Source organism: Hymenobacter lucidus (assembly GCF_020447265.1).
Taxonomy (GTDB): domain Bacteria; phylum Bacteroidota; class Bacteroidia; order Cytophagales; family Hymenobacteraceae; genus Hymenobacter; species Hymenobacter lucidus.
Window position 1 is genome coordinate 459,883 of the sequence record NZ_JAJADR010000002.1, and the last position, 57,446, is coordinate 517,328.

Here is a 57,446-nt window from a genome sequence, read left to right on the forward strand (position 1 = left end):
GTCAACGGGCAGGTAGTAAGCCGAAATGCGGGCTCCCAGCGCATCGGTAGCGTAGAGGGCCATCGTGAAGCGCGCCTTGCTGCCGGGGTCCTTTTTGCTGGGAGGCGCTACCAGAAAACGAACTTGAATGTGGCGTACACCTACCGTCGAAATAAGCCACGAGAGGTGCAGGGTCGAAAAGCTGACGTAGTTCAGGCGCTTTTCGATGCCAGCGGGGCCGGGTATCAGAAAGCATTGCTGCAAATCTTTGCTGTTAGCTTTGCTGATGTAGGAAGCCCAGCGCGCTGCGCGCCGCTCAAAGTTTTTGGTAATGAGAATGTTGGCTTTGGTAGCGACTTTATTCATGAGCGGTGAGCAGTGGAAGTGAGGATAGATAAAAGCCGCAAGTGAGGCGTAGGAATAGCACAAAGTACCACAATAAGCACAGGGCAATAGCGGGTAGAAAAACGGGGGCTGCAAAAACAGGTATTTTTACTTGGTAGCCGCCTGCTCTTACCAATTGCCACCCACGGCCTGGCCCACGTATGGTCGGGGCTTTTCATTCTGCGGCAGGCTATCCGGTCTATTCGGAAAGGATGATATATTGTGCTATTCCACCACCTCTTATGCTTTTATGAAGCACTTATACACCAGCCTACTGGTTCTGCTGAGCTTTTCGCCGGCCGCGGCCCAGTCTACACTGACTTTTACGCCGCTGGCGGCGCTGCCGGCGGGCGGGCGCTACGGCATGGGCTACGCCCAGGATAACGACGGGTTTTACATGGCCGGCGGTGGCGGCACCGCTTCGGCTTTCACCAGCGAGGTTTTCCGGTACTCCATCAGCGCCAATTCCTGGACCCAGGTGTTCGGCGCGGCGCCGCTCCCGCCGCAGCGCTGGGCCAGCGCCGTTATCATCGACCCCAACCCGGCTACGGGCAAGCTCGTGGTACTGGGCGGCGTAACGCCCACGGCCCTGACGCCCGTAACGACCCTGCAAAGCATTCCGCTGAACGGCGGCCCGGCTACCACCACTCCCAATTCTACGCCGGCCGCTACTACGGGCACCGCCGCCTGGAACGGCCTGATTTACGCCTTCGGGGGCCAGCTGCTCGGCGGCGTTTTCACTAATCAGCTCCGGGCTTTCAACCCCGCTACCAATGCCTGGACCGATCTGGCCCCGATGCCGGACGCCCGGCAAACGTATGGCGCGGCCGTAAACGGCAAACTCTACGCCGTGGGCGGCTACAACGGCCTCGTGAATTCGGCCCAGATTCACGCCTACGATATTGCCACCAATACCTGGCAGCTGGCCGCCACTTTGCCTACCACGGTTTCCAACCAGGCTATGGCCGTGCAGGGCGAGTGGATCTGGATGGTGGGCGACTTTACCAACCAAAGCTACCTGGCCGCCTACAACACCCGCACCGGGCAGCTACGCACATTCACCTCCAACCTGCCGCCGCGCCGTAATGCCGCTGCTATCATTCGCAACAACCAGCTCTACGTGTGGGGCGGCAACACGGCTTCGTCGAATGCCTCTACCCTGGCCGATATGTGGCAGGCCAACCTGGCCGGGGTGCTGGCCAGCACCCCGGCCGCGCCAGCCGCAATTCTCAGTGCCTATCCTAATCCCAGCGCCGCCGGTGAGTTTACGCTGAGCCTGCCCACCGGCACCCACGCGGTGGAAGTGCGCGACGCGCTGGGCCGCCTGGTGCTCACGCAGCCCCTGCCCGCCGGCACCGACCAATACCAGCTGCAGCTCGGCAGCCAGCCCGCCGGCCTCTACCTAGCGCAGCTGCGCACAGACCGGGGCCTGGGCGCGCCCTATAAGCTACTCCGGCTCTAATCAAAGTCTGAAACGCGGCCCGTAAGCGGCTCTTGGTTCGGCTTGTTGGCCGGGCGGAGGGCCGCTTTTTGCTACCTTTTCCCCTATCTTGCCCGCCTGTACGCTGCCAAGAACCAGATGCCTGACCTGTTGGAAATGCCGTTGTCCGCGGAGCCCGGCCCGCACCACTACCTGTTTCCGGCGGCCACCATTTCCACCCTGACCAGCACCGACGTGGAGCGCCACGGCCCCGCGCTGCCCCCGCCCGACCACCGCGCCCTCACGGCCATTCAGCCCCAGACGCTGACGCTGAACTTCGGCACCTTCACCAGTAGCGCCACCCTGAGCAGCGGCCTGCACTTTCCCACGGTGGCTGTGGAGCAGCAAACCCAGGGCGTGCTACTGACCTGCGGCTGCGCGGCTCCCGCGGCGACGCTCTGTGAGCACCAGGCCCTGGTGCTGCTCAGCATTCTGCAGCGCAACGAACTGCGCGTGTTTTTCGACCCGCGCCAGCGCCATTCCCTGCTGCGCGCCTCGGCCCACGACTATGGTCTGGAGCATGTAGCCGACCTCGACGCGCATTTTGAGCTGACCTACAACCGCCCCGCCGTACTGGTAACGCCCCGCGCGGCCGGACTCTATGCCGTGACGCAGGCCACCACGCAGGAGCTGATGCGCCAGCTGCTGCCCGACCGGCGCCCGGTAGTGCCGCCGGCCGGCACGCAGCGGCTGGTGGTATTCAGTAAGCACAAATACTACGGCCACCTCACCGTGCAGCTGGCCGAGGCGGCCCTTACGGCGGCGGGCAAGGTAAAAAACCCGGTGACGGTGCTCAACGCGCTGGACTGCCTGGGCGAAAGTGACGAAGCCGAGCAGCTGAAGTTTTACACCGGCTTGGCCCGCTTTCAGCAGAATTACGACGACACCCGCTCGGTAGCGGCCATCCGGGCGCTGCGGGCCGTGGTACGCAACCCCGACGGGCTGCCGTTTTTCGCCCACAACCCCAGCGTGTCGGAGAAGCTGACCGGGCCGAGCCTCACGCCGCTGCGGCTGCGCGCTGCTCCTACCGATTTGCGGCTACACGTAAGTCAGAAGGGCGAGTTCTACGAGGTGGCCGGCCGCTTGCTGCTCGATGACCAGCCCGTGGAGCTGCCCACCGTGACGATTCGGTTCGAGTATTTCGTGGCGGTGCGCGAGCTGCTGTATCTGGTGGAAGACTTGGCGGTGTGGCGCGTCATCGAGTTTTTCCGCAAGCGGAATAATACGCTCCTGATTCACCAGCGTAAGTTTGTCGAGTTTCAGCGCGACGTGCTGGCCAATCTGGAAGACAAGCTCCACATCAGCTACTCCCACGTGCGGCCCGCCACGCCCCGGCAGCTGGCTGGCAGCAGCTTCGACCAAGTGCCCGAAAAGCGACTTTACCTTACCGATGCCGGCCCGAATGTGGAGCTGCTGCCCGTGATGCGCTACGGCACCCGGGAAGTGTCGGTACTGTCGCGGCGGCAGCTGCTGGCTACCGACGAGCTGGGCCGCGACTTCCGGCTGGAGCGCGACACGGAGGCCGAGGGCCGTTTCCTGACGGCGCTGCTGCGACACTACCCCGCCTTTGCGGAGCAGCTGCAGTACGAGGCGCTGTCGGTGCCCAAAACGCTGTTTCTCAATGAGGACTGGTTTCTGGCCGCCTTCGAAGACTGGCAGCACGAACAGATCAGTATTCTGGGTTTCAACCAGCTGAAAGACAACAAGCTAAACCCGCACCGGGCCAATGTTACGGTGCGCGTTACGGGCGAAATGAACTGGTTCGACACCATTCTCGGGGTGCGGTTTGGCCGGCAGAAAGCTTCTTTGCAGCAGGTGCAGCAGGCCGTGCGCCGCCAGAGCCGCTACGTGCGCCTCGACGACGGCACCCGCGGCATTCTACCCCAGGAGTGGCTGGAGAAGTTTACCGAATACTTTGCTGCCGGCGACGTAGGGGAAGACCGGATTCGTACGCCCAGCATCAACTTCCGACTGATTCGGGAGCTATACGACCCCGAAATGCTCGACGCCCAGGCCCAGGCCCGCCTAGCTACCTACCAGGCCGCCGTGGCCGATTTTGCCGGCATCGAGCCCGTGGCGGTGCCGGCGGCGCTACAGGCCACGCTGCGCGAGTACCAGCAGAAGGGTCTGAGCTGGCTGAATTTCCTGGATACGTATCATTTCGGCGGCTGCCTGGCCGATGATATGGGCCTGGGCAAAACCATTCAGGTGCTGGCCTTTATTCTGCTGCAAAAAGAGCGGGGGCAGTCGGCGGCCAACCTGGTGGTGGTGCCTACTTCGCTGGTGTTCAACTGGCAGGCCGAGGCGGCGAAATTTGCGCCCACGCTGCGCATTCACGTGCTACATGGGGCGCTGCGCCGCGCCGAGGCCGCGCAGTTTGCGGCCTGCGACATCGTGCTGACGACCTATAACACGATGGTGTCGGATATCCGGCAGCTGCGCGAGTATGCATTCAACTACGTGTTTCTGGACGAGGCCCAAGCCATCAAAAACCCCGATTCGCAGCGCTACAAGGCGGCTCGGCTGCTACAGGCCCGCAACCGTGTGGTGCTGACGGGCACGCCAGTAGAAAACAACACCTTCGACATTTACGGGCAGTTGTCGTTTGCCTGCCCTGGCCTGCTGGGCAGCCAGCAGCACTTCCGGGAGTACTTTGCCACGCCCATCGACAAGTTTAAGAACGAGCAACGGGCGCGGGAGCTGCAACGCAAAATCAGCCCGTTTGTGCTGCGGCGCACCAAAAACCAGGTGGCCCGCGAACTGCCCGACAAAACTGAAATGGTACTGTACTGCGAAATGGGTCCCGAACAGCGGCGGGTGTACGAGGCTTGCAAAAAGGAATTTCGCGACCGGCTGATGGGGGAGCACGAAGAAACGCCGCGCCGAGACAGCGCCCATATTCTGAAGGGCCTCACGATGCTGCGTCAGATCTGCGACTCGCCCGCGCTGCTGGCCGGCGAGGCCGATTACGGCCGGGAGTCGGCCAAGCTGGAGGCACTGGTGGAGGAAATCAGCAGCAAGGCGCCCTACCACAAAATCCTGGTTTTCTCGCAGTTTGTGGGCATGCTGAACCTGGTGCGGCAGGAGCTGCAGGCCCGCGCTATTCCCTTCGCCTACCTCACCGGCCAGACTAAGGACCGCGCCGCCGCCGTGGCCGACTTTCAGCAAAACGACGCAGTACGCGTGTTTCTCATCAGTCTGAAAGCCGGCGGCACGGGCCTCAACCTCACCGAAGCTGACTACGTGTACCTCGTAGACCCGTGGTGGAACCCAGCCGTGGAAAGCCAGGCCATTGACCGCAGCCACCGCCTCGGCCAGACCCGCAAAGTGGTGGCCGTGCGCCTTATCTGTCCGGGTACCGTGGAAGAGAAAATCATGCAGCTGCAGGAAGCCAAGCAGGCCCTGGCCCACGAGCTGATCCGGACCGATGCGGCGCTGGTGAAGTCGCTGAGCCGGGAGCAGCTACTGGATTTGTTCAGCTAAGATTTGGGTTATTTCCCAGTAAGCTACGCGCCGGCTCCGGGCAGGGTATCCGTGACCTCAACCGACGAAATCGGCTGTAACGGTGCAGTAACCGGAGCCACTGGCGCGGCGGGCTGGGGCTGGCCGGCCGTTTCGATTTCGGTGCGCAGGCCGTTGGTAGCAGCCTTGAACTCCCGGATGCCCGTGCCCAGGCCACGGGCCAGCTCCGGAATGCGCTTGGCCCCGAAGAAGATCAGGATGACGACCAGGATGAGCATGATTTCGCTGCCGCCCAGGTCGCCAAGAAAGAGGAAGAATGGAGTTGTCATCAGAAGGGAAGGAAAAGGTAGCTGGTGAAAGAATCAGCCGGAAGTACGGCCCGGCTTGGTGAATGCCGCATGAAGCAGCGCCAGTAGCCGGGGCGCGGCAAAGGTGGGCTGGCGGCTTCGGAGGTGCCACTTAGAATCGACCAGCTGCCGGGTTTCCTCGACTACGGCGAGAATCACCCGGCTTTTTGCCGGCCGAAACCGCTTCGAGGGCCTTTCGCAGCCAGTGCCAGCCCACGGAATATTACCAGACGAACAACAGCTGACTACCCGGCTCACCCGCCTGCCCATGCAGCAACCAGAACGGCCAACCGGCGGATGCAACTTCTCCCTTCACTACAGAATAACCATCTGAGCCTGCAGACACGGGTAGTGCATCGTAGCTGCCGGCATTTGGCTTGCGGACGTTATGCGGAATTCGTCGGTATAAACGCCCGAACAGTCGATTGGCAGGTGAGACGCTAAAAGGATAAATACAAATTCGCTTATCCAATTCAGCAACTCACCACGAACCGACCCCGTCATGGAAAGAAAGAACTTCCTCAAGAGCCTGTTGGTAGGCGCCGCTTCTGTGCCGGCCCTGCTTTCGGCCTGTAGCAAAGACGACGCGATGCCCACTACCTCCTCGGGCACCACCGGCGGCACCGGCACGCCCGGCAACTGCACCGTAGCGCCCACCGAAACCGAAGGTCCCTTCCCCACCAAAGCCCCGGCCAGCTATGTGCGCAGCGACATCACCGACGGCAAAGCGGGCCACAAGCTGACGGCCCAAATCACGATTGCCAACAGCAACAACAACTGCGCCGCGCTGGCCGGGGCTTTGGTTGATATCTGGCACTGCGACGCTGAGGGCAACTATTCGGAGTACGGTGGCAGCGGCATGCAAAGCACCAACTACACGGGTGTGCACTTCCTGCGCGGCCGCCAGACCACCGATGCCAACGGCCTAGTGACGTTTACCAGCATTTTTCCCGGCTGGTATTCGGGCCGTGCCACCCACATTCACGTGCACATCTACTCGGCCAGCGGCACCTCGCTCAAAGTCACCCAGATTGCTTTTCCCGAAGGCAGCAACTCGGCCGTAGCCACCGTGAACGGTTACACCAAAGGCCTGAGCGGCTACACCTACAACGCCACCGACAACGTGTTCAGCGACGGGGTAACCCAAGAGTTGGCCACCGTCACGGGCAGCACCTCCGCCGGCTTCGAGCTAGTCATTTCCTTCGCCGTAGCGGCGTAGAGGTGATTTAGTGATTTAGCGACTTAGTGAGTTGTCATTCAAGTTGCGCCAGCCGAACAACAATTCACTAACTCACTAAATCACTGTTTCACCAATGCCCCGCACTATCACATTGTGCTACCGCAAGATTATCGATGCCAGCTCGGGCAAGGCCTGGGACAAGCTCGTGTTTGAGGATACGTACACCGAGTTTCGGCTGCAGGCCCAGACCTTCAACCCACAGCAGCAGTACCGCTCGTTTGGGCAGCTGCTGCAGTACGCGCCGGGGGCAGAGCAGCTGCATTTTCTGGTGAGTGCAGCGGTGCGCGGGTATCTGCAGCAGCTCGCGGGGCTGGTGCCCGATGTGGTGGATAATCTGGGCCGGCAGTTTCTGAAGTTCAGCCAGTTCCAGTTCGAAATCGTCAACTCCGACCTGCTCTATAAAAGCCGGCACCAAGTGGCCGTAAACTTCTTTTCCGAGCCCCTACTCTGGCACGACACCGTGGGCCCGCTGCTGCTGGTGTCGGCACCCGGGCCGGCGGCAGTTGAGGGCGAGGTACTGACAACCATGTTTCAGCTCCAGCCATTCCTGACTATTTATTCCCTGCAAAACCCGGCCTAAACCCGCGCCTAATGATACGGCAGACTCCCGGCAAGATGTACCTGGCCGACCAGCGCGGCCTCACCGAAAGTGGCCGGTTTCGGCGCTACAGCACCTTCAACTTCGACTCCTACCAACAGGAGTTCAAGGAGCCCTTTGGCCGCCTACGGGCCCTGAACGAAGAAACTCTGGCCGGCGGCCACCGCCTGGAATTAACGGCCGCCGGGGCCTCGCAGGTGCTCATCGTGCCCATCACCGGGGCCGTGGGCGTGGCCGGTGGCGGCGTGGTGGCTACCGTGCAGGTCGAGGAAGTGCAGCTGCTGCAGCTGCCGGCGCAAAGCACGGTGTGTTTTACCAACCTCTACGAAACCGAGCTGATCAGCTTCCTGCATGTCTGGCTCACGGCCCACCCCACCCCGGCCGGGCAGCAGCTGTTCTCGTTCGATTTCAGTTTTCTGAAAAATAAGCTGGTGGAAATCGTAGCTCCGGAAGCCGCCGGCTTTTCGCTGAGTCTGGGCCAGTTTGGCGGCCGGCAAGAGGCCTTTTATACGCTTAAAAGCACCGGTTCGCACTTTTTCGCCTTCGTGCTGGCCGGAGCATTCGAAGTTGAAGGCCGGCTGTTGCACGAAAAAGACGGCCTGGCCCTGTGGGATGTGGAGCAAGTGGAGCTGGAAGCCCTGAGCAACGACGCGCTGGTGCTGGTGCTGGAGTTTTAGAGCCGTTTTTTTGCCTGTTATCCTGGGCCTGCGAAGGATATTCCTCACCGACCTCACTATAGCTTGTAGCAACGCGGCTAAGCGCCTAACCGCGCTGACGGTAAGGGCTTGGTTACGTTGCACGGCGTTCTTCACTCAGGTGAGAAAGGTCCTTCCTCGCCGCTTCATGCGCGGAATGCTCAGGATGACAGCCACTAGGAGTTACCGTTGCCTGCGAGACTCCTCGCGGGGCTCGGAATGACGGGCTGAGAACTCCCTCCTACTCCACCAGCTGCGCGTAAAGCCGTTCCAGGGTAGCGGCGGCGTCTTCGCAGAGGCCGGGGTGAGTGGGCGAGGTCTGCACGACGGTGCTGCGGGTGGCCGTGAGCCAACGGAACCGCTCGGCCAGCGCCAAACGGCCAATGGTGCCACCTTCGGGCTTGCCCCGGCAGATTTGCTCGAAGGCCTGCAGGCGCTGGCGCAGTTCGTCCATATCCAGGCCGGTGCCGGCAAAGGCGTGCAGGCGGGCTTCGGGCAGCGTGCAGCGGGTTTGCAGAAAGCTTTGGGCCCGGCAGTAGAGAATAACCCCGACGTTCAGGAATTCTTCGCGCTCCACGCGGGGCACCACGCGCAGCACGGCATACTCAAACAAGAACTTTTCGGGCATCTTCGGCTTCCTGAACAAAGTTTTCTGAGGCGGCCAGGCGGTGCAGCAGAAACTGCACGTAGCTCTGGCGCTGCTCCTGGGCCGTGGCGTCGCCGGCGGCGGCTTCTTCCAACCAGGCGTCGGGCACCAGGGCCAGGATGGCGGCCAGCACTTCCGGCGTCAGCTGCGCCCGATATTCGGCATCAACTTCCCGCAACTCGCTGGCCTGGGGCAGCAGCACGTGGTCTTTCACCTGCGGAAACGGGCGGGGGCGCGGCGCGGCCCAGCCCGGGCCGGCGTGGTGCACATACAGGGCCGCGCCGTGGTCGATGAGCCATAATTCCTTGTGCCACATGAGCAGGTTGGTATTACGGGCCGTGCGGTCTACGTTGAGTGTGAGGGCGTCGAGCCACACAATCTGGGAGGCCAGCCGGGGCTCGATGGTGGTAACCAGCGCGTCGAAGGTAATGGCGCCACCTAGGTAGTGCAGCCCCAGATTCTGGCCGGTGCTGGCCCGCAGCAAATCCTGGATTTCCTCGTCGGGCTCCGAGCGGCCAAAGGCTTCGTCGAGCTGGCAAAACACGAGCTCGGGTACGCGCAAGCCCAGCACCCGGGCCAGCTCGCCTACCACCAGCTCGGCAATGAGGGCCTTGATTCCCTGCCCTGCGCCCCGAAACTTGACTACGTACATAAACCCATCGTCGGCTTCGACGAGGGCGGGCAACGAGCCGCCTTCGCGCAGCGGCGTGACGTAGCGTGTCACCTCAACGGTGCGGAGCAAAGCAATACTTTCGGGCATAAGCAGGGAACAGGCACGGCAAAGAAAATCTAATTCCGGCAGTTTACGGGCATTTTGGCTTTGGGGCTAAACCGTGAGAAGCGGCTTGGTCGCCAATAACTGTTGTCAGCCGCTGATGCTCCAAACCAACTGGTGACGAGCTGATGATAGTCAGGCGGCATTTTCGGCCGGTGAATCCCGGCAAAATACCCACAAGTAGGTATTGTACCCGGCGGTCAGCCGGGGGACCTTTATCCCGGCTTTTCCGGCTTCTGGCAAAGCAACCCAATAACCACACTTGCTGCACTCAATGACACACTCCTACTCCCCGGGCTCCGGAGCCCAACCCTCACCAACCTCGTACCGCAAAGCCGCCGCCGGCCTGCTAACGGCCCTGTTGGCGCTGGGCGCTCTGCCCGCCGCCGCCCAAACGCTGAACTACGATGCCGGCAACGCCCAAAACCTGGCGGGCACCTACCAGGACTTGGGCACCACGGGCACGGCCATCACCACGGCCAACTCCGACGACGCTAACTCGGACGTGCAGAACATCGGTTTCAACTTCCCCTACAACGGCGCCACCTGGTCTACCTTTATCCTGAGCACCAACGGCTTTATTAAGCTGGGCAGCACGCCGCTGTCGGACCCGTTTCTGTACTATGCGTACGCCCAGACGGAAGCTGCGGGCACCTTTCCTGGGGGCCCCGTTGCCAGCACCGATACGCGCAGCAACAACATTCTGGCGCCTTTCTCCACCGACCTGACCGCCGCAACCGGCGGCGGCACCGAATACCGCGTGGCTACCACGGGCACGGCGCCCAACCGCATCTGCACCATTCAGTGGAAAAACGTGCGCGACAAGCCCAAGCAGGCCAACTCCACCAATACCGCGGTTATCGGCACCCAGCTCGACAACTTCTCCTTCCAGGTGAAGCTCTACGAAACAACCGGGCAGATTGACTTCGTGTATGGCCCCAGCACGGCGGGCGCGGGCCCCGATGCCTTCCGCACGGTAGCCATTGGCATCAAGGGCACCGACCCGGCGGCAGGCAAAGTAGTAATGGCCGATAAAGGCTCGACGGCAGCCTGGTCGGCGGCCAACTTCATTGCCAACAACTATCAGCTGATCAACTACTACTTCTCGGCCGATCCGCACAACGTGCGCAGCTCGGTGCGCCCCGACGCCGGCCGCACCTACCGGTTCCGGGCCAATATCGACACCGACCTCGCCGTGCAGGCCGTGTACACCATCGGGCAGCTGCCTATCGGCACGCCCCACACGGTGCGGGCCAGCATCCGCAACGCGGGCACCCAGACGCTGGTAAACCAGCCGGTGCGCCTAGATGTAACAGGTATTAACACGTTTACCAACACGCAAACCATCGGACGCCTTGACCCTGGTGCTTCTACCACGGTTACGTTTGCCGCCTACACTAGTGGCAGCCGCCTGGGTGCCAACAGCGTGACCGTAAGCGTACCAACCGATGCGTATGCCAACTCGGATGTGCGCACCGAAACCCAGACGCTGACGGCCAACACCTTCAACTACGCTCCGCTGCAGCTCACACAGACGCCTACCTATTATGGCTTTGGCACGCGTGAGGGCATTTCCGCCGTGCTCTACACGGCGCCCCGGGCCACTACCATTCTCTCCGTCACCGACTTCATTCCGACGGGCAGCAACTCTACCGGCCAGCCCATTCAGGGCGTGATAATGAACTCCGCGGGGACTGTTCTGGACGTTACGCCGGTATACACCGTGCGTGCCGCCGACCTGGGCACCACCGTTACCCTCACGCTTTCTACTCCGGTAGCCATACCCGCCGGCGACTTTCTGGTCGGTATCAGCCAGCAGGCCGGCACGACTGAGCATTATCCGGTTGGGTTGCTGGGCGAAGGTCCTACCCGCACCGGCTCGTTCTTCTCGCGCGGCAACCGCCTGACCGGCTCCTTTATAGATGCGGCGGCCGATGGCTATGGCCCGCTGATGATTGGCGCCACGATGTCGAACACCGTAACGGGCACTGCCAAAGGCGCCGCCGCCATCGACTTTGCCCTGGTACCCAACCCCACCCGCGCCAGTGCCCAGCTCACGGTAGCCGAAGCCACCGCTACGGCCCGGCAAATCGTGGTACTCGATGCTCTGGGCCGCCAGGTACGCAGCCAGGAATTGCCGGCCCGTGCCACCCAGGCCGCGCTGAACGTAGCTGATCTGCCACGCGGCCTCTATACCGTACGCGTTGGCGCTACGGCCCAGCGTTTGGTGGTCGAATAACCTCACGCATCTTCGCGTTTAGTAAATAAAATGCCTCCTCAACCCGGTAAAGTCGGGTTGAGGAGGCATTTTATTTTTGGCTACTAAAGTCAGGTAGCCCGCTTGACGGCTATTGCTCAGGTACCGGTGTGGCCCAGCATCGGGAAGCGGCGCTGGTGCCAGTAGGGATAAATAGGCTCGGTGGCGCTGGCCGCGTTAAGGCGGGCAACCTGCTCGGTAGTCAGGTTCCAGCCCACAGCAGCCAGATTCTGGCGCAGCTGCTCCTCGTTGCGGGCTCCCACCACGATGTTGACCACCGTAGGGCGCTGCAACAGCCAGTTAAGGGCCACCTGGGCCACGGTTTTGCCGGTTTCGGCTGCCACTTCGTCCAGCGCGTCTACGATGCGGAAGAGCAGCTCGTCGGGGACCTGCGGGCCCTGGCCGCCGCCCTGAGCCAGGCGGCTGCTTTCGGGTACGGGCTGGCCGCGCCGGAATTTGCCCGAGAGCAAACCGGCCGACAACGGACTCCAGACAATGGTGCCCACGCCCTGGTCGAGGCCCAGGGGCAGCAGCTCCCACTCAAATTCCCGGGCGGCCAGCGAATAATAGGCTTGGTGCCCCACGTAGCGCGCCCAGCCGTGGCGCTCCGACACCGATAAGGACTTCATCAGGTGCCAGCCCGAAAAGTTGGAGCAGGCAATGTAGCGCACCTTGCCGCTCTGGATCAGCTGGTCGAGGGTGCGCAGGGTTTCGTCCACGGGCGTGTGCGTGTCGAAGCCGTGCATGTGGTAGATGTCGATATAGTCGGTGCCGAGGCGGCGCAGGCTGTCGTCGCAGGCTTTAACAAGGTGCTGGCGCGAGGAGCCGTAGTCGTTTGGGCCGGTGCCGGTGGGAAAGGTGGCTTTGGTGGAAATGAGCACTTCGGCGCGGCAGCCTTCCAGGGTTTTACCCAGAATTTCCTCGGCCATGCCGTCGGAATAGCCATTGGCCGTGTCGAAGAGGTTGACGCCGGCTTCCAGACAGATATCGATGAGGTGACGGGCCTCGTTGACCTGCGTACTGCCCCAGGCTTTGAAAAACTCATTGCTCCCCCCAAAGGTAGCGGTGCCAAAGCTCAGCACCGGAATGCGTAGGCCGGAGGCCCCCAATTGACGGTATTCCATAGATTACAAAACGCAAAGTAGAAGCTGAACACGCGGGCAATAAAAGTTTTGCCCGCGTGGCGGTCCAGAACGAGCACCACAGCCAAATGAATGTCCTGTAAGACAAAGCAAACCCACCGAAGTTTCAAAACCGGGGCAGACTGGCTGCCAACACATCAGGGGGGCGGAATTGCGGCTGAGGTTGCCTTGGGCTTTCCGTCAAGGCTTTTCATTTCCTGGCAGCAAGCCTGCTCCTCAATAACCAAGAAAACCTGAGTACGCTACTTTTACCTACCTGCGCAGCTCGGAATTATCATAAGTCCAGGGGTCTACGCCTTGCACAAGACTTACATCCAAGTTTTCTACTTCCAATGAACTAGCTCTTATAGACTTACGGATTGATGCACCGTTGAAAGTCAGTCGTGTACCCACTTTGTCTATGTCGCCATCATGTACCTGCGCTGGAGCGTGCCCGGCACCTACACCGTGGACTTTGTGGCGGTTGTGGAGTACGAAAAAATTCGACTGAAAGCAGAAGGTAACACGACAGCAATTGTGGACAGACTCGACATTCAACCACTCTAAAGCAGGGGTATCAAGTAGCTGCCCTTACAAACGCCTCGGCCCACCCGGTCGGGGCGTTTTCGTGTCCAGCCCGCAAAGTGTGTGACGCTTTGGTATGGTTGCGTGGCGTTTCGGGCTGGTGGGGTTTTGTCTGTGAGGAGGGAGACGAAAAACACCCGAAAGGGAGCTTCTCTTATGAGTATTCTACTATTTACTGCCTATAACTATATATGTTTACAGCTCACTTTATCCCATGTGCATGAAAAGCAATCTGTTTACTAGTATGAAGATGCCCCTTTCCGGACTTTTACTGGGAAGCATTACCCTATTCTCATCTTGCTCCAAGGAGCAGGATGCCTTTCCGGTCGAGGCTCCGATAGCAGTTACCACCCAGGCCAATGCCCTCCGAGTTGAGGGAGTCGCAACGCAGGGAGAAACAGCATACTTTAGATATGACTCAGGGGGCTTCTTTTATGGAGCTTCGCTGTCACACACAGAAGTCGCTGATGAGGTTCGGCTGGAGTTCTGGACACCAAGGACGCCCGTTTCCCCATCGCGACTCGTTTTCGTTGCGCGTGATGTCGCCACCTTTATTGCGGATAATACAGCAGGGAACTACGCCCGATATTATGGAGTGGACTTTGCCATTCCATTACTGGTGCCTGCGGGACAGTATACGCTCGTAATTCGTACGCAGTCAGCTGATAAGTCACTTACAATAGCAACGACAGGCAATCCAGCCACCTATGTTCACTCCTTATCAACTGGCATCACGGTACAATCTAGTACAGTAGCGCCAGGGTTTGAGGTAATACCTGATGGCCCACCCTCATCATCAGTTCCCTTTTACTTCTCGTATCCTTTGACTTGGAATTCAGCTCTATTTTCCAACTATTCGCTGCGCTCATTTGCCCGAAATGAGACGACGGGTACTACATACCAATTGACCACATCTGCCCAATCATATATTTACAATGATGGGACAGAGAACATCATACTAAATCAACCAAACAAACCTGAGTATTTACCAACAGGCACATATATGCTCTACTTGGATGATTTTGCCGCAAAAACTGTCACTTTGGAAAGAATCATAGTTGGACAATAGGCGGTTCGCTGCTGACTCACCATCGAAAAAGCCCCGGTCAAACTACTGGCCGGGGCTTTTTTGTGCTTGCTGCCAAATTGCGTGACGTTTTACCCTTGTTGCGTGACGGAATGAAGCCACGGCGGTTGCCGTGGTTTTTTTGTGCGGTAGGTTGCTGAATGAATTATCTGACGCAACCCTATACTTTGCAGATTCGCCATACTTACCTGCCTATAAATGGAGTATATCTAAAATGGATATCGAATTTGGGCAACTGGGAAGGCTGGCTCTTCGACGGCGACCAGGACCCCAGCACCAGCCCCGAGGCCGGCACCGTGTTCCGTCCCGAGCAGGGCCCGGCCCAGCTGCTGCGCCGCCCCGGCATCGATAAGCTGCTACTACGCGCAGGCGACTTGAGGCCCGCCCAGCATGCCACGCTGACCACGCTGCTGGATTCGCCGCAGGTATACATCCAGACGGCCGCCGGCACGCTGACGCCAGTGCTGGCCACGGCCGCGCCCGTGGGCCGCACCTCGTCCGATACCCGCCTGACCTTCGACATGGAAATCACGCTGAGTCAGCGCAACCCCCTGACCCGTATCTGATGGCTACTTCCTTCGTATTGGCAGACGGGCAGCGCCTGCCCCTGGCTGATGGGCAGCGGGTGGGCCTCACCGTGCAGGCCAATGACTTACTCAAGCCCGCCAGCGTGCAGGCCGACTATTCCAGCACGCTGACCCTGGCCGATACGCCCGAGGTACGCGCCGCCCTGGAGCAGGCCCAGGCCGGTATCAGCCTCTCGGATGTGCCCTATGCAGTCCTGCCGGGCACGCTGGAAACCAATGGGCAGGAGGTGCTGCCTAATGCCGTGGTCGTCATCGAGCAGCACGAGGCCGGTGACGGCTTCGAGGCGCAGGTGCTGGGCGGCAACAAGAATTTCTACGAGGCCATCGAGGGCAAAAAGCTGGGGGAGCTGACGTTTCCCGAAAGCTACGCCCACACCTGGACCCTGGCCGATGCTGCCAAAGGTGCGGCGCACACCCAATGGCAGCAGGGCTACGTGTACGACCTCTACGACCGGGGCAAGGGTGGCCCGCTGGAGGGCAACACGCTGCACGTTTTCGACGATGAGTTACTGCCCAGCGTGTACGTGCGCCGGGTGTGGGAGCAGATTTTCGGCGAGGCCGGCTACCGGTGGGCCGGGCCGATGCCGGCGGCCTTTGATGCGCTGCTGATGCCCACGGCGGCGCTGCCTGGCTACGGGCAGGACATCCGCACGGCTACCAAGCTCGTCGCCGGCATCGACAACACCGGTGAGAAGAACCGCAAATTTGGCAACGCCTACGAGGGCCGGGAAGAAAGCGTGTTCACCCGTGCCCTATGACTACACGGCCGCGCGCTACGGCTACCTGGCGCCCACGCAGCAGGACGTATTCAGCCCGGTGACTTACCGCTGGAAAGCGCCGTTCGTCTGCTACGTCAACGTGGCGGCCTCGACCAACGTGGTGATTGAGTCGCCCTACGGCACGGGCCGGGCGCAGCTCTTTGTCTACCGGGGCAACACGGAGCTGGCCGGTGGGCAGCTAATGGAGAGCCGCAAGAGCAGCCAGGCGCTGGAATACCTGACGGCCAGCGTGACGCTCAACCGCCTGCTGCTGCAACCAGGTGAAGAAATTGAAATCCGCCTTAAGCTCAGCCGCGGGCCCAACTTCGTGGGCCTCGAATCCAAGTGGGGCTTTACCGCCTTTACTGGTGCCGTGTACGTGTCGGCCGGCAACACGCTGCCACTGGATAGCTTCTCGGTGGAAATCCTGCCCGAGCTGCCGCCCGGCGGTGCCCTGCGCCTGCAGGAGCTGCTGCCCGACTGGAGCCAGAAGGACTTTGTGAAGGCCTTGGTGGGCCTGTGAGGCCTGACCCAGCAGACCGACCCCTATACCCGTGTAGTGCGCTTCACGCCCACCAGGCCGGCGCTGGCCGCCGCGCTGCCCTCGGCCCCCGACTGGCAGCCCCGCGTCGACGTCGGCCGGCCGGCCCCGCGCTTCTTTCACCTCAGCGGGGTGGCGCAGCGCAACTACTTCCGCTGGAAAGAGGATAGCACCAATCCGGAGGCGGCGAAGGAGTTGGGGGACGGCTTTCTGCCCTGCCCCGATAAGACCCTGGAGCCTGAGCGCGACGCGCTGGTACTACCCTGGGCGGCCACGGCCGTTTCCGGGAGCGGGCTGCCACTGTTGCCCGTCTACTAGCTGCGCCTCGGTACCGCCTCGGTGGAGCCGCAGTACGACAAGCGCAGCCCGGTGCCCCGGCTGGTGGTGCAGGGTGCGGCCACGCGCAGCGTCAAGCTCACTGACGGCACGAGCACGGTCAGCATCAGCCCGCGCACCAGCACGTTTGCGGGCCTGAGCTTCGCCACCGACATCCTGCCGGCCTACTACCAGCACCTGCGCGCCGTGTATGCCCGGCCCCTGGTGCTCAAGCCCTCGGTGCGGCTCAGTGCCCTCGCCGTGCTGGGCTTTGATCAGCTCGTGCCTGTCTGGCTGGAAAAGGAAGGCGCGCACTTCTACTGCAATAAAATCGACAACTGGGAAGAGGCGGACGCCTCCACGCCGGTGGAGTTGTTGAGGTTGACGTTCTAAGCAATGGCTGATCAAAAAACAAGTTGTGTTACTTGGCCTGTCTATCTTTAGCGCAAATCATAATCCACGTCGTTTCATTAAGTATGAAAATCAATTTCGCTTTTTCTAGAGCCATTATGGCAACAGCACTGCTAAGTAGCGCTGTATCGTTTACTTCATGTTCTAAAGAAGATACAGTTAATCCCAGTATGGCTCCTGTTGCGGAGACCACACAAGCCGACGCGTTGGTTCTGGGTACCGCAGTTGCGGGGCAACTAATGAGCATCAATGTTGAATCGGGTCAGCGCTATTACCCCGGCATTATCTCCCATACGGAATTAGCGTCATTCTGCACCTTTGAATTTTGGCAAGGGTCACAACTTGTATTGGTAGCCCGACATGGAAGACTTGTATGGGGGGATAGCGGCAATAATGACGGCCGTTATGGCATGACTGGGTATTGGATTCCAATTCATTTGGCACCAGGCGCCTACACATTGACAGTGCGGACAGAATCGGATGACGAATCGTTGATGATTGGCACGACGGGGAATCCTGCTACCTATACTCATGCTGTATCGGCACCAGTTACTATTGCGGCAAACCCTAACCCTGTGAACCTTTCCGGTGGAATTTACCCTACAGTACAGTCCCTAACCAGCAATTATATCACGAGTTACACACTGAATTGGGATACGTCGAAATTCCGAAGCGCCAGCACGAAAGTACGTGCGTTTGCAAAGAGCGTGTCATCTAACACGCTCTATGAGCTGACTCCAATACTGCCTCCTTATATACCTGTACCACCTACAGCACAAGCACAAGCATTTGCGAATAGCGGCCAGCAGCAGGTTAACCTGAATAAAAGCGGCGAGCCCGACTATTTGCCTAGCGGATATTATGAGTTCTTCATTGACAACTACTCAACGACTGCCATTTCAGGAGACTCAGCACCTATCTCCAACCCTCTGGAAGGGCAATAGTCAACCGGGGAGGTAGCACCAATTTCCCTACTATAGCAAAGAGTCGTTGGGTTACTATCCTCTCAACTCTCACATTTTGCGACGTTTCAAAGCCCTGGCAGTTGCCAGGGCTTTTTTCGTGCGGTAGGTTGCCGTATGGCCCAGGATACTACATAGAAGCTATTATTTACCTGTGACGGCATTGTAGAGAAAGAACAAGTTGTTGTTCATAAGCACCTATATATGATTAATTTATTATGCATATGGCTCTGGGAAGAAATAGGGGTAAGTTTGCCCTGAATTCACCTTTCTATACACTGTATGAAACAACACAACTACCTCTCATCACTTCTGCTGGCTATTGCCATATGGCTGCTGCTTCCCGCGGTTGCTCAGGCACAATTCCGAATTCAAGAGGGCAAAGTCTACAAACTCACGAATCGACATAGCGGGATGGTCCTTGAAATCGGAGGGGCCACGGGTGTACCCTTAACCCAAGGCGCCTATGCAAACCAATGGCCCTACATAGGCACGGCCAATCAGCAGTGGCAGTTTAAGTATGATGGGCGCTATTGGCAAATCATTAACCGTGGCAGTGGCCAAGCACTGGAAATTGGCGGCGGTTATCCCCAACCCTCCGGTGCGAAAGCAAATCAGTGGCCATACGTGAGCGGAGCTAGATCGGAACAATGGCTTTTCAGATCAGGGTCAGGGGTAGATAATATTTATATATTTGGCACCACTGCAAGTACAGATCAGGTACTGGAGATCGGAGGTACCCCTGCGCAAAAAACGGCGGCTGGCACGTATGCCAATCAATGGACCTACATAGCAGGGAATTACAGTCAGCAATGGATCGTGGAGGAGATACCTCAAATCTACGACTCAACAGTATTCCAGCTGCAAAACGTGGCGAGCAATAAAGTACTGGAGATAGGCAATGCCAGCACTGTGGCAGGCAAACAAGCCCATCAATGGACCAATGTTACGCCAGCAACCTCGGTAGGCTTAGCCCATCAGCAGTGGTATTTGCACTACATAGACGCAGGCGAGTATGTTATGGTAAACCGTTATAGCGGCTTGGCCCTTGAAGTGGAGTCATATGATAACGGAGCCAGAATAACCCAACAACCTTACACGGGTTATTTTGACCAGCGATGGGAGTTGGTTCCCGCGTGTGTTGGCCCTGTCGCCTGCAATACCTACTACCTCAAAAACATCTTAACTCAGAAGGTGCTGGAGATAGGCGGTGGGCCATCTGTTTATTATAATGATGGGGCCGTCGCAAACCAGTGGGATTTCGCCTATACGGATAATCAGAAATGGACTCTTATTTTCGATGCGGACGCGAGAGGAACGAATGGCGGCCACGTTTTAGCAACCGGCTCGAAAGCTTCCAAAGCCACGCAACAGGCACTCCAGCTGTATCCCAACCCGGCTAGCAGCCAATTGACGCTGACCGTAGGCGGTTCGCACGAATTGGTTAGTGTAAAAATCACGGATGTACGCGGTGTTCTTACCACTGCCCGGTACCAAGGCAATGGACAAGTTGATGTAGCATCCTTAGCTCCCGGTCTGTATTTCGTGACCGTTTTTGATGGTAAGCAAGAGTACAAACAGAAGTTTGTCAAAGAGTAAGCGTTTATCTACCGTCAGGATACAAGAAGCCCCGGCCATCTGGCCGGGGCTTTTTTCTTTCCCTACCCTATAGATTTTAGCTGGGCTTTATTCCCTCAACAGAAGAAGCGATTCCCTTGCAAAGGCATACAGACTAAGATTAATGACATCCCGTGACGTTTTACCATATCTGTGCGACGTTTTGAAGCCATGGCAGTTGCCGTGGCCTTTTGCTTGTGGTAGGTTACCGTATGGCGCAGGATACCACAGAAAAGCTCTTACTTGAAGTTCGTCTCTCCAGCGAGCAGTTGAAGGCCGAGATGGACAAGGTGCGCGTTCAGCAACGCGGCCTGACCACCGATATTGAGGCCACCCGTGCCAGCCAGAAAGCCCTAACGGCCGACTATAAGGCCGGCAAGGTGTCGCAGGAGGAGTATGCCACGCAGGCCACGGCCCTGCGTGAGCAGCTGCGCGGCCAGACCAAAGAGCAGGCGGCGGCCAGCAAGCAGTTGGAGAATCTGGGCAAGGCCAGCGGCGACGCCGAGGGGAGGCGTTGTAGGATCTATGATTGGCCGAAGCGGATGCGTAGATTGGGATAACCTAAAACCAATTTCACATGGAGCCTATTGTCCCACATACCCAACAACCAACGGCCGACTTTCAACTTAAGCTTGATCGAATCAACAGAGTGATTGCGGAGTTAAATAAAGAAACAGATAGAGGTATAGCAATATTAGCTGCTGCAATGCTGGATCAGAAGCTACAAGCCATGCAACTCTGGATCAAACGGAGCGCCTGCGTCAGATGGGCTATGGTCTGCCAAGTAGCGTTGACAATATCTTGTATAATGCTCCCCACGAAATCACCTTGGTCCTTCGTGACACCATTGAAAAAGGGAAGTACATTGATATTATGGACTTCCCATATCCAGATAACTTGGTGGACGAAAATGGTCTCTTCTACGGTGAGATTGTAGCAACGCTGGTTACTAGCCCATACTTAGATGGCACTCAAGGTCCAGAATATTGCCAGACAGATGTGATGCTGTCTATGGGCACTTATGACTCAATCAAAGAACGAGACCTAGAAATAGCGACTGTTCGTAACCCTTATGGGCGCAACAATCCTCACAATGTTCTGCTTAGTAGCCATTACCAAGCACGTTACAGAAAGGGACGCTCTAGCTCAGGCTTTTCATCTGAACGCCAGCTCCGAGATGAGTCGCTCAAGTATCACCCAGTTAAAAAGTACGCCGTTAATCTTCACGAGATGACTGAAGCGCATCGGATGCGTTCACTACCATCTGCTCGGAAATGGTATTTACAACTGAAGTCACTGGCCAACTACGCGGCTGAACAATTGTTGAGCAATGCAGAATTAGCTCAAGAATTCTGCTTGATCATAACCATTAGTGACCCACATAAGCAGCATGACATATATAGTGCGGTAACTCGAAACCTTGACCGTTTTAGCTTTCCTCACTCTAACATCAAGTTGCACAACGAAAACCGCATCGACCTGCGCAATTCATTTGGAGAAGACCATGAAGTTTAGGCATAGCAACCTAATTCTAACGATAAAGCAGTCGAGACTCTCTGTATACATTCAGACCGCATCTATTGTCAGTAAATAAAAAAAGCCCTTCCCAATTATGAGAAGGGCTTTTTAGTGGAACTGGGTTCCGTTCTACCTCTGCTGCTGATGTTGATATTCCTGTAGTCGAATTGCGATGCTCATAACCCAGAACGCCTTCTTTACTTTCCTTTCTTTGAGCATCTAAATGCGATTTGGGCCAAGGACACCTTTCTGACCACTCGCTGGGAGGAAAAGGACGCGGGGAATATTTACCACCTGGGCATCTTCTTGGCCGAGGAGTACTATGCCGGACACAAACGAGATGCTACGGACTCGGACGTTTACTAGCCGGGAGTACCTGCGCGACTACGCGGCGCATATCAAGCTAGATGACTTACTGATAGAGTGGAGCAACGCGAGAAATTTCTGCTGCAGATAAACTGCTACTCATGTTGGTAAATGATGGTATCAGTTGTGCTTTCGTGAACAGCTGATTTAGTCTTGATTATGATTTTTTCTGTTTATGTGTCTTTATTTTTATCCTGATTTACCGACTTTCTACCCACCACTATTGTCATTATCAAGGCCAAGATGAAGAAAACTATTTGCAATCTCCATGGAAAAATTACATTTTTGCTATATATATTCGTATCCGATTTCGCTATGTTCCTTGTTAGAGCGTGAAGCATCCAAATACCGCAGAAGATAGCCAATAAGAACAGTATCCATGTCGTGATTATAAAGCCTGATGACTCGTTTTTTAACTCGTTGCCTGCTAGGGTAACCGAAACGGCAATAATTGCTGTACTAAGAGAAATAATTTGCTTAGCAGCATCCGCGGCAAGTCATAGGCCTTGCGTTGATCTTCATTCATCTCTCGGCTCATCAGCAGATAGGAGGTAATGGACATAACTTTTTTAGTACATCGCCGAAAGCAGAGGCATTCACGATGCTTTGCCCGTTTCGAACCGCAGTTGTTTCAAGCTCGTCCAGAAATGTTATAACATTTCTGGACGAGCTGATACTCGTCTACTCCAGAGCCTGCGGTTACAAACCCTGTTACCTCATCTCTATCGGCGAGGTACCTTTCTGGGTTACGCGATAATGTATTGTTATTAACAATCGCTTCATCAATTAGATAAATTATTTCTAATGAGAACGGAAGCGATCTGTTTTTGATCGACTGATTAGCAAATGTTCGAATCTCGTTTATGGACATTGTATTGGTATATAAAAAGTCTGAATCAAGTAGAGCAAATGAAATACAGATGTAGAGTAGTCCCCTATAGGGATCAAATGTTTTACCTATGTTTTACCACTTAACTTAAAAAAGCCTCTCCAGGTGTTTTGGAGAGGCTTTTTTAACACTATATGTGGGCCCAACTGGAATCGAACCAGTGACCTGCTGATTATGAGTCAGCTGCTCTAACCGATTGAGCTATAGGCCCTGCTCAAAACCGTCGTTAGTTGGTTTCGGCAGCGCAAACTTCGAAGTTTACGGCCGGATTTCCAATTCTTAAATGGCGACAGTCGGCGGCCAGTCCTTAGGGTGGCGGGCTGAGCGGTGGTACTCAACTATATGACTGGCAAAAAGCCCAACCTGCTCTTCGATTTCGGAGGCGTTATTATCAACATCGACTACCAGCTGACGCTGGAGGCCATGCGGACACTGAGCCAAGCGGATAGCACCATCGAGTTCAATCAGCAAAACCAGGCCGAGCTGTTTGACCTGCTGGAAACCGGCCGACTGACTCCGGCGGAATTTCGGGCGGGACTGCGCCGGCACTATGCCCTACACGAGGCCTCTGATGAGGCCCTGGATGCGGCCTGGAACGCCATGTTGCTCGACGTGCCGGCCGAGCGGCTGGCCTTTATTGCCGAACTGCGCGCTCAGGGTCACCATACGGCGCTGCTCAGCAACACCAACCAGATTCACATCCAGGAAATAAACCGGCGGCTGCAGGCGCAGTATGGGCTGCGCCACGGCATTGCCGACTGCCTCGACCGGGTGTTCTATTCCCAGGAAGTAGGCCTGCGCAAGCCTGGCCCGGAGATATTCGCGCATGCCCTACGGGAAATGAACTGGAAAGCGGCCGAAACTCTTTTTATTGAGGATAGTTTTCAGCACATCGAAACGGCCCAACGGCTGGGACTGCACACGCTGTTTCTGGCCCCGCCCCTCACGCTCACCGACGCCCTTCCCGCTGCCATCCGTGCCTTCTCTTCCCCTGCCTGACGCACCTGCTCCCGAAGCCCCTGCGGAAATTGATTTTGACCGGTACGAACGTCCCGAGCCGCCGCGTTGGCGCGTGTATTCGCTGCACCTGCTGCTGTTTCTCATCACCCTAACGACCACCACCCTGGCCGGGGCGGAGTGGATAACGGGGCGTCCCTTTTTTGTGCGGCAGGATGCACTGCAAGGCGAACTTTTCCGGCTCACCGGCTGGTTTACGCAACGCGAGATTCTGCGGGGGCTCTGGTTTTCGCTGCCGTTTCTAGGCGTGCTTACGGTACACGAGTTCGGGCACTACTTCACGGCCCGCCACTACAAGGTGCGGGCTACGCTGCCCTACTACATTCCGTTTTTCACCGGCTTTTTCAATACTATCGGCACCTTCGGGGCGGTTATCCGCATCAAGGACCGCATCTTTTCCCGCAAGGAATTTTTCGATATCGGCTTGGCCGGACCGCTGGCGGGTTTTCTGGTGGCCGTGCCGGTACTCATCTACGGCTTCACCCACCTGCCGCCCTGGGACTACGTGTTCCAGATTCACCCGGAGTACCGCGCCTACGGGGCCGACTACGCCCGGCACGTGTATGACGGCAGCGCGGGCGGCCTTACGCTCAACCACCCGCTGCTGTACAAGCTGCTCGAACAATGGTTTGCCGACCCCACGCGCCTGCCCCACCCCAACGAGCTGATGCACTACCCGGTGCTGCTGGCCGGGTCGCTGGCCTTGTTTTTCACGGCGCTCAACCTGTTGCCCATCGGCCAGCTCGACGGCGGCCACATTCTCTACGGCCTGCTGGGCTTTCAGCGCTTCAACCGGCTGTCGGTGGTGTTCTTTGTGAGCTTTATCTTTTACGCGGGCCTGGGCATCTTTACCCTGCATAGCTCCTGGGAAACCTGGCTCTACGGCGGCGTGCCGTATGCCCTCTACCTGTTCGTGGTGTTTCGGCGGGTGGTGCCCACCAAGCGGCGTACGGTGTTGCTGGGCCTGAGCGTGGTGGCGGCGCAGCTGGCACTCACGCTGGCCGTGCCCGGCATTGAGGGCAACCCCGGCTGGCTCGTGTTCGGCTTGCTGCTGGGTCGCTTTATGGGCATCTTCCATCCGCCCGCGCCCGATGAGCGGTCGTTAAGTTTGGGCCGTAAGGTGCTGGGCTGGGTGATGCTCGCTATTTTTGTCCTCTGCTTTTCTCCCTCGCCCTTCGGGTGATTTTTTAGGCCGGCCCGAGGCCGGAATTATCGTTCTATGTTTTTCGAACAACGTCAACTCACGCGCGTTACGCAGCTTGCCCTGCGGCCACACGGCCTATACGTCTGCGAGCGGACCCGCCGCGGCACCAAGCTTCTGGAATTTGAAATGCCCTACGAGGAAGTGCTGCCCGTGCGCGTGGAGCGCACCACCAGCACGCCCCAGCTCAAATGGGTGCCCCTAACCTTTCTCTGGCTAGCTTCCTATGCCCTGCAGCACAGCGGCAAGCACGTGGCGGGCATTACCAATACAGAGTGGGCAGTAGCCTTCGGCGTGGGCCTTCTGCTGGTGGCAGTTTACCTCTATGGCCAGAACAACTGGTGGCGGCATTTCAACCTGGGCACCTCCCGCGCCTCTATCCAGCTGGCTGACCGGAGCAGCCAGCGCAACGAGCTGAACAACTTCGCCGAGGCCCTTGAACAGCGCAGCAAGGCTTACCTCAAGGAGCATTACGCAGCTGTCAATCCGCTGGGCATCATCGAGCCCCAGCTGCAGCGCCTGCACTGGCTGCGGCATCTCGACGTGGTGAGTGAGGCCGAGGCCCGTGCTCTGGCCACGCGCCTGACTGGGCAGGTGCCCACCGCGCCGCTCATCAGCATGGGCCAGACGCTGGAGCCGCCGTACGTGAATTAGAGGAACTGTTATTTCATAGAAAAGGCCCGCCGTACTCATTACGGCGGGCCTTTTCTATGGAATAAACGGGATTAACGGCCTTCCAGAGCGGCTACGCCGGGCAGTTCTTTGCCTTCCATATACTCCAGCAGCGCGCCGCCGCCGGTCGAAATGTAGGATACCCGGTCGGTGAAGCCCATCTGGTTGACGGCCGCGGCCGAGTCGCCGCCGCCGATGAGGCTGAAGGCGCCGGCGGCCGTAGCATCGGCAATGGCGCGGGCCACAAACTCGGTGCCCACCGAGAAGTTGCTCATCTCAAACACGCCCATCGGACCGTTCCAGAGGATGGTTTTCGACTGGCGGATGATGTCGGCGAAGGTTTCGCGCGACTCGGGGCCGATGTCGAGACCCATCCAGCCGGTGGGAATGCTCAGATTGCCGGCCACGTCGATGTCGGCATCGTTGGCAAACTTGTTGGCAATGATGCTATCCACGGGCAGCACCAGCTGCACGCCTTTGGCTTTGGCTTTCTCGATGAGGCTGGCAGCCAGCTCTACCTTATCGGCTTCGAGCAGGGAGCTGCCGATGCTGCCACCCTGGGCCACGGCAAAGGTGTAGGCCATGCCGCCACCGATGAGCAGGTAGTCGACTTTATCGAGCAGCTGCTCAATGATGAGGATTTTGTCGGAAATCTTGGCCCCACCCATGATGGCCGTAAAGGGGTGCTCGGGGTTGGTGAGCACCTTGTGGGCATTGTCTAGCTCGCTCTGCATGAGGTAGCCGGCAATGCGGTTTTCGGGCGTAAAATACTGGGCCATAACGGCCGTGGAAGCGTGCTTGCGGTGCGCGGCCCCGAAGGCGTCGTTTACGTACACGTCGCCGAGTTGGCTAAGCTTTTCGGCAAAAGCCGCGTCGCCTTTTTCTTCCTCGGCATGAAAACGCAGGTTGTCGAGGAGCAGGATTTCGCCGGGCTGCAGCGCGGCCGCGGCCTGGGCCGCTTCCTGCCCGATAACGTCGCCGCCGAACTTAACGGGGGTGCCGTACTCCTGCCCGAGGCGTGAAACGAGGTTGCGGAGCGAGTTTTTCTCGTCGGGGCCACCTTTGGGCCGGCCCATGTGCGAGAGCAGCACCACGGCGCCACCGTCGGCCAGAATCTTCTTGATAGTGGGCGTGGCCATCCGGATGCGGGTGTCATCGGTGATGTGCAGGGCCGAGTCGAGCGGCACGTTGAAATCGACGCGCACCACGGCCCGCTTGCCGGCGAAGTTGTACTGATCCAGAGTTTTCATGGAAAAGAATAGGGTTGGAAGAGGTCTTACTACGGGCGAATGTAAGCAGAGGCGGCGGGTTGTGGCGGCTCCCAGCCCGGATTTGCGGCAGAAACCGCCCCGGTATCTTCTCCAAACGGCTTTTCGCGGGCCAAAACAGGCTGGGAGTACTCTCCAAATGACTTTCGGCAAGAAATAACTGGTTTGGTAAGCTCACCAAATGACCTATTCCCCGCCGAAAGTCATTTGGGGAGTACTAATCTGGGCTTCTTACAGCTCAAAACAGGGTTGGGGTACTCTCCAAATGACATATTTCCCGCGGAAAAACCTTTGGAGAGTACTTCAAACCTGTTTTGACATTCCGAAACTGGTTTGAGAACACCTCGCGGGAGTTTTAGCCTGTCAAAACTGCTTGGGGGAGCCATCTTGAGGCCGTTGGCCAATAGTAGCGCGAACTTTGTAGTTCGCGTACCGAAACGATTCGGACGGCGCGGGGCACGCGAACTACAAAGTTCGCGCTACTGGCCCGGCACTCGCCAATCCCCCAATGACTCGTACCTTTGCTTTACGTATGAAAATAGGCATCTTCTTCGGCGGCCCGTCGCGTGAGCGGGAAATATCCTTTGCTGGCGGCCGCACGGTATATGATAACCTGGACAAATCCCTGTTCCAGGCCGTACCCATCTTCGTGGACAGCCGCGGCAACTTCATTTTGCTCGACTGGCACTACATCTACAAAGGCACTATCCGCGACTTTTATCCGCCCGTATCGGCCCTGCCCGACTCGCAACACAAGCTGCAGGTGTACCTCGAAAGCCTGGGCGAGCTGAGCACTGAGGAGCAGGATACGATTATTGGCGAAGTAGGCCGGCGCGTGCCGCCCAACGAGCTGCCTGAGCTGATGGACTTTGCCTTCCTGGCCCTGCACGGACCCGGCGGCGAGGATGGGGCCATTCAGGGCCTACTCGAATGGTACGGCATTCCCTACTCCGGCTCCGGCATCTTGCCCTCGGCGTTCGGCATTGATAAGATTGCCCAGAAAAAGCTGCTCAAAGCCCTGCACAAGCCCACGCCCGAGTACCGGGTGCTGACGGCCGAGGAGTGGGACACGGCCGCCAGCCAGCCCGCCATCCTGGACTACCTGGTGCGCGAATTGGGCTTGCCGTTGGTGTTCAAAGCGCCGCGCCAGGGCTCCAGCATCGGTATTTCCATTCTGCGCGAAGCCAACGCCGAGCAGTTTGCCCGCGCCGTGGAACGCAGCCTGTTCCGCAAAACCGTAACGAAAGAGGAATGGCAGCGGCTGGGCGAGCAAGACAAGATTGCCTGGGTGCAGCACCTGACCGATATCCGCGACGGTATCGGCCTGCCGGTGGTAGTTGCTAGTTCTTCGTTGTCAGTTGTTAGTGAAGCAGTAAATCAGAACGGCCTGACAACTGACAACCAACAACAAACAACTGTTTACCACCCTGAAGCACTGCTGCAGGCCCTGGATGGGGCCTTTGCAACGGCCGAAACCGTGCTGCTGACCAACGTGGACGGCGAGGCCCAGGTGCTGGTGGAAGCGTTTGTGGCCGGGCGCGAGTTCAGCTGCATCGTGGTGGAAGACCCCAGCGGCAACCCGCTGGCGCTGCCGCCCACCGAGATTGTGAAGGGCGAGGAAATGTTCGACTACCGCTCGAAATACCTGCCCGGCCTGAGCCGCAAAATCACCCCGATTGACCTGCCCGAAGCCGAAATCCAGCGCATCCGGGAAGCCTGCGAGGAAATGTTCCGCACCTTCGGCTTCCAGGTATACGCCCGCATTGATGGGTTCATTGTAGAAGGGCATGAGGGTAAGGGGGTAAGAGGGCAAGAGGGAGAACCAACAACTCCTACCCTTCTACCCTCCCACCCTCCTACCCAAATCTTCTTAAATGACCCGAATACCACCTCGGGTATGCTGCCCGCGTCGTTCTTCTTCCACCAGGCCGCCGAAATTGGCCTGAACCCGTCGCAGTTCCTCACCTTCCTGATCCGGACTTCCCTGGCCGCCCGGCGGCGCGGGGGCATGAAGCCGGTGCGGCTGGCCGGGCTGCTGCGGCAGCTCGACGAGGCCGTGGCCTCGCGCCAGCACGAGGAGTGCACCCGCACCAAGGTGGCCGTTATTATGGGTGGCTACTCTTCGGAGCGCCACATTTCGGTGGAAAGCGGCCGGAATATCTACGAGAAGCTCAGTTCCAGCATCAAGTATGAGCCGGTGCCCGTGTTCCTGACCGGCAACAGCCAGGAATTCCGCCTCTACGTGCTGCCCATCAACGTGATGCTGAAAGACAATGCCGACGACATCCGGGAGAAAATAGAGTACGCCGAGGCCGGCCACGCCCAGCACCCGGTGCTGGAGCGGATTCGGACCGAGGCCAGCGCCATTACCAGCACCTACGCCGGGCAGGCCACGGCCCAGCCGCGCCGCCTCTCGTTTGAGGAGCTGGCCCACGAGGTGGATGAGGTCTTTATTGCCCTGCACGGCCGCCCCGGCGAGGATGGTGCCCTGCAGCGGGAGCTGGAAAAGCTAGGACTGCCCTACAATGGCTCGGGTGTGGAAAGCAGCAGCATCACCATCAACAAGTTTGAGACGAACCGCCGCCTGCGCGAAGCCGGCCTGCGGGTAGCCGAGCACCGCATGGCCGCCCGCCTGGAGTGGCAGGCCGACCCGGAAAGCTTCTACCGCAGCCTGGAAACGCAGTTTGCCTACCCCTTCATTGCCAAGCCCGCCGACGACGGCTGCTCCTCGGCCGTGAAGAAAATCAAGAACCGCGCGGAGCTGGAATCTTTTACCCAGCTTATCTTCCGCGACCAGGAAGACCTCATGCCCGAGCCGGCTACGGTGCTGAATCTGGGCTTCAAGGAGGAATTCCCGCAGAAGGACGCCTTTTTGGTCGAAACCCTCATCAGCCGCGACGGGGCCCGGCATTTTCTCGAAGTTACGGGCGGCCTGCTCACCCACTGGCAAGCGGATGGACAGCTGGAAATCGAGGTGTTTGAAGCTTCCGAAGCATTAGCCGGCGGCGAAGTGCTGAGTCTGGAAGAGAAATTCCTGGCTGGCGAAGGCCAGAACATCACGCCGGCCCGCTACGCCCCGGAAAAAGCCGAGCGGCAGCGCATTTCCGACGAGGTGAAAGCCGAGCTCAAGCGCGTGGCCGAAGTGCTCAACATCCAGGGGTACGCCCGCATCGACGCCTTCGTGCGGGTGCGCGAAACGGGCGCCGTAGAGGTTATCATCATCGAGGTCAACTCCCTGCCCGGCATGACGCCCGCCACCTGCATCTTCCACCAAACGGCCCTCAACGGCTACACGCCCTACGATTTCATCGACCGGATCCTGGAATTCGGCAAGGAGCGCAACGCCAAGCTGACCGCCGCCGGCTAGAGCTAGAGTTAAGCTAGTTCCCCTCCTCAGATGAGGAGGGGCTAGGGGTGGTTGACCACGGCAGAACGATATTTAGTAGTAGCTCTAAAACTGTTCTGCCGTTTCAACCACCCCACCCTTCGAGCACCCCTCCTCATCTGAGGAGGGGTGTTAGCTTGCTAATTTCTTAGCAGCTTCTGACTCCAACCTCCTACCTTTCGCTCAAAATTCCGGCTATTTCCATTTTAGCATCCTCTTCTCCCAATGTCATTTCTCAAATCGGATACGCCCCTCGACCTTGTAAAGCACCTGCTGGTGATTGGGGCGGCCGGGGCGTTGCTGCTGTTTGGCTTCTTCTTCGTGTACCTGCCCATCACCACCAACCACGGCGAAACCATTGTGGTGCCCAAAATTACGGGCATGAAGCAGGAAGCCCTGGAAGACTACCTTGACGAGCGGAACCTGCGCTACTTCGTGGACGACAGCAGCTACAACCCCACTATTGCGCCCTTCACAGTGCTCACCCAGGACCCCGCGCCCGGTGAGCGGGTGAAGGAAGACCGCAAAATCTATATCTCGGTGAGCATGAAAAACCCGCCGGTCATCAAGATGCCCAAGCTGGTGGACGGCTCGGTGAAAAATGCCCAGATGATCCTGAAAAGCTATGATCTGGTAGTCGGCGAAATCAAGCTGGTGCCCGACCTGGCCCAGAACGCGGTGCTCAAGCAGCTGGTGGGCGGCAAGGAAATTGTGCCCGGCGCCCCCATTGCCAAAGGCACCCGTGTAGACCTGGTGGTAGGCGACGGCCAGGGCAACCAGGAATTCCCGGTGCCCAACGTGGTAAACATGCCCCAGGATGAAGCTGCTACCCTACTCGTGGGCCAGGGCCTGCAGGTAGGTGAAATCTTCTACCAGCCCGCCGAAGAAGGCCAGACCGACGGCACCGTGGTGAAGCAGCGCCCCGTGCCCGCGCCCGGCGCCACCATTCGCATGGGCCAGCTCGTCGACCTCTGGATTGCTGGCGACGCCCCGCTCAAATCGGTGAATTAGCCGCGCATTGTCCGTCATGATAAGTTACAAAAGACCTTTTCGGAGCTTCCGGAAGGGTCTTTTGCGTAACGGCTGAACTCCACCGCCGCCTTGACTCTTGTTCAGGCAGCCGGCATACTGAAATATTCTGGCAGCCGACCACGTTTGGCTTACGTAACTTGCCTCTATGACCCGTTTCCTACGCTTCTTATCTACTTATCTGCTGGCCGCCGGCCTCTCCCCACTGGCGGTTCAGGCCCAGATGGCCGGCTCCCTGCCCAACGACCCCAGCCGGGCCATCACGCCGGTTACGGCCGCGCCGGTGGGCCGCCCCACGGTGCTGGCCCTGCCCTTCTTCGACGACTTCTCCACTCAGCCCGAAGGTGCGCCTAATGCGGTGCGGTGGGCCGTGGGCGGCGGCACACTGGTCAACAACCGCTTCGTGCTGGCCCCACCCTCTCGCGGCGCCGTTACCTTCGATGGGCTCAAAAGCAACGGCCAACCCTACGGCAGCTTCTTCAGCGACACCGACACGCTCACGTCGCAGCCCATCGACCTGAGCGGGCTGAGTGCCGCCGACAACGTGTACCTGAGCTATTTCTGGCAGGCGGGCAATATTTTCTCGGCGCCTACGGCTGCCAGCAGCTCCCGCCAGATATTTCTACAGCTTGAATTTCTGGATAATACCGGCAGCTGGCGGCAAATCTGGATTCAGCGCAGCCAGGGCGTGCGTACCGGCTTCCGGCAGTTGCTGTTTCCCGTAACCGAGGCGCGCTACCTGCATGCGGGTTTCCGCTTCCGGTTTCACTCGTCCGGCAACCAGTCGAACGTGGATGGCGACGATGCCTGGAGCATCGACTACGTGCGCCTCGACCGTAACCGCTCTGCCGCCGACTCTACCAACCGCGACATTGCCACCAGCCGTCCGCTGGGGAGCCTGCTAAAGCGCTACACGGCTATGCCGGTGTGGCAATACAACGCCAACCCGACGCCCAGCAACGAGTTGAACGACGTTATTGGCACCACCGTCAACAACCTGGGGCCGGGGCCGGCCGGCACGCCCGTCAACTGGTTTGGCCGCCTCCAGGTGCTTCCCACGGGTACGGTGACCACCACGGCTTCCGGCGGCAAGTCGCTCGACCCGCACACGCGCCAAACGCCCATCAGCGTAGATGCGCGCACCCTGGCCATTCCGCTCACGCCCGAGGAAAAGGTGCTGCGCCACTCCATTTACCTGTTGACGGGTGAAACGGCGGCCTCCGCCACCGTGCGCAACGACACCATTACGCGGGTTACGGAGCTGAAAAACTACTATGCCTACGACGACGGGACACCCGAAGCCACGCTCAGCATCGAGCGGTTTTCGACCGGCGCGCCCCGCTACCGCGCCTACCGCTTCGACCTCAACAAGCCCGACCAGGTTCGTAGCCTGCGCATCTACCCGATCCTGCCGGCCGCGGCCGGCCGCGTTATTACGGCCAACGTGTGGGACGACCAAAGCGGCACGCCCGCCGCGCAGCCCAAGGCCACCCAAAGTATTACGATTCCGGCTACGCTACCAGCCGGCCAAAGCTATATCGACATCATCTTTGCCGCGCCGGTACCCGTATCGGGCACGTTTTACCTGGGCTACGGCCACGGCCCCTTCGGCAATTCGGTGGTGCCCTTCGCCCTGGATCTGAACAATGCCCCACCCGCCGGCTACTTCCTGAAAAGCACCTTCGGCGTCTGGGAAAACGCTTCTTTCGACTACTCCACCGTGGGTGGCGCTCCGGCCGGTAGCATCATTATGCGGGCCGTGATGACCAACAACTCGACCGTAACGGCCACCACTGACTCCCAAACGGCCGCCGCGTATTCGCTTTACCCCAATCCCAGCTCCGGGCTGGTGCGGGTGGATGGCAGGTACGCCCGCGCTGCCGTGCTCGATGCCCTGGGCCGCCCCGTCTGGGCGCAGCCGGTCGGGCAGCTGGGGCAGCCCGAGCTGGACTTGCGGGCCCTGGCCGGTGGCGTGTATCTGGTGCAGCTCACCCTGCCCGATGGCCGCCTGGTAACCAAGCGGCTGATGCTGGCGTTTTAGCCTTACTTCACTTATTCTTCAGCTGGAAATGGCTATTGTTGCCGAATCAATTGCCAGTTGAACTCTATTTCCTGCTCCTACCTCATGAACGACATCACCCCCCAAGAGCTAAAACAACGCCAATCTGCCGGCGAGAAACCCCTGATTCTGGATGTGCGCGAAACCTGGGAAAACGAAGAATCCCGCATTGAGGGCAGTCAGAATATTCCTCTGGGCACCCTACCCGATAAAATTGAGGAACTCGAAAACCTGAAAGACCAGGAAATCATTGTGCACTGCAAAGGCGGCGGCCGCTCGGCTACAGCCAAGGCGCTGCTTACCCAGCATGGCTTCTCAAACGTGCGTAATCTGCTGGGCGGTATCACAGCCTATCAGCAGCAGCAATAAAGCAGCAGCCTCTGGGCACTGCCAACGCCGGCTTTCTGCGCTGCAGATGGCCGGCGTTTTATTTTTCATTTACTAAGCACTCACAGTGAACCTATTAGCCTAAACATGCAATATTTAATTGCACACAACTAAACATTGCACAACCAAACTCCGTTATACTTGCACAACACAATGGAAAACACGAGCCAACATTCTCCCGAAGACCTGCTGAAGCTGGAAAACCAGCTGTGCTTTCCGCTGTATGCCGTGTCGCGGATGCTAACCAAGGCCTACCAGCCTTACCTGCAGGCTCTCGACCTGACTTACCCGCAGTACCTGGTGTTTTTGCTGCTGTGGGAGCATGAGGAGCTGACGGTGAAAGAGCTGGGCGAAAAGCTGCTTCTCGACTCGGGCACCCTCACGCCCTTGCTCAAGCGCATGGAACAAAAGCAGTGGCTGAGCCGCCGCCGCGACCCGCGCGACGAACGGTCGGTGATTATCGGCCTCTTGCCCGCCGGCCGGGAACTGCAAAAGGCCGCCTGCCACATCCCCGAGCAATTGTTGGGGCATATGGGCATGTCAGTGACCGAGTTTGAGCAGCTGCGCACCCAGTTGAATACACTTCTAACCCGGCTTACCTGACCAGGAAAGCCTTTTTTATCTAACTTTTTTCTGTTCCTCCGATGAAAATCGAAAAAATCTTCACGGCTCAGGCCAAAGCCAAAGGTGGCCGCGACGGCCAAGTTACAACCGACAACAACGTACTGACCGTGGACCTGAGCACGCCGAAGGAAATGGGTGGCCCCGGCAAAGCCGGCGCTACCAACCCCGAGCAGCTGTTTGCCGCCGGCTATGCCGCCTGCTTCGAAGGCGCGTTGGGCGTAGCTGCCCGCCAGGCCCAAGTGAAGCTGAATGGCGTGACGGTGGAAGCCTTCATCGGCTTTGGCAAGGCAGAAGACGGTGGCTACGGCATTTCGGCTGACCTGCACGTGAACATTCCCGGTGTGGAGCAGGGCCAGGCCGAGCAGCTGGTAGAAGCCGCCCATGGCATTTGCCCCTACTCGCGCGCTACCAAAGGCAACATTGAAGTAAACCTGACGACTACGACTAACGCGTAGGTTTCTTTTTGCACGCCAGTCAGCCAGCGCAAGTGCCGGCCGACTGGCGTTTTTGTTGCTGCACTTTTCTCCCTTTTCCGCTATGAAAACCAACGTTATCCGCTTAGCCAGCCGCCCCCAGGGGTTGCCTACCGCCGAGCAGTTTCAGTTCGACACCCTGGATCTGGCTGTTCCCGCCGCGGGCCAGGTGCTGCTCAAAACCCGCTACGTATCCGTCGACCCCTACATGCGGGGCCGCATGAACGAGGGCAAATCCTACGTGCCGCCCTTCGTGGTGGGCGAGCCTATTGCGGGCGGCGTGGTGGCCGAAGTTATTGAAAGCCAGAATGAAGCTTTGCCGGTGGGCAGCGTGGTAGTCGGCAACTTGCCCTGGCAGGAATTCATTCTGTCGGATGGCAAAGGCCTGAACCGCATACCGGCCGACAAGGCGCCGGTGAGCTACTTCCTGGGCTTGCTGGGCATGCCGGGCCTCACGGCTTATTTCGGTCTGCTCGATATCTGCCAGCCCAAAGCGGGTGAAACCGTGGTAGTGTCGGGTGCGGCCGGGGCCGTGGGCATGATTGTGGGCCAGCTGGCCAAGATTCAGGGGGCTCGGGTGATTGGCACGGCCGGCTCCGACGAGAAAGTGGCCTACCTGCGGCAGCTGGGCTTCGACGAGGCCATCAACTACAAAACCGCCAACATTGCCGAAGCCCTGGCCGCCGCCGCCCCCGCGGGTGTCGACTGCTACTTCGACAACGTGGGCGGCCCCATCACCGACGCGGTGTATGATTTGCTCAACAAGCACGCCCGTATTGCGCTCTGCGGCCAGATTTCAAGCTATAACGACACCGAAACGCCCGTGGGGCCGCGGCCGGAGGGCAAACTGCTCAAAACCAGCAGCAAGCTACAAGGCTTTATCGTAAGCGACTACCTCAGCCGCTGGCCCGAGGGTGTGCAAAAGCTTACCGAGTGGTATGGTCAGGGCAAGCTGCAAACCGAGGAAACCATTACGGAAGGCTTCAACCAGATTCCGGCGGCATTTCTGGGCCTGTTCAAGGGCGAGAATACTGGCAAGGCCCTGGTAAAAGTCAGCTAGCCAAGCTGCGCAGGAAACAAAGTAGCACGTCATTCCGAGCTTGCCGAGGCATCTTGCGTGCTGAGGTTGCTAGAGTAATCTGTTCCCCATGACACGCGAGATGTCTCGCTAAGGCTCGACAGGACGTTCAGGCAGCTTATCCCAAACCCACTAAAACACCTATCATGACCAATCAAGCGGACATTTATTGCGTAGCGGCCGAGTGGCTGGTGCAACCCGACCACGTAGAAACCGTGCGCCAGCTGTTGCTGGAAGCGGCAGCGGCCGTACGGGCCAACGAGCCCGGCAACCTGGTATATACAGCTCACCAGGCGGTTGACGAGCCGGCGCGCTTCTTCATCTATGAGCAGTATGTGAACCAGGACGCGCAAATAGCGCACCGCGAAACAGCCGACTTTAAGCGCATTGTGCTGGGCCAGATAGTGCCGCTACTGGCCGAGCGTAAAACCACCTTTTACCGGCTGCTAGCCTAAGTTTCCAGCCTTTTTTCACCTTAATTTCGACTACGATGAACATATTGATGGTATTGACCTCCCACGACCAGCTGGGCAACACCGGGCACAAAACCGGCTTCTGGCTGGAGGAATTTGCGGCTCCCTACTACGTTTTCAAAGATGCCGGCGCAACCCTGACGCTGGCCTCGCCCGCCGGTGGCCAACCGCCCCTCGATCCGAAGAGCGACGACCCCAGCGCCCAGACCGACGCCACCAAGCGCTTCAAAGCCGACCCTGCGGCTCAGCAAGCCCTGGCCAACACGGTGCAGCTCGCCACGGTTTCGGCCGCCGACTACGACGCGGTATTTTACCCCGGCGGCCACGGTCCGCTGTGGGATTTGGCCGAAGACAAAAAGTCTATTGCACTGATTGAGAGCTTCTACGCCGCCGGCAAGCCCGTAGCGGCAGTGTGCCACGCGCCCGGCGTACTGCGCCACGTAAAAGCCGCTAACGGCGAGCCGCTGGTGAAAGGCAAAAAGGTAGCAGGCTTCACCAACACCGAGGAAGAGGCCGTGCAGCTCACCGACGTCGTGCCTTTCTTGGTGGAAGACATGCTGAAGTCAACCGGCGGCAATTACTCCAAAGGCGCCGACTGGGTCCCCTACGTGGTAACGGAAGGCAACCTGATTACGGGCCAGAACCCGGCCTCCTCGGAGCCGGCCGCCGAGGAACTGCTCAAGTTGCTGAAGAAGTAGCCGCAGCAAGTCTGTCGATGAAAAAGCCGCCCCAGCTGCCCCTGAAACCAAGGGTAGCCGGGGCGGCTTTTTCGTGCGCTACCCCAGCCGCCCATCCGGTGCGTAGCGCAGCTCGCCCAGCTCCACCAATTCCCGCAGCTGCTCGGTAACGGCCGTAGACTGCCCGGGCGCGAAATGGGCCAGCACCTCGCGGGGCGTTTGGGGGGTGGCCTTTAGAATCCGCAGCAGCTGCTCGCGCAGTCCAGCTACCGGAGCGGCAGGCTGTTGGGCTTTCTTCTGGGCCAGGCAATAGTCGCACACTTTGCAGGGTGCGGCATCCAGCTCGCCGAAGTACTCCAGCAGCAGTTGCTGGCGGCAGCGCCCCCCGTCGGCGTAGCGGATTACCGATTCAGTTTTGTGCACGGCCAGCTCCCGGGCCTGGTTGAGCCGCTTCTGGTCCAGTGGCAGCTTAGCTGCGTCGTGGCGGCCCGTGGTAAACAGCGCCTGGGGCGACTCGTGCTTGGGCTGGTACTGAATAATGCCCGAGCGGTGCAGAAACACGAGCATTTTGCGCACGTCCAGCACGCTCTTTTTCAAGTGCTGGGCCAGGCTGTTTTCTGAAATTCGCTGGAAGCCCACGAACAATTCGCCACCGTTGAAGCGCAGCAGGCTTTTGATGAGCTGGTCGTGCTGGGCATTGGCCACCTGAAACCGGTACAGGTCGGTGTGGTCGATGGGAATGTGCACCCGAGCCGGGTTGTTCACGGCTTCATTCACCTGCACGAAGCCTTCCCGCTCCAGGGTCCGCAGGCTGTTGTGCGCGTCCAGGGCCTTGATGCGGTAGGTTTCGGCAAATTGCTGCAGATCGAAGTCGAAGGCCACCAGTTCGCCACCGCCCACGGCCGTGCGCGAGAAGTTAGCCAGCGCCTGGTACACGCGCCGCACGGTATCGAGGGGCGGAAAGGCCTGCTGAGTGCGCCGGCGCAGTTCGTCGGCATCGTTAGGCCCCTGCAACAGCACAGCAAAGGCATACTTCTCGTCCCGCCCGGCCCGGCCGGCTTCCTGGTAATACGCTTCCAGATTATCGGGCGCGTCGAGGTGCACTACCAGGCGCACGTCGGGCTTGTCGATGCCCATGCCAAAGGCGTTGGTGGCCACGATGCAGCGGGTGCGGTTTGCCATCCAGTCCTGCTGGGTGCGGGTGCGCTGCTCACTGGGCAGGCCCGCGTGGTAGGGCGCGGCCTTCACCCCGGCCTGCTGCAGAAAGGCCGCCGTATCCTCAGTTTGGCGGCGGGTGCGGGCATACACGATGCTGGTTTTCTCGGCTCCCACGCCGTGCACCACTTCCTGCAGCCGCTTGAGCTTGTCTTCAGTAGCCAGCACCGAGTACGACAGGTTGGGTCGGGCAAAGCTCTGCTGAAAAACGCGGTGGTTAGGGCCAAAATGCAGTTTTTCCACAATGTCCTGGCGCACCTGCTCGGTGGCGGTGGCCGTGAGGGCAATGCAGGGCACGTCGGGCAGCATTTCGCGCAGCTCAGCAATGCGCAGGTAGGGCGGCCGGAAATCATAGCCCCACTGCGAGAGGCAGTGCGCCTCGTCCACGGCCAGCAAACTCACCCGCATCTTCTTCACCCGGGCCTGAAACATGTCCGTCAGCAGCCGCTCGGGGCTTACGTAGAGAAACTTCACCGGCCCGTACACGCAGTTGTCCAGCGTCTGGTCGATTTCGGTGTGGCTCATGCCCGCGTACACCGCTTCGGCCTTGATGCCGCGCTTGCGCAGGTTTTCCACCTGGTCTTTCATCAGGGCAATCAGCGGCGAGACAACCAGGCACAGGCCGGGGCGGGCCAGGGCCGGCACCTGAAAGCAGATGCTCTTGCCGCCGCCGGTGGGCAGCAAAGCCAGCGTATCCTGCCCGGCCAGCACCGAGCGGATAATATCTTCCTGCATGGGGCGAAATGCCGTGTGGCCCCAAGTTTGGCGCAACACCAGCAGAATATCGTCGGTAGGCAGCTGTGACAAAGCGTAAGAATATGGTAGCGTAATTAGGCGAAGGTAGCGCCACCGGGCGGGAAACGGAAGTACGGGTACTCGCTGTCGCCTCACGCCTCATTCCGAACCAGCCAGACACAAAAAAGCCCGGTTCCAAATGGAACCGGGCTTTCGAATAAAGATAAGCTAAGAATAAACTCTTAGGCGGCAGCCGACTCGCCGTTTTCACGGTCGTCGATAGCCTTTTTCAGCTTGGCAATAGCCGAGTTGGCGCGCTCCTCATCCAGACGGTTGATGTTCAAGAGCATCTTGGTCTTTTCCTGACGGGTAATCACCGGATGGTTGAGCAAGCGAATGATTTCCTCTTTCTGCGACGCCGTAGCGTAGGCTACTGCCGGCGCGGCAGCTTCCTGAGCAGGCTCAGCAGGCACGGCCTTCATGGCCGCAGCTACTGCCGGGGCGGGAGCTTCCTGAGGAGCAGAAGGAGCGGCAACCACCTTCGCATCGGCCGTGTTGCCACCGTATTCCATTTCCTCAGCCGGGGTGGGCTCGTAGCCCGCCGCCCGGATAATCCAGGCCAGGATGTTGCGGTAAGCCTTACCAATAGCGCGCGTCTGAGCCATGCTCATGATAGCAAACTCCTGGTAAAACTTCTTGCCCTGCTCCTTATTCGAGCAGATGGCAAAGCCCGCGCCCACCGTGTGCCCCGACTTCATGTCGAAGAGCGTCACTTTGGCCTGATACTTTATTTCAGTTTCGGTGCTCACATTGATAACGTGGTCCACGATGGGCACGATGCCCAGGCGCGCACCGGCATACTGCCAGCCTTCCACGTTCACAAACTCTTTGCCCTGCACCGTGGTGCTAAGCTTATTCTCCTTGATGAACTTGGCCAGGTCCGTGGCCAAGTGCAACGTCTCATCGGAGCGCGAAATGTCGTAGCTCTCGATTTTGGTCTTGTTGACCTGGGTTTTAGGGGCTTTGGTGGCTTCGTTCATGGCGGTTTCCATAAGTGTCCTGTAGTACGTTCTGTTGTTCTATTACTAAACTAAAGTACGCTGTTTTTGGTGCAAAAATCAACCACTTTTTTAGTAAATTTTATTGTTGATTATCAAATACTTACAAAGTATTTTCAAATACACACATTCCAACCTCGTTAGCACAATAGTAAACGCAAGCCATATACTATGTGTTCCTGGCCCGGCCAACTTATGCTAAATTATTTAGTCGACACACTAAGGCAGCACCTGCCAAAACCAGGGCCACAAAAAAGCTCTGCCGAACCGACGTCCAGCAGAGCTTCTAACGATATTATTATGAGCCGGTTACCCAGCGGGTTGCATTAGCCTTCCCAGATGTTGCCGTCCTTCATTGTAATCTTACGGTCGGCCATTTCGGCCAGCTGATCGTTGTGGGTTACAATCACGAAGGTCTGGCCCAGTTCTTTGCGCAGCAGAAAGAAAATCTGGTGCAGTTCCTGGGCGTTCTGGGAGTCGAGGTTGCCGCTGGGCTCGTCGGCAAAGATGATTTCGGGCGAGTTAATTAGGGCCCGGGCTACGGCCGTGCGTTGCTGCTCGCCACCGCTCATTTCGGAGGGCTTGTGGTCGGCGCGGCGCTCCAGGTTCAGCATCCCGAGCAATTCGCGGGCCCGAACCCGGGTTTCCTTTTCCGAGCGGCCAGCCAGATAAGCCGGCAAGCACACGTTTTCGAGGGCCGTAAACTCGGGCAGCAGGTTGTGAAACTGGAAAATGAAGCCGATATGGCGGTTGCGGAACTTGGCCAGATTAGAGCGGCTCAGCGAGTTTACCGAGGTTCCATCAAAGAGCACCTCGCCCGAATCGGGATTGTCGAGGGTGCCCAGAATGTGCAGCAGCGTGCTTTTGCCAGCTCCCGAGGAGCCGACGATGGACACGATTTCCGATTTCTCAATCGTCAGATCGATGCCCCGGAGCACTTCCAGCGTGTTGTATTTCTTTCGAACGTTGATGGCCTGCAGCAAGGGAAAGCAGAATTGAATGAGCGCGTATTAAAAACAAATCTACGGAATGTAGGGAGTTGTCGGGTTTCGAATGCAGATTAGCATCGGTTTGGCCGTCAGCTTACGGCCCTGCTACGGATAAAACGCTGGCAGTGCCGCTTCTACAGCCATTTTCTTTTTCGCTCACTTCGCGCCTCGCCCGCTATGGTTGCTCCTTTTGCCTCGCGCCACTGGCTCTGGGTGTGGCCCGCCGCCGCGCTGGGCCTGCTGCTGGCCGTGGCCGCAGCCTGGTGGCAATGGCCCCACTCCCCGGCCCCGCTCCCACCCGTTACTGCCCCGACCCGCCCTCTGTCCGAGCTGCTGGCCGATGGCCGGTTTCGGGGCGTGAGCTGGGTAGCCGGCGACTCCGTAACGGATGCTGACCTAGAGCCCCTCACCCGCGCCCACGTCACGTGGCTGGTCCAAACGCCGTTTGGCTGGCAAACCGATGCTACTCAGCCCGCCGTGCAGCTCCACACTGGGGCCGGCACCCGGCGCCGCAGCCGCGGCGGCTACTGGGGCGAAACCGACTATGGCATTGTGCATACGGCGCAGCTGGCCCAGAAGCGCGGTATTCAGACGCTACTCAAGCCCCACCTCTGGGTGCGTGGCCCCGGGGCCTGGCCCGGCAGCATCGAGATGCAGAGTGCCGCCGATTGGCAGGCCTGGTTTGCCGCCTACTCTACCTTTATTCTGCACTACGCACGGCTGGCCGAGGAAAACCACCTGGGCGGCTTCTGCATCGGTACTGAGCTGGAAAAGACGGTGGGCCACGAGCAGGAATGGCGCACTCTTATTAAAGAGGTGCGCCAGGTGTACCACGGCCCCCTGACGTACGCAGCCAACTGGAGCGGCGAGTTTGAGCAAATCCGGTTCTGGGACGCGCTGGACTTCATCGGCATTCAGGCGTATTTCCCGCTGAGCAAAAACGCCAGCCCCGCTAAAGCCGAGTTGCTAGCGGCCTGGCAGCCGTACCGTGCGGCCATTGAGCGGGTGCAGAAGAAATTCCGGAAGCCGGTGGTGTTTACCGAGGCCGGCTACAAAAACACCGCCGATGCCGCCGTGGAGCCCTGGAAATGGCCCGACCGCACGGCCGTTTTCATCACGCCCGACGAGCAGACCCAGGCGGCCTGCTACGCCGCGCTGTTTGAGACATTCTGGCCCCGGCGCTGGTTTAAGGGCCTTTTCATCTGGAAATGGTACCCCGGCCTGGCACCCGATGGCCCGGCCCGCCGCCACGCCGACTTCACCCCCCAGCACAAGCCTGCCGAGCAGGTAATGGCCCAGTGGTTTGGGCAGTAACAGCGCGCAACTATAGCGCGCGTATCAGCAAGATTGTCGTTTCGCCACGCGAACTACCAAGCTCACACTGCCAACAAACCGCCGGGCAGCGGGTTAAAAAGACGATTTTCAAGTCCGAACCGGCGGATTACTTCCTGTCACTCGCAATGACAGCGAATAATGCCTACTTTCGTGGCCTAGTAGAACACCACCCCGTCAACCCCCATTGAACTGACCCTCTATGAACATTCACGAGTATCAGGGTAAAGAAATCCTCAAAAGCTACGGCGTCCGTATCCAGGAAGGCATCGTGGCCGACACGGCTGAAGAAGCTGTTGAGGCGGCCCAAAAGCTGACTGAGCAAACCGGCACCAGCTGGTATGTGATTAAGGCCCAGATCCATGCGGGTGGCCGCGGCAAAGGGGGCGGGGTGAAACTCGCCAAAAACCTGGAGCAGGTAAAAGACATTGCCGGCCAGATCATCGGCATGCAGCTCGTTACCAAGCAAACCGGTGCCGAAGGCCGCAAGGTCAACAAGGTGCTCATCGCCCAGGACGTGTACTACCCCGGCGCTTCCGAGCCCAAGGAATACTACATGAGCGTGCTGCTCGACCGTACTTCCGGCAAAAACGTCATCATCTACACCACTGAGGGTGGTATGGACATTGAGGAAGTAGCCGAGGCGCACCCCGAGAAAATCCACAAGGAAATTATCGACCCGCGCGTGGGTCTGCAGGGCTTCCAGGCCCGCAAAATTGCCTTCAACCTGGGCGTTGAGGGTGAGGCCTTCAAAGAGATGGTGAAATTCGTAACGGCCCTGTACAAAGCCTACGACGAAACCGACTCCTCGATGTTCGAAATCAACCCTGTGCTGAAGACGTCGGACAACAAAATCCTGGCTGTTGACGCCAAGGTAAGCCTCGACGAAAACGCGCTGTACCGCCACAAGGATTTCGTAGCCCTGCGCGACACCAACGAGGAAGACCCGTTGGAAGTAGAAGCCTCGGCCTCGAACCTGAACTATGTGAAGCTCGACGGCAACGTGGGCTGCATGGTGAACGGTGCCGGCCTGGCCATGGCTACCATGGATATCATCAAGCTCAGCGGCGGCGAGCCGGCCAACTTCCTCGACGTAGGGGGTGGAGCCAATGCCCAGACCGTAGAAGCCGGTTTCCGCATCATCCTGAAGGACCCGAACGTGAAGGCCATCCTGATCAACATCTTCGGCGGTATCGTGCGTTGCGACCGGGTAGCCAACGGTGTAGTGGAAGCTTACAAGAACATCGGCGACATCAAAGTACCCATCATCGTGCGCTTGCAGGGTACCAATGCTGAGGAAGGTGCCCGCATCATCGACGAAAGCGGCCTGAAGGTATTCTCGGCCGTGTTGCTGAAAGATGCCGCTCAGAAAGTGAAGGAAGTGCTGGCTTCGCAGCAGGCCTAGACAACCTTCATTTCCTTAGCCGGAAATGAAAAAAGTCCGCTCGATAATTCGAGCGGACTTTTTTATGCTACATAATCATGTGGTTTGTGCTACGATATAGCCAAGTTAATAACGAATTATTATCATTCTTGCAACATAGTATTGTAGAAACCTAAGAAGTTAATTCACGTTACAAGCTTTCCTCTCCCACTCTCTTACCTACTGCCTACTTGCTCAAAACATTTACTCATGGTTCATAAGGCAATTGCAGGATTTGCACTGTTTGCAGTTCTAAGCAGCACCTACATTACGGCGGCCCAGCTTTTGTCGCCCCTCCCCGACCAGCCCCTCGAGTTTGCTCTTGCTCCCGACCCTATGCCCTGCGTGTTTCAGTACAGCTCTGCCGATGAGCCCTACCTGGTGACGTTGCGGGAAAACTACGCGCTAAACGATATTGTGGCCGGCAAAACTACGGACCTCGAAAAAGCCCGCACGCTTTGCACTTGGGTGCACAACCGGTGGGTGCACGATGGGCACGTACGCGCCAAAAAGCCCGACCCGCTGTCGATTCTGAAAGAAGCCGACCTGGGCAGCAACTTTCAGTGCATTGAATATAGTATTGTACTCAGCGGTGCCCTCACGGCAATGGGCATGCCGGCGCGGGCGGTGTATCTCAAAACGGCCGATGCCGAAACCCGTCGCGAAGGTGCCGGCCATGCCGTTACGGAAGTGTGGCTGCGCGACCAGCAGAAATGGGCCATGCTGGATGGCCAGTGGGACGCCGTACCCCTGCTGGACAACGAGCCGATCAACGTAATTGAGCTGCAGAAGGCTTTGGCCACCAATGACCCGCGGCTGCGTATTGAAACGGCCTCGAATACCCGGGCCAAGACCTATTTCAACTGGGTTGGTCCCTACCTCTACTATTTCGACACCGTAATTGACAACCGGTTTGGCGTCAAAACCCAGCCCAGCGGGGTGATGCTGGTGCCCATGGGCGCCAAGTGCCCTACCGTATTTCAGCGCGACACACCCATTCGCCGCATGCGTTACACTAACTCGGTAACAACGTTCTACCCGCGCCCGATGGAGTTCTTGGGCGGTGAAGCCACCAAGCTGGTATCTCAGGAAGGTGGACGCTCCTATTGAATTGGAGACTTTCTGACGTATAAAAAAGCCCCTGCTGAAAATCAGCAGGGGCTTTTTTGTGGCTTACTGAGCTGGGCTTATGCGTTATCGGCAGCTACGGCAGCAGGCTGTCCAGCTATTTTCAGCTCTACTTCCATGTTGCCGCGCGTGCCCACGGAGTAAGGACATATCTGGTGTGCCTTGTTGACTATGTCGGTAGCCGTCTGCAGGTCCATGCCCTTCAGATCCACATCCAGCACTGCGCTCAGGCCATAGCCCTCGCCTTCCTGAAACAAGGTTACCGAGCACTGCACCGTGCTGGCCGGGTCAAGCGTCTGGTTTTCCCGATTGGCAATAACAATCAGCGCCTGCTGAAAGCAAGAGGCATAGCCAGCGGCGAAAAGTTGCTCGGGGTTGGTAGCTCCTTTCTTGCCACCCAAGCCCTCCGGAACCGACATATTCAGATCAATAACGCTGTCGGAGGAGCGCACGTGGCCACTACGGCCGCCGGTGGCCGTGGCATCGGCCGTATATAGGTTCTTTTTCATGGTAGGTGTTAGGTTAGCGGGTAATCGGTTGTGTATCTGTCTTAACTGACAAATAGCCTATTTGGTTGTGCCAGCCAGCATCAGGATTTTGCGCTCAGCGATACTTACAAATGCGGATTGGGTTTGGCAGGGCGTATTTTTCTCTCTACTTTTGCCCCATATCTGCTTCGAATTGGTCGCGTCGTACAACGGATAGTATAAGAGTTTCCGAAGCTCTTGATCTAGGTTCGATTCCTAGCGCGACCACCAAAAAGGCCCTCACAGTATCGTGAGGGCCTTTTTTATTTAGTCAGTGGCAGTTTCAGTGGCATATTTATCCGATTTGCTTCGTTTTCGCACCCTTATCTGCCTGCGGCAAGGGCCGCTTACGACCTGGCAGGTGATAAAATTTATACCAGCGTCCCTGCACTTTGTGCCACCTGCTGCGGTAGCGCTAAATTTTCGGTTCAGGCGTGGGCAAGCTGGGTAGTGGCACCATCGGTTGATGCGATGGTGCCACATGGTTTTTATGCCGACCTTGCGTTACTCTTGGCTAGGTAGGCTGCGGGGCTTATTGCTTGCGTATGACCAACTTCTTCACCCGCTGGGGCCGCGTGCTACTGCTGCTGACCCTGCCCTTCCTGGCCCAGGCCCAAACCGGCGGTTCAGTGGGTATCGGCACCACTACCCCCACCACCTCGGCCGCGCTCAAGGTGAGCAGTACCAGCCAGGGTTTGCTTCCCCCGCGCCTCACGGCCAGCCAACGTGCTGCCATTGCCAGCCCCGTGGCCGACCTGCTGGTGTACCAGACCGACGGTACCCAGGGCATCTACTACTATAACGGCATCGCCTGGGTGAACCTGACCACTGGACGGGTGCCTGATGCCAATGGTTCGACCATAGCAGAGGTGAGCACGCTGGCCGGCACGGCGGGCAGTACGGGTAGCCTCGACGGCACGGGCGCAGCCGCCCGCTTCAATAGACCCGCCGTCGTGGCCGTGGACGCGGCGGGCTTGGTATATGTGGCCGACTATGGCAACCACACTATCCGGGCTATCAGGTAAAGAGGTCGGCTTGGGGGCCCTTGCCCCTGGCACATCGCCCTGCGGCTTGGAGGAGTACCGGCACGAGTTGGAAGGCCATTTGCCGCGCATGGAGCAGATTCTGCGCTGGCTCTGGTTCGGAGGCGACGGAGCGTTCCGCCGCAAGCAAAACAAGCAACAGCAAGAAACCGTGGTTTACGCAAGGTAAGGTGTTCGGATTACTTGCCGATAAAAGGCCCCAAAAATGCTGTTTTTCGGGGTCTCCAACTAGGTGCTGAAAGTGTTCGGAAAAGAGTTCTTTTTCGAACACCTTACTTTGCTTAAACCACCGGTTTGCTGAACCGTTCAGGATAGGTCTATTCTTCCAAGCGATAGGCGGTATACTTTTCACCAAAGCCTTGCCAGTACACCAGTAAGCGGCCACAGTGGGGGCACACCAGCATTGACTTCATGTTGGAATAGAGCGTGTCGGCGTCTACCTGCCCGGCGTCGCGGTCGTATTCGACATCTGAGATCAACAGCCATTCACTCGGATTGGGAATAGCACCCATATCTAGGAATTGACCGCACTTACACATTTCCTTAGGCATAGACCAAAGCTAGTGCTTTACCAGATAATCGCTCCTTTTGCTAGGCGCCGCGCTGCTGCTGGCCCGCCCCGGCCAAGCCCAGCTGCTGAGCCCCACCCAGGTGCCGCCGCTGGCCTTCGTAGCCCTGCAACAGCAGTATCCGCTGGCCACCCAGGTGCAGTGGCGCCGCACGCAGGGGCTCTACCAGGTCAGCTTTAGCCAGGGCGCCGGCCAGCAATTTGCCCGCTTCACCGCCACCGGCGACGTGGAATCCACCGGCCGGCCCCTGTCGCTCAGCGCTCTGCCCGCTTCGGTGCGTCGCACGCTGGTTACTTATTACCCCAGTCGGCAAGTATGCCTGGCCGCCCGGTTTGTGAATGCCCGCACACACGTAATCACCTACGAAACAGCCATCTGCGAAAGCAGCGTCAGCCGCACGCTGGTTTTCACGGCTGACGGCCGCAAAGTACGCCGCCCCCCGCTAGGTCAAACCGAGCCCAGGCGTGGCCATTTTAAACGGCTGCTTTTATTGGCAAAGCCACCCCAGCCATAACGGCTGGGAGCGTCACCACCGGTTGGCTCCTACGCCGGCTGACAAGCTTTTGCAGCTCGACGGCCCAGAAGACCACGCTGGAAATGGCCAGGGTGATGCCCAATTCCCGCCAGCTCAGGGGCTGGGTGCTGAATAAGTCGTTGCCGAAAGGCGTGTAGATGACCAGCAGCTGCAAGGCCACGGTGAGGGCCACCGCGCCGAGCAGGGGTTTGTTGGAGAGCAGGCCCACGGTAAACACCGATTCCCGGCCCGAGCGAATGGCCAGCACGTTGCCTAGCTGGCTGAGGCAGAGCACGGTAAACGTCATCGTTTGCCAGTGGGCCACGCCGCTGCGCAGGGACCAGGCCTGGGTGCCCAGGGTGAGAGCTCCAATCAAGAGGCCCACCCAGAGGATAAACCAGCCCAGTCCGTCGGCGAAAATGGTCTGCCGGGGGTTGATGGGCGGACGCTGCATGGTGTTGGCCTCGGCCGGCTCGTAGGCCAGCGCCAGACCGGGCAGACCGTCACTGATGAGGTTAACCCACAGAATGTGAATGGCCAGCAAGGGAATCGGCAGGCCGAAAAACGGGGCCAGGAAGATGGCCCAGATTTCGCCCGCGTTGCCGGACAGGATGTAGCGGATAAACTTGAGAATGTTGGCGTAGATGCGGCGGCCGTGCCGCACGGCCTGCACGATGGTAGCAAAGTTGTCGTCGAGCAGAATCAGGTGGGCGGCCTCCTTGGCTACTTCCGTCCCGTTGATACCCATGGCAATGCCGATATCGGCGTTTTTAAGCGCTGGCGCATCGTTCACGCCGTCGCCGGTCATGGCCACAAAGTGGTGGCGGGCCTGCAGCGCACGAATGATGCGCAGCTTCTGGGCCGGGTCGACGCGGGCGTACACCCGCACCCGCTCCACGAGGGCAGCAAAGGCCGGCTCATCCAAGGCCGCCAGCTCCGGGCCGGTCAGCACTAGCTCTTCGGCCGAGGTAAGAATGCCCAGACTTTCGGCAATGGCTTTGGCCGTCAGCTTATGGTCGCCGGTAATCATGACGGGGATAATGCCGGCGGCCCGGCATTCGGCCACAGCCTGCCGGGCCTCGTCGCGGGGCGGGTCCATCAGACTGGCAAAGCCGAGGAAAGTAAGCCCGGATTCCACCGTGGCGGGGTCAAGGGTAGCGGGCAGCGCGGGCAGGAGCTTGGCCGCGTAGCCCAGCACCCGGTAGCCCTGGGCCGCCATGGCATCTACGCGCCGCTGCAGGTAGGGTATTTGGCTAGGGTCCTGGAGCTGCTTGAACAAAGCGCCCATCGCGCCCTTCGTGACGCACAGCACGCCCTGGCTGGTTTGGTGCAGCGTGCTCATGCACATGCGCTGCGAGTCGAAAGGCAGCTCGCCGATGCGCGGAAAGCGGGCATCCAGCGCAGTACGCTCGTACTGTTTATCGGCGGCATATTGGGCCAGGGCTACCTCGGTGGAGTCGCCCAGCCACTGGCCCTGCGCGTCGCGGGTTACGTCGTGGTTCAGGGCCATGGCCGTCAGCAGTCCGTTGCCTTCCGCTAGCAGCGGCGTAGCGGCAGCCGGCTCATACAGGTCGAGCACGGTCATCTTGTTGAGCGTGAGCGTGCCGGTTTTGTCGGTGCAGATGTAGGTGACCGAGCCCAGCGTTTCGACGGCGGGCAGCTTACGGATAAGGGCGTGGCTGCGCACCAGTCGCTTGGCACCCAGAGCCAGGGCCACGGTGACTACCGCCGGCAGGGCCTCCGGAATAGCTGCCACGGCCAGGGAAATGGCTACAAGCAGCAGGTTCAGCAGCGGCTCGCCGCGCAGCCAGCCCGCCAGGAAGAAGAGCGCACAGATGCCCAGGGCCCCGGCGGCCAACCGTTTGCCGAAAGTGGCCAGTCGTTTCTGCAGGGGCGTGGCCGTTTCCGCGGTTTGCAACAGGGCCGCAATCTTACCCAGCTCGGTGTGCTGGCCGGTGGCTACCACGTAGGCCGTGGCCCGCCCGTTGGTTACAAACGTGCCTTTGTAGCCCAGGTTCGCCCGGTCACCGAGCGGGTAAGCACCCGCGGGTAGCGCATCCGGACTTTTCTCCACGTTGGTAGCTTCCCCCGTCAACGACGACTCATCGACTTTCAAGGCGTGGGTATCCACGAAGCGCACATCGGCCGGGATGATGTTGCCCGCTTCCAGCACTACCACGTCGCCGGGCACTAGGTCGGCGGCGGCAACCTTGAGCGGCTGCCCCGCGCGCAGCACCTGGGCCTGGTGGGCGGCCATCTTCTGCAGGGCTTCCAGGGCCTTGCTGGCCCGGTACTCCTGCAGAAACCCCACCAGAGCATTGAGCAGGACAATGGCGATAATGATGTAGGCGGACTTGGCCTCACCTACCAGCCCGGAAATAACCGCCGCGGTGAGTAATACCAGGATCATCACATCCGTGAACTGATTGAGCAGCAGTTGCCCAACAGTCTTCTTTTTAGTATCGGCCAGCTCGTTTTTGCCGTGCTCCACCAGCCGCTGCTGCGCCGTGGCGGCGTCCAGCCCGGCGGGCGTGGTGCCAAGGGCGCGGGCGGTATCGGCCACCGAGGCAATATGATACTCCATTCTGGTAAGGGGTTGAGGAAACGCGTGGTCATTCACTACCGGCTGCCGTGGAAAGGAAGGGCCTACTCCTGGGCGGGCAATACCAACACCGGCACGGCGCTATGCAGCAGCACCTGGGCCGTTACGCTGCGGTGAAACAGCTGCCCCAGGAAGCTGCGCGGCCGGGCAATGACAATCACCAGATCAAAATTGGTGGGCTGCGCGGCGCTTATAATGGCTTCGGCCGCGTCGGGAGCGGCACGGCTGAGGATGCGGACGGGCTCGGTTAAGCCACTGGTCAACTCCAGTCGGCGGACAATCTTCAGTAGTTCAGCTTCTGCTTCCTCCACCTTTTCTTCCTGCGTGAGGTGCAGCACGGTTACCTTGGCGCGCAGCCCATTGAGCAGGTGCCGCATGGGGCTGGTGTGCTCTCCCAGAGAGAAATCCTCGCCATCTACGGCCAGCAGCACCCGCCGCGGTGGGCGGGCCGCCTGCACGGTGTAAGGCACCACCAGCATGGGCTGGGGCGCGGTGCGCAACAGGTCCAGGGCGGTGGTGCTCACCAGTTCGTCGGGCGTGTCCTCTGTGTTGGAGCGGCCCAGCACAACCAGGGCCGGCTGGTGACGACGTATGGCATCGGCCACGGCGTAAGCCACCCGGCCGTGCCCTACTTCCGTCGTCACGGGCCCCGGTAGATTGTCAGCCAGACTGTGTAGCGCCTTGGCCGCCGCCCGACTCTGTTTCGACAGATGACCAGTAAATAGTTCGGGGTCCAGCACCGAGTCGCGGGATACATTCAGCAGCACTTGCTGGGCACCTAATGGCCCGGCCAGATTACTGGCGTAGGCTAGGGCCCGGTCGGCGGCCTGGAAAAAGTCGGTGAGTATGAGCAGAGTGAGGTCCATAATCGAGGCGCGGAACGTGAGTGAGATGCCGAAGCAAGTTCCGCCTCTCGATTCCGATGGTCCATGTCGAAAATTTCCTAGCTGCCTGATTTATCTCATACCGCCGTTCCTAGGCCCCGCAGGCATACCAACCAGGCGGCGCAGACTGTAGCAGTGCAGCAAGAGTATGCGTAGCTGGTTGAAGGGCATGTGGCTGTGTATGGCCACCACTTTCAGCGCGTGAGTCCGTAGAGCTCTGCTAAACGGGTTGACTTCGTGCGCCAGCATGGTAGTTGCCGGCAATGAGGGCGCGCTGTTCTGCAGCCAGCAAAGGCGGCCCACGAGCTCAGGTCGATGGCGGTAGTCATCTTGGAGCCCATCATTACGGACGGTATATTGGACACACTATGTACCTGCTACTGCGTAGCCAACAAAGCCCGCGGAAAGAAGGATGTACTACCGGGGCATACCTCTGGCAAATACCGGCGGAGCACCTGGCTGCTCTGGTCGGGCCTACGTACAAGCACCGACTCACAAGGGAAAGCGAAGTTCCCGGACAGTTTTACCTTTGCTGCTCTACCCCGGCTTATGTTTCGATTCCACCGCTCCATCCTCCGCCTGACGGCGACGACCCTGCTGGTCGTCTTCCTGAGCGCGCTGTTGGGGCCGGTGGCCGCGCTGGCGCAGTTGCTACGCTACTCGGCAGCCGTACATCTGCACCTGCCGAGTATGCCCCAGGCGCATCACCACCACGATGATGACCATGACGACAACCAGGACGATGACCACGAACAAGACCACCACGCCCCGGTAGCTCAGCACTCGTCCAATCCCCACCACGGGCACCATGCCTGCACGGGTGATGATGACCAGCAACTCACCGGCCTCACCCCGCTACTCAAGCTGCTGGGCGGCCATAGCGCGCCGGCCGTGCTGGCCCTGCCCCCGGCGCAGATCTTGCTGTTCCGGCCGTTTCAGGCCTGGGAACGGCAGCAAGCCGTGGTGCTGGTGCCGCCTGAGCACCTCAAACCTAAAATTCCCGACCTGCGAATCTTTATTGGTTCCCTGGTAATCTGAGTACCCGCAACTCGTAAGGTTCGCGCTGGAATGGCTATGCCATGCCCGGCGCGGACCTTTTTGCGTGTTACTGCCGGCTCCCTACCCCCTCTTTATCCGTTTTTCTTTACTCGTTCAGCACCCTATGCTTGACCGCATCATTCATTTTTCCATTACGCATAAGCTATTCATCGGCCTGCTCACGCTGGCTCTGGTGGCTTGGGGCAGCTACTCGGTGGCCCACCTGCCCATCGATGCCGTGCCCGACATTACTAATAACCAGGTGCAGGTCATTACCCAAACTCCTTCGCTTGGCGCGCCCGATGTGGAACGACTCGTGACCTTTCCCATTGAGCAGGCCATTGCTACCATTCCGGGCATTGAGGAAGTGCGCTCCTTCTCCCGCTTTGGCCTCTCGGTTGTCACCATTGTCTTTCCCGACGACGTGGATGTGTACTGGGCCCGCAACCAGGTCACCGAGCGGCTGAAGGACGCAGAGCGGCAGATTCCGCCCGGCACCGGCACGCCCGAGTTGGCGCCCGTCACCACCGGCCTGGGCGAAATCTACCAGTATGTGCTACACGCCAAGCCAGGCTATGAAAAGAAATACCCGGCCACCGAGTTACGCACAATGCAGGACTGGCTGGTGCGCCGGCAGCTGCTGGGCACGCCCGGCGTGGCCGATGTGAGCAGCTTCGGCGGCTACGTGAAAGAATACGAAGTGGCCCTCGACCCCGAGCGCCTGCGCTCCATGAGCGTCACCGTCACGGATGTGTACAACGCCCTGGAGCAGAACAACGAGAATACCGGCGGGGCCTACATCGACAAGAACCCAGCGGCTTACTTCATCCGCTCCGAAGGCCTCGCCAGCTCCCTGGAAGACGTGGGCCGGATGGTGGTGCGGGCCCCCGCCGGCGGCGTGCCGGTGCTGGTGCGCGACGTGGCCCAAGTGCGCTTCGGCCACTCCGTGCGCTACGGCCTGATGACCCGTAACCAGGAAGGCGAAGTGGTGGGCGCCCTGGTGCTCATGCTTAAGGGCGCCAACTCCTCGGCCGTCATCAAGGCTGTGAAGGAGCGTATGGCCACCATCCAGAAAACCCTGCCCGAAGGGGTGGTCATCGAACCGTTTCTGGACCGCACCAAGCTCGTGGACCAGGCCATCGGCACCGTGACCAAGAACTTGGCCGAGGGCGCCCTGATTGTGATTTTCGTGCTGGTCCTGTTTCTGGGCAACTGGCGGGCGGGCCTCGTGGTGGCTTCGGTCATTCCGCTGGCCATGTTCTTCGCCATTGGCATGATGCGCCTGTTTGGCGTTTCGGGCAACCTGCTCAGCCTCGGCGCTATCGACTTTGGGCTGATTGTCGACGGGGCCGTCATCATCGTGGAGGCCATCGTGCACCGGGTGGCTACGCTCCAACGCCCGGCCGAAACCGGGGAGCTCACCCGGCCCGAGATGGACGACGAAGTATACCACGCTTCCAGCAAAATCCGCTCCTCGGCCGCATTTGGTGAGATTATCATCCTGATTGTGTACCTGCCGCTGCTGGCCCTGGGCGGCATTGAGGGCAAGATGTTTCGGCCCATGGCCCAAACCGTGGCCTTTGCCATCCTGGGCGCTTTTATCCTCTCACTCACCTATGTACCGATGATGTCGGCGCTGGCCCTGAGCCGGCGTACCGACCGCCACGGCTTCTCCGATAAGATTCTGGGCCGGCTGGCCCGGCGCTACCAGGGCGTGGTAGCCTGGGCCCTGGGTGCTAAAACCCTGATTCTAGCCTCGGCACTGGCCCTACTGCTGGGCGCCGTGCTGTTGTTCCGTACCCTGGGCGGTGAGTTCATTCCCACGCTGGAAGAGGGCGACTTCGCCGTGGAAACCCGCGTGCTGCCCGGCTCCTCCATCACCTACACGGCCGAGAAGGCCCAGCAGGCCGCCGGCATCCTGCTCCAGAACTTCCCCGAAGTCAAGGAGGTGGTGGCCAAGGTAGGTTCCGCCCAGATTCCTACCGACCCAATGCCTCCCGAGGCCTGCGACTTGATTATCGTGCTCAAGGACAAGAACGAATGGACTTCGGCCGGCAGCCGCGAAGAGCTGGCCGAGAAGATGTCGGCCCAGCTCACCCGCATTCCCGGCGTTACGTTCGGCTTCCAGCAGCCCATTCAGATGCGCTTCAACGAGCTGATTTCCGGGGCTAAGCAGGATGTGGTCATCAAGATTTTCGGGGAAGACTTACAACAACTCGATGACTACGCCATCCAGATCGGGGAGCTCGTCAAGAATCTGCCCGGGGCCACTGACCTCTACGTGGAACGCGCCACCGGCCAGTCCCAGATTGTGGCCCAGCTGGACCGCGACAAGCTGGCCCAGTACGGCCTTTCGGTTAAGGACGTGAACCGCACGATTCAGACGGCCTTTGCCGGGCAGGTGGCGGGGCAGGTGTTCGAGCAGGAGCGCCGCTTCGACCTCGTGGTGCGCCTGCAGTCAACCTACCGCCAGGACATCCGCAACCTGCGCCAGCTCTTCGTGGCCACGCCCGACGGCCGCCAGATTCCGCTGGAGCAGGTAGCCAAGGTGAAACTCATTTCCGGTCCCAGCCAGATTCAGCGCGACGACGCTAAGCGCCGCATCATCGTGGGCTTCAACGTGCGCGGCCGCGACGTGGAAAGCTTGGTGCACGAAGTGCAACAGCGCCTAGAGCAGCGCGTGACTTTCGCGCCCGGCTACTACGCCACCTACGGCGGTCAGTTCGAAAACCTGCAGTCGGCCCGCGACCGGCTGCTGATTGCTGTACCCATAGCCTTGCTGCTCATCTTTTTGCTGCTCTACGCCACCTTCAACTCCATTAGCCAGTCGGTGATGATTTTCACGGCCATTCCCCTGTCAGCCATTGGTGGGGTGCTGGCGTTGTGGCTGCGGGGCATGCCGTTTAGTATCTCGGCCGGCGTAGGCTTTATTGCCTTATTTGGGGTGGCCGTGCTCAACGGCATCGTGCTCATCGGCTATTTCAACCAACTTAAGGAAGAAGGCATGACCAACCTGCGGGCCCGCATTCTGGAAGGCACCCACGTGCGCCTGCGCCCGGTGCTGATGACGGCCGCCGTGGCTTCACTGGGCTTTTTGCCGATGGCCCTGTCCAGTTCCGCCGGCGGCGAGGTGCAAAAGCCCCTGGCCACCGTCGTCATTGGCGGGCTGGTCACGGCCACGCTGCTCACACTGCTGGTGCTGCCGGTACTCTACTATCTGGAAGAAACCTGGACGGCCCGGCGAGCCGAACGAAAAGCGGGAGCAGCTGCACCCCAACTAGGAGTAACAAGTGGCCTACTACTGGCACTGGGTTTGTCGCTGCTCCCTGGGGTGGCCCAGGCCCAGCAGCCCGGCACGCCGGCCGATGGCGCGCTGAATGCCACCCAGGCCGTGGACGCAGCGCTGAGCCAGAGCGGCACCGTGCTTGGGGCCCAGCAGCAACTCGCAGCCCAGCAAGCCAGTGTGCGCGCCGCCCGCGACATTGGCCGCACCACCATGCAGGCCAGCTACGGGCAGTACAACTCTATCAAGAATGACAATCTAGTCACCATTACCCAGCCGCTGGCCTGGCCGGGCTACTACCGCACACTCTCGGCTCTGGCCAAGGCGCAGGTGGCCACGAAGGAACAGCAACTAGCCCTGGCCCGCGCCGACGTGCGCCGCCAGGTGCGGCTACAGTACGAAGCTGCTGTGCACGCCCGCCACCGCTTACGCACCCTGCGGGCCCAGGACAGCCTCTACACTGGGTTTGTGCGTGCCGCGCAGCTGCGCTTCCGAATGGGCGAAACTGCCCGCCTGGAAGTTACCACGGCTCTTACGCAGCAGGGCGAAACCCGCGCGCTGCTGGCCCGGGCCCGCACCGAATACCAAGTGGCCGTGCGCCAACTGCAAGCCCTGCTGCAGCGCGCTCAGCCCGTTACGGTGGCAGATAGTACGCTCACGGCGCTAACGCCGAAGTTGGTGCCAACGCCCGGCGACACCACCGTATTTGCCCACAGCCTGCTGGCCCAGGTGCTCCGCCAGCAAGTGGCCGTAGCCCAAGCCGAAACCCGGGTGGCCCAGGCTCAGGGCAAACCAGACTTGAGCGTGGGCTACTTCAACCAGTCCATTATCGGCCCGCAGGTTGTAGACGGCATTACTCGTACCTACGGGGCTGGTGACCGGTTTCAGGGCGTGCAGGCCACGGTGGCCGTGCCGCTGGTGCAGGGCCCACAGAAGGCGCGGGTTCAGGCTGCCCGTCTGCAGGAGAAGGTAGCCCAGACAGGGCTCAGCCGCTACCAGGCCGAACTGGCAGGTCGCGTGGACGAGCTGCTGATTCAACACGCTGAGCAGCAGCAGCGCCTGAAGTTCTACGAGCAGACGGGCCTGCCTCAGGCCGCTGTCATTACCCGCGTAGCCACCAAAGCCTTCAAGGCTGGTGAAAACGGCTACTCGGAGTACCTGCTCAACCTTGACCGGGCCCTGCGCCTGCGCACCGATTACCTCGACGCCCTGCTCCAGCACAACCAAAGCGTCATCGAGCTGGATTACCTGCTAAGCACCGGCGAATAGCCGGCCCTTCCTTCTCTTTTAGAGCCCGTTTCTACATGAAAATCACGTTGTATAAGCTCGCCGTTCTGTCTTTGCTACTCAGCACTGGCTGCAACCCCAAAGACTCCGCCACCGAAACGGCCGATACCTCTGCCATTGCCGCGGCTGACAGCACTGCTGCCCCAGCCGACCAGGTAACGCTTACCGCTGACGAGCAGCAGCTGGCCGCCGTGCGCACCGGCCCGCTAACCCAGCGGGTGCTGGGAGCCGGCCTCAAAGTCAATGGCGTACTCGACGTGCCCCCGGACCAACTGGTAGCCGTCAGCGCCCCGCTCGGCGGCATCGTGGAGAGTACCTCGCTACTGCAGGGCACGCGGGTGCGCAAGGGCCAGGTGCTGGCTACTATTCGCAACCCCGAATTCATCCAGCTCCAGCAGAGTTACCTCGAAACGCAAAGCCAGCTCACCTTCGCCCGGGCTGAGCTGGACCGCCAGCGGGAGCTGGTGCGCGAGGAAGTGGCCCCGGCCAAAAACCTGCAGCGGGCCCAGGCAGACTATAGCGCCCTGCAGGCCCAAGCCGCCGGACAGCTGGCCCGACTGCGCTTGGCCGGCTTGCCAGTAGGCCGCCGGCCCTTCGTGAGCACAGCCACACTGCGCGCGCCCAAGGATGCTTTCGTAAAAACCGTTAACGTGACTGTGGGCCAGAGCGTGACGCCCACCGACGCCCTGTTTGAGCTCGTAGACCCCGAACACCTGCACGTAGAGCTGACCGTATTCGAAAAGGACGTGCCCCTGCTCAAGCAAGGCCAGCGCATCCGCTTCACGCTGCCAAACGATAGTAGCTCGGAACGCACTGCCTCGGTCTACCTTATCAGCCGGGCCCTGGACGAGCAGCA

General features: G+C 59.3%; 50 protein-coding genes and 2 tRNA genes (2 of these 52 only partly in view). 37 read left to right on the top strand and 15 right to left on the bottom strand.

The window, feature by feature from the left end; all coding sequences use genetic code 11:
- Nucleotides 1-345 carry the beginning of a hypothetical protein gene (locus tag LGH74_RS08670; RefSeq protein ID WP_226174638.1) on the bottom strand. The gene continues 459 nt to the left of window position 1, outside the view, so 345 of the gene's 804 nt are visible here — the first part of the coding sequence; its start codon is at nt 343-345; the stop codon falls past the left edge of the window.
- Nucleotides 346-613: 268 nt separating this feature from the next.
- Between LGH74_RS08670 and LGH74_RS08675 the strand changes: the two genes are divergently transcribed.
- Nucleotides 614-1,825 (top strand): Kelch repeat-containing protein, encoded by a 1,212-nt coding sequence (locus LGH74_RS08675; RefSeq protein WP_226174640.1) that lies wholly within the window; start codon nt 614-616, stop codon nt 1,823-1,825.
- Between the two features lie 117 nt (nt 1,826-1,942).
- The gene (locus tag LGH74_RS08680; protein WP_226174642.1) at nt 1,943-5,326 is read left to right on the top strand and encodes a DEAD/DEAH box helicase; all 3,384 of its coding nucleotides are present in this window, start codon (nt 1,943-1,945) and stop codon (nt 5,324-5,326) included.
- A gap of 23 nt (nt 5,327-5,349) precedes the next feature.
- Here LGH74_RS08680 and LGH74_RS08685 read toward each other — a convergent pair whose 3' ends face one another.
- Nucleotides 5,350-5,634: a Sec-independent protein translocase subunit TatA/TatB gene (locus tag LGH74_RS08685; RefSeq protein ID WP_226174644.1), complete on the bottom strand. Its 285-nt coding sequence runs from the start codon at nt 5,632-5,634 to the stop codon at nt 5,350-5,352.
- Nucleotides 5,635-6,154: 520 nt separating this feature from the next.
- Between LGH74_RS08685 and LGH74_RS08690 the strand changes: the two genes are divergently transcribed.
- From LGH74_RS08690 to LGH74_RS08700, 3 genes are all read left to right on the top strand, one after another.
- On the top strand, nt 6,155-6,871 hold the full coding sequence (locus LGH74_RS08690) for a dioxygenase family protein (protein WP_226174646.1): 717 nt from the start codon (nt 6,155-6,157) through the stop codon (nt 6,869-6,871).
- Between the two features lie 94 nt (nt 6,872-6,965).
- Complete coding sequence (locus LGH74_RS08695; protein ID WP_226174654.1) at nt 6,966-7,472, top strand: hypothetical protein; 507 nt, start codon at nt 6,966-6,968, stop codon at nt 7,470-7,472.
- Between the two features lie 11 nt (nt 7,473-7,483).
- Entirely contained in the window at nt 7,484-8,167 is a 684-nt protein-coding gene (locus LGH74_RS08700) for a pirin family protein (RefSeq protein ID WP_226174661.1), read from the top strand.
- Between the two features lie 259 nt (nt 8,168-8,426).
- Here the strand turns inward: LGH74_RS08700 and LGH74_RS08705 are convergent, their stop codons facing one another.
- Together LGH74_RS08705 and LGH74_RS08710 are read right to left on the bottom strand one after the other, a co-directional pair.
- Complete coding sequence (locus LGH74_RS08705) at nt 8,427-8,813, bottom strand: DUF3037 domain-containing protein (RefSeq protein ID WP_226174663.1); 387 nt, start codon at nt 8,811-8,813, stop codon at nt 8,427-8,429.
- Nucleotides 8,791-9,591, bottom strand: coding sequence for a HipA family kinase (locus LGH74_RS08710; protein WP_226174665.1), 801 nt, complete (start codon nt 9,589-9,591; stop codon nt 8,791-8,793). The genes LGH74_RS08705 and LGH74_RS08710 overlap by 23 nt, the downstream gene beginning before the upstream one ends.
- 289 nt (nt 9,592-9,880) lie before the next feature.
- Here LGH74_RS08710 and LGH74_RS08715 point away from each other — a divergent pair, with 289 nt between their 5' ends.
- Nucleotides 9,881-11,845 (top strand): T9SS type A sorting domain-containing protein, encoded by a 1,965-nt coding sequence (locus tag LGH74_RS08715; protein WP_226174667.1) that lies wholly within the window; start codon nt 9,881-9,883, stop codon nt 11,843-11,845.
- A gap of 116 nt (nt 11,846-11,961) precedes the next feature.
- Here LGH74_RS08715 and LGH74_RS08720 read toward each other — a convergent pair whose 3' ends face one another.
- Entirely contained in the window at nt 11,962-12,987 is a 1,026-nt protein-coding gene (locus LGH74_RS08720) for an aldo/keto reductase (protein WP_226174669.1), read from the bottom strand.
- A gap of 802 nt (nt 12,988-13,789) precedes the next feature.
- On the opposite strand from LGH74_RS08720, the gene LGH74_RS08725 reads away from it, so the two are divergent.
- The 10 genes from LGH74_RS08725 to LGH74_RS08770 all read left to right on the top strand — a co-directional run bounded on the left by LGH74_RS08725 (nt 13,790) and on the right by LGH74_RS08770 (nt 21,362).
- Nucleotides 13,790-14,638: a hypothetical protein gene (locus tag LGH74_RS08725; RefSeq protein WP_226174671.1), complete on the top strand. Its 849-nt coding sequence runs from the start codon at nt 13,790-13,792 to the stop codon at nt 14,636-14,638.
- A 245-nt stretch (nt 14,639-14,883) separates the two neighbouring features.
- A complete protein-coding gene (locus tag LGH74_RS08730; RefSeq protein WP_226174673.1) occupies nt 14,884-15,222 on the top strand; it encodes a hypothetical protein in 339 nt (112 codons plus the stop codon).
- Entirely contained in the window at nt 15,222-16,001 is a 780-nt protein-coding gene (locus tag LGH74_RS08735; RefSeq protein ID WP_226174675.1) for a hypothetical protein, read from the top strand. Before LGH74_RS08730 ends, LGH74_RS08735 begins: the two co-directional genes overlap by 1 nt.
- Nucleotides 15,991-16,524, top strand: coding sequence for a hypothetical protein (locus tag LGH74_RS08740; protein WP_226174677.1), 534 nt, complete (start codon nt 15,991-15,993; stop codon nt 16,522-16,524). Before LGH74_RS08735 ends, LGH74_RS08740 begins: the two co-directional genes overlap by 11 nt.
- Nucleotides 16,525-16,560: 36 nt before the next feature.
- Nucleotides 16,561-16,860 (top strand): hypothetical protein, encoded by a 300-nt coding sequence (locus tag LGH74_RS08745; protein ID WP_226174690.1) that lies wholly within the window; start codon nt 16,561-16,563, stop codon nt 16,858-16,860.
- A gap of 21 nt (nt 16,861-16,881) precedes the next feature.
- On the top strand, nt 16,882-17,250 hold the full coding sequence (locus tag LGH74_RS08750; protein ID WP_226174692.1) for a hypothetical protein: 369 nt from the start codon (nt 16,882-16,884) through the stop codon (nt 17,248-17,250).
- A gap of 83 nt (nt 17,251-17,333) precedes the next feature.
- Nucleotides 17,334-18,212: a hypothetical protein gene (locus LGH74_RS08755; protein ID WP_226174694.1), complete on the top strand. Its 879-nt coding sequence runs from the start codon at nt 17,334-17,336 to the stop codon at nt 18,210-18,212.
- Nucleotides 18,213-18,512: 300 nt separating this feature from the next.
- Complete coding sequence (locus LGH74_RS08760; protein ID WP_226174696.1) at nt 18,513-19,829, top strand: RICIN domain-containing protein; 1,317 nt, start codon at nt 18,513-18,515, stop codon at nt 19,827-19,829.
- Between the two features lie 230 nt (nt 19,830-20,059).
- Complete coding sequence (locus LGH74_RS08765) at nt 20,060-20,407, top strand: hypothetical protein (protein WP_226174698.1); 348 nt, start codon at nt 20,060-20,062, stop codon at nt 20,405-20,407.
- Between the two features lie 241 nt (nt 20,408-20,648).
- The gene (locus LGH74_RS08770; protein WP_226174700.1) at nt 20,649-21,362 is read left to right on the top strand and encodes a hypothetical protein; all 714 of its coding nucleotides are present in this window, start codon (nt 20,649-20,651) and stop codon (nt 21,360-21,362) included.
- A 1,395-nt stretch (nt 21,363-22,757) separates the two neighbouring features.
- Here LGH74_RS08770 and LGH74_RS08775 read toward each other — a convergent pair.
- A tRNA-Ile gene (locus tag LGH74_RS08775) sits at nt 22,758-22,831 on the bottom strand.
- A 131-nt stretch (nt 22,832-22,962) separates the two neighbouring features.
- Here LGH74_RS08775 and LGH74_RS08780 point away from each other — a divergent pair.
- The 3 genes from LGH74_RS08780 to LGH74_RS08790 are packed head-to-tail and all read left to right on the top strand — an operon-like array spanning nt 22,963 to nt 25,492.
- Nucleotides 22,963-23,619, top strand: coding sequence for an HAD family hydrolase (locus LGH74_RS08780; RefSeq protein WP_226174702.1), 657 nt, complete (start codon nt 22,963-22,965; stop codon nt 23,617-23,619).
- Nucleotides 23,597-24,820 (top strand): site-2 protease family protein, encoded by a 1,224-nt coding sequence (locus LGH74_RS08785; RefSeq protein ID WP_226174704.1) that lies wholly within the window; start codon nt 23,597-23,599, stop codon nt 24,818-24,820. Before LGH74_RS08780 ends, LGH74_RS08785 begins: the two co-directional genes overlap by 23 nt.
- A gap of 36 nt (nt 24,821-24,856) precedes the next feature.
- The gene (locus tag LGH74_RS08790; RefSeq protein ID WP_226174706.1) at nt 24,857-25,492 is read left to right on the top strand and encodes a hypothetical protein; all 636 of its coding nucleotides are present in this window, start codon (nt 24,857-24,859) and stop codon (nt 25,490-25,492) included.
- A 71-nt stretch (nt 25,493-25,563) separates the two neighbouring features.
- On the opposite strand, the gene LGH74_RS08795 is transcribed toward LGH74_RS08790, so the two are convergent.
- Entirely contained in the window at nt 25,564-26,760 is a 1,197-nt protein-coding gene (locus LGH74_RS08795; protein ID WP_226174708.1) for a phosphoglycerate kinase, read from the bottom strand.
- Nucleotides 26,761-27,310: 550 nt separating this feature from the next.
- Between LGH74_RS08795 and LGH74_RS08800 the strand changes: the two genes are divergently transcribed.
- The 9 genes from LGH74_RS08800 to LGH74_RS08840 all read left to right on the top strand — a co-directional run bounded on the left by LGH74_RS08800 (nt 27,311) and on the right by LGH74_RS08840 (nt 36,984).
- Entirely contained in the window at nt 27,311-30,145 is a 2,835-nt protein-coding gene (locus LGH74_RS08800; protein WP_226174710.1) for a D-alanine--D-alanine ligase family protein, read from the top strand.
- Nucleotides 30,146-30,388: 243 nt separating this feature from the next.
- Entirely contained in the window at nt 30,389-31,174 is a 786-nt protein-coding gene (locus tag LGH74_RS08805; protein WP_226174729.1) for a PASTA domain-containing protein, read from the top strand.
- 166 nt (nt 31,175-31,340) lie between these two features.
- Complete coding sequence (locus tag LGH74_RS08810) at nt 31,341-33,233, top strand: T9SS type A sorting domain-containing protein (protein WP_226174731.1); 1,893 nt, start codon at nt 31,341-31,343, stop codon at nt 33,231-33,233.
- Nucleotides 33,234-33,317: 84 nt separating this feature from the next.
- Complete coding sequence (locus LGH74_RS08815; protein ID WP_226174733.1) at nt 33,318-33,620, top strand: rhodanese-like domain-containing protein; 303 nt, start codon at nt 33,318-33,320, stop codon at nt 33,618-33,620.
- 171 nt (nt 33,621-33,791) lie between these two features.
- Nucleotides 33,792-34,241 (top strand): MarR family winged helix-turn-helix transcriptional regulator, encoded by a 450-nt coding sequence (locus LGH74_RS08820; protein ID WP_226174735.1) that lies wholly within the window; start codon nt 33,792-33,794, stop codon nt 34,239-34,241.
- Between the two features lie 41 nt (nt 34,242-34,282).
- The gene (locus tag LGH74_RS08825) at nt 34,283-34,717 is read left to right on the top strand and encodes an organic hydroperoxide resistance protein (RefSeq protein ID WP_226174737.1); all 435 of its coding nucleotides are present in this window, start codon (nt 34,283-34,285) and stop codon (nt 34,715-34,717) included.
- Between the two features lie 82 nt (nt 34,718-34,799).
- Nucleotides 34,800-35,795 (top strand): NADP-dependent oxidoreductase, encoded by a 996-nt coding sequence (locus LGH74_RS08830; RefSeq protein WP_226174739.1) that lies wholly within the window; start codon nt 34,800-34,802, stop codon nt 35,793-35,795.
- A gap of 164 nt (nt 35,796-35,959) precedes the next feature.
- Nucleotides 35,960-36,268: a putative quinol monooxygenase gene (locus LGH74_RS08835; protein WP_226174741.1), complete on the top strand. Its 309-nt coding sequence runs from the start codon at nt 35,960-35,962 to the stop codon at nt 36,266-36,268.
- 35 nt (nt 36,269-36,303) lie between these two features.
- A complete protein-coding gene (locus LGH74_RS08840) occupies nt 36,304-36,984 on the top strand; it encodes a type 1 glutamine amidotransferase domain-containing protein (RefSeq protein ID WP_226174743.1) in 681 nt (226 codons plus the stop codon).
- 78 nt (nt 36,985-37,062) lie between these two features.
- Here the strand turns inward: LGH74_RS08840 and LGH74_RS08845 are convergent, their stop codons facing one another.
- The 3 genes from LGH74_RS08845 to LGH74_RS08855 form a co-directional block, all read right to left on the bottom strand.
- Nucleotides 37,063-38,985: a RecQ family ATP-dependent DNA helicase gene (locus LGH74_RS08845; protein WP_226174745.1), complete on the bottom strand. Its 1,923-nt coding sequence runs from the start codon at nt 38,983-38,985 to the stop codon at nt 37,063-37,065.
- A gap of 170 nt (nt 38,986-39,155) precedes the next feature.
- Nucleotides 39,156-39,965, bottom strand: coding sequence for a hypothetical protein (locus tag LGH74_RS08850; RefSeq protein ID WP_226174747.1), 810 nt, complete (start codon nt 39,963-39,965; stop codon nt 39,156-39,158).
- A gap of 332 nt (nt 39,966-40,297) precedes the next feature.
- Entirely contained in the window at nt 40,298-40,954 is a 657-nt protein-coding gene (locus LGH74_RS08855; RefSeq protein WP_226174749.1) for an ABC transporter ATP-binding protein, read from the bottom strand.
- A 183-nt stretch (nt 40,955-41,137) separates the two neighbouring features.
- Here LGH74_RS08855 and LGH74_RS08860 point away from each other — a divergent pair, with 183 nt between their 5' ends.
- From LGH74_RS08860 to LGH74_RS08870, 3 genes are all read left to right on the top strand, one after another.
- On the top strand, nt 41,138-42,274 hold the full coding sequence (locus tag LGH74_RS08860) for a glycoside hydrolase family 113 (protein WP_226174751.1): 1,137 nt from the start codon (nt 41,138-41,140) through the stop codon (nt 42,272-42,274).
- Nucleotides 42,275-42,494: 220 nt separating this feature from the next.
- Nucleotides 42,495-43,697: an ADP-forming succinate--CoA ligase subunit beta gene (gene sucC / locus LGH74_RS08865; protein ID WP_226174753.1), complete on the top strand. Its 1,203-nt coding sequence runs from the start codon at nt 42,495-42,497 to the stop codon at nt 43,695-43,697.
- Nucleotides 43,698-43,925: 228 nt separating this feature from the next.
- Nucleotides 43,926-44,825: a transglutaminase-like domain-containing protein gene (locus LGH74_RS08870; RefSeq protein WP_226174755.1), complete on the top strand. Its 900-nt coding sequence runs from the start codon at nt 43,926-43,928 to the stop codon at nt 44,823-44,825.
- A 77-nt stretch (nt 44,826-44,902) separates the two neighbouring features.
- Here LGH74_RS08870 and LGH74_RS08875 read toward each other — a convergent pair whose 3' ends face one another.
- Nucleotides 44,903-45,352 (bottom strand): organic hydroperoxide resistance protein, encoded by a 450-nt coding sequence (locus LGH74_RS08875; protein WP_226174757.1) that lies wholly within the window; start codon nt 45,350-45,352, stop codon nt 44,903-44,905.
- Between the two features lie 174 nt (nt 45,353-45,526).
- Here LGH74_RS08875 and LGH74_RS08880 point away from each other — a divergent pair.
- Nucleotides 45,527-45,601, top strand: a tRNA-Arg gene (locus LGH74_RS08880).
- 314 nt (nt 45,602-45,915) lie between these two features.
- Nucleotides 45,916-46,395 carry a hypothetical protein gene (locus LGH74_RS08885; RefSeq protein ID WP_226174759.1) on the top strand — a complete coding sequence of 160 codons (480 nt, stop codon included), beginning with the start codon at nt 45,916-45,918 and terminating at the stop codon, nt 46,393-46,395.
- Between the two features lie 335 nt (nt 46,396-46,730).
- On the opposite strand, the gene LGH74_RS08890 is transcribed toward LGH74_RS08885, so the two are convergent.
- Complete coding sequence (locus tag LGH74_RS08890) at nt 46,731-46,964, bottom strand: hypothetical protein (RefSeq protein WP_489146035.1); 234 nt, start codon at nt 46,962-46,964, stop codon at nt 46,731-46,733.
- Nucleotides 46,965-47,001: 37 nt separating this feature from the next.
- Between LGH74_RS08890 and LGH74_RS08895 the strand changes: the two genes are divergently transcribed.
- Nucleotides 47,002-47,496: a hypothetical protein gene (locus LGH74_RS08895; RefSeq protein ID WP_226174762.1), complete on the top strand. Its 495-nt coding sequence runs from the start codon at nt 47,002-47,004 to the stop codon at nt 47,494-47,496.
- Here LGH74_RS08895 and LGH74_RS08900 read toward each other — a convergent pair.
- The 3 genes from LGH74_RS08900 to LGH74_RS25200 form a co-directional block, all read right to left on the bottom strand.
- Nucleotides 47,456-50,080: a cation-translocating P-type ATPase gene (locus LGH74_RS08900; protein WP_226174764.1), complete on the bottom strand. Its 2,625-nt coding sequence runs from the start codon at nt 50,078-50,080 to the stop codon at nt 47,456-47,458. The genes LGH74_RS08895 and LGH74_RS08900 overlap by 41 nt on opposite strands.
- Nucleotides 50,081-50,142: 62 nt before the next feature.
- On the bottom strand, nt 50,143-50,964 hold the full coding sequence (locus tag LGH74_RS08905) for a universal stress protein (RefSeq protein ID WP_226174766.1): 822 nt from the start codon (nt 50,962-50,964) through the stop codon (nt 50,143-50,145).
- A gap of 90 nt (nt 50,965-51,054) precedes the next feature.
- The gene (locus LGH74_RS25200; protein ID WP_226174768.1) at nt 51,055-51,231 is read right to left on the bottom strand and encodes a DUF1259 domain-containing protein; all 177 of its coding nucleotides are present in this window, start codon (nt 51,229-51,231) and stop codon (nt 51,055-51,057) included.
- 300 nt (nt 51,232-51,531) lie between these two features.
- Between LGH74_RS25200 and LGH74_RS08915 the strand changes: the two genes are divergently transcribed.
- From LGH74_RS08915 to LGH74_RS08925, 3 genes are all read left to right on the top strand, one after another.
- Complete coding sequence (locus LGH74_RS08915; RefSeq protein WP_226174769.1) at nt 51,532-52,020, top strand: hypothetical protein; 489 nt, start codon at nt 51,532-51,534, stop codon at nt 52,018-52,020.
- 124 nt (nt 52,021-52,144) lie between these two features.
- Nucleotides 52,145-56,572, top strand: a complete 4,428-nt coding sequence (locus tag LGH74_RS08920) for a CusA/CzcA family heavy metal efflux RND transporter (protein ID WP_226174771.1) — start codon at nt 52,145-52,147, stop codon at nt 56,570-56,572.
- 35 nt (nt 56,573-56,607) lie between these two features.
- A protein-coding gene (locus tag LGH74_RS08925; RefSeq protein ID WP_226174773.1) for an efflux RND transporter periplasmic adaptor subunit crosses the window boundary here: on the top strand, nt 56,608-57,446 show its 5' portion. 343 nt of this gene lie beyond the right edge of the window; only the first 839 of its 1,182 coding nucleotides appear in the window; the start codon lies at nt 56,608-56,610; the stop codon falls past the right edge of the window.

What these genes read in the sequence shown, in the direction of transcription:
- LGH74_RS08755 (WP_226174694.1), top strand. Translation starts at nt 17,334, where the DNA reads ATGAAAATCAATTTCGCTTTTTCTAGAGCCATTATGGCAACAGCACTG.
- LGH74_RS08710 (WP_226174665.1), bottom strand. Translation starts at nt 9,591, where the DNA reads ATGCCCGAAAGTATTGCTTTGCTCCGCACCGTTGAGGTGACACGCTAC.
- LGH74_RS08905 (WP_226174766.1), bottom strand. Translation starts at nt 50,964, where the DNA reads ATGGACCTCACTCTGCTCATACTCACCGACTTTTTCCAGGCCGCCGAC.
- LGH74_RS08825 (WP_226174737.1), top strand. Translation starts at nt 34,283, where the DNA reads ATGAAAATCGAAAAAATCTTCACGGCTCAGGCCAAAGCCAAAGGTGGC.
- LGH74_RS08695 (WP_226174654.1), top strand. Translation starts at nt 6,966, where the DNA reads ATGCCCCGCACTATCACATTGTGCTACCGCAAGATTATCGATGCCAGC.
- LGH74_RS08790 (WP_226174706.1), top strand. Translation starts at nt 24,857, where the DNA reads ATGTTTTTCGAACAACGTCAACTCACGCGCGTTACGCAGCTTGCCCTG.
- LGH74_RS08830 (WP_226174739.1), top strand. Translation starts at nt 34,800, where the DNA reads ATGAAAACCAACGTTATCCGCTTAGCCAGCCGCCCCCAGGGGTTGCCT.
- LGH74_RS08860 (WP_226174751.1), top strand. Translation starts at nt 41,138, where the DNA reads ATGGTTGCTCCTTTTGCCTCGCGCCACTGGCTCTGGGTGTGGCCCGCC.
- LGH74_RS08805 (WP_226174729.1), top strand. Translation starts at nt 30,389, where the DNA reads ATGTCATTTCTCAAATCGGATACGCCCCTCGACCTTGTAAAGCACCTG.
- LGH74_RS08920 (WP_226174771.1), top strand. Translation starts at nt 52,145, where the DNA reads ATGCTTGACCGCATCATTCATTTTTCCATTACGCATAAGCTATTCATC.
- LGH74_RS08915 (WP_226174769.1), top strand. Translation starts at nt 51,532, where the DNA reads ATGTTTCGATTCCACCGCTCCATCCTCCGCCTGACGGCGACGACCCTG.
- LGH74_RS08810 (WP_226174731.1), top strand. Translation starts at nt 31,341, where the DNA reads ATGACCCGTTTCCTACGCTTCTTATCTACTTATCTGCTGGCCGCCGGC.
- LGH74_RS08700 (WP_226174661.1), top strand. Translation starts at nt 7,484, where the DNA reads ATGATACGGCAGACTCCCGGCAAGATGTACCTGGCCGACCAGCGCGGC.
- LGH74_RS08690 (WP_226174646.1), top strand. Translation starts at nt 6,155, where the DNA reads ATGGAAAGAAAGAACTTCCTCAAGAGCCTGTTGGTAGGCGCCGCTTCT.
- LGH74_RS08715 (WP_226174667.1), top strand. Translation starts at nt 9,881, where the DNA reads ATGACACACTCCTACTCCCCGGGCTCCGGAGCCCAACCCTCACCAACC.
- LGH74_RS25200 (WP_226174768.1), bottom strand. Translation starts at nt 51,231, where the DNA reads ATGCTGGCGCACGAAGTCAACCCGTTTAGCAGAGCTCTACGGACTCAC.
- LGH74_RS08870 (WP_226174755.1), top strand. Translation starts at nt 43,926, where the DNA reads ATGGTTCATAAGGCAATTGCAGGATTTGCACTGTTTGCAGTTCTAAGC.
- LGH74_RS08735 (WP_226174675.1), top strand. Translation starts at nt 15,222, where the DNA reads ATGGCTACTTCCTTCGTATTGGCAGACGGGCAGCGCCTGCCCCTGGCT.
- LGH74_RS08760 (WP_226174696.1), top strand. Translation starts at nt 18,513, where the DNA reads ATGAAACAACACAACTACCTCTCATCACTTCTGCTGGCTATTGCCATA.
- sucC (WP_226174753.1), top strand. Translation starts at nt 42,495, where the DNA reads ATGAACATTCACGAGTATCAGGGTAAAGAAATCCTCAAAAGCTACGGC.
- LGH74_RS08675 (WP_226174640.1), top strand. Translation starts at nt 614, where the DNA reads ATGAAGCACTTATACACCAGCCTACTGGTTCTGCTGAGCTTTTCGCCG.
- LGH74_RS08885 (WP_226174759.1), top strand. Translation starts at nt 45,916, where the DNA reads ATGACCAACTTCTTCACCCGCTGGGGCCGCGTGCTACTGCTGCTGACC.
- LGH74_RS08890 (WP_489146035.1), bottom strand. Translation starts at nt 46,964, where the DNA reads ATGCCTAAGGAAATGTGTAAGTGCGGTCAATTCCTAGATATGGGTGCT.
- LGH74_RS08765 (WP_226174698.1), top strand. Translation starts at nt 20,060, where the DNA reads ATGGCGCAGGATACCACAGAAAAGCTCTTACTTGAAGTTCGTCTCTCC.
- LGH74_RS08780 (WP_226174702.1), top strand. Translation starts at nt 22,963, where the DNA reads ATGACTGGCAAAAAGCCCAACCTGCTCTTCGATTTCGGAGGCGTTATT.
- LGH74_RS08795 (WP_226174708.1), bottom strand. Translation starts at nt 26,760, where the DNA reads ATGAAAACTCTGGATCAGTACAACTTCGCCGGCAAGCGGGCCGTGGTG.
- LGH74_RS08900 (WP_226174764.1), bottom strand. Translation starts at nt 50,080, where the DNA reads ATGGAGTATCATATTGCCTCGGTGGCCGATACCGCCCGCGCCCTTGGC.
- LGH74_RS08685 (WP_226174644.1), bottom strand. Translation starts at nt 5,634, where the DNA reads ATGACAACTCCATTCTTCCTCTTTCTTGGCGACCTGGGCGGCAGCGAA.
- LGH74_RS08820 (WP_226174735.1), top strand. Translation starts at nt 33,792, where the DNA reads ATGGAAAACACGAGCCAACATTCTCCCGAAGACCTGCTGAAGCTGGAA.
- LGH74_RS08720 (WP_226174669.1), bottom strand. Translation starts at nt 12,987, where the DNA reads ATGGAATACCGTCAATTGGGGGCCTCCGGCCTACGCATTCCGGTGCTG.
- LGH74_RS08725 (WP_226174671.1), top strand. Translation starts at nt 13,790, where the DNA reads ATGAAAAGCAATCTGTTTACTAGTATGAAGATGCCCCTTTCCGGACTT.
- LGH74_RS08680 (WP_226174642.1), top strand. Translation starts at nt 1,943, where the DNA reads ATGCCTGACCTGTTGGAAATGCCGTTGTCCGCGGAGCCCGGCCCGCAC.
- LGH74_RS08835 (WP_226174741.1), top strand. Translation starts at nt 35,960, where the DNA reads ATGACCAATCAAGCGGACATTTATTGCGTAGCGGCCGAGTGGCTGGTG.
- LGH74_RS08815 (WP_226174733.1), top strand. Translation starts at nt 33,318, where the DNA reads ATGAACGACATCACCCCCCAAGAGCTAAAACAACGCCAATCTGCCGGC.
- LGH74_RS08875 (WP_226174757.1), bottom strand. Translation starts at nt 45,352, where the DNA reads ATGAAAAAGAACCTATATACGGCCGATGCCACGGCCACCGGCGGCCGT.
- LGH74_RS08840 (WP_226174743.1), top strand. Translation starts at nt 36,304, where the DNA reads ATGAACATATTGATGGTATTGACCTCCCACGACCAGCTGGGCAACACC.
- LGH74_RS08850 (WP_226174747.1), bottom strand. Translation starts at nt 39,965, where the DNA reads ATGGAAACCGCCATGAACGAAGCCACCAAAGCCCCTAAAACCCAGGTC.
- LGH74_RS08705 (WP_226174663.1), bottom strand. Translation starts at nt 8,813, where the DNA reads ATGCCCGAAAAGTTCTTGTTTGAGTATGCCGTGCTGCGCGTGGTGCCC.
- LGH74_RS08800 (WP_226174710.1), top strand. Translation starts at nt 27,311, where the DNA reads ATGAAAATAGGCATCTTCTTCGGCGGCCCGTCGCGTGAGCGGGAAATA.